This window comes from Stenotrophomonas sp. CC22-02 (assembly GCF_004365115.1).
GTDB classification, from domain to species: Bacteria; Pseudomonadota; Gammaproteobacteria; order Xanthomonadales; family Xanthomonadaceae; genus Stenotrophomonas; species Stenotrophomonas forensis.
This window is the reverse complement of record NZ_SOCO01000001.1, coordinates 2,755,376-2,812,849: the sequence shown is the minus strand read 5'-3', so window position 1 is coordinate 2,812,849 and position 57,474 is coordinate 2,755,376. Positions and strand designations below refer to the sequence as shown.

Below are 57,474 nucleotides of genomic sequence, written 5' to 3'. Positions count from 1 at the left end.
TACCGGAATGTTTCAGCCCTGCCCGGCGAACACCCGCTCCAGCACCTCGGACAGTTCGTCTTCCGAGAACGGCTTGGTGATGTAGGCCTTGGCGCCCTGGCGCATACCCCACATGCGGTCGGTGTCCTGGTCCTTGGTGGTCACCAGGATCACCGGAATGTGCCGGGTCGCCTCGTCGCGGGCGAGGGTGCGGGTGGCCTGGAAACCATTGAGGTTGGGCATCACCACGTCCATCAGGACCAGGTCGGGCAGCTCGGCCTTGGCGGTTTCGACCCCGGCGGCGCCATCGGTGGCGGTCAGGATCTGGTGCCCGAGCTTCTCGACGATGCGCTGTATCCCCAACAGCTGCGACGGTGAGTCGTCGACAATCAGAATGCGTGCCATGTTGTTCCCCATGTAATGCCCGCAGTGTAGTGCGGGCACATTACCGGCGGGAGGGGCGCGCATGCCGTCCGTCGCCTGCCTGCGACGTTCAGTCGATCCGCACCACGGTGCGGCCCAGTGAACCACCGGCCAGCATCCGCTCGAACACCGCTGGCAGGCCATCAAGGCCGACCTCGGCGGTGCAGATGCGGTCCAGGTGCTGCGGCTTCCACTCGTTGCCCAGGCGTGCCCACACCTCCTCGCGCAGCCTCCGCGGTGCATTGGCCGACGAAACGCCCAGAAGCGACACGCCGCGCAGGATGAACGGCATCACCGTCATGTCCAGCGTGGGGCTGGCAGCCAGGCCGGCGCTGACCACGCTGCCATAGGGCACGGTCTGTGCCAGCAGGCTGGCCAGCATCGGGCCGCCGGCATTGTCGAGGCCACCGCCGAAGCGCGCCGACTGCAGCGGGCCGGTGTCGGCCAGCGCCGCGCGCGGCAGCACCTCGCTGGCACCGATGCCGCGCAGGAAGTCGGCCTGGTCCGGCTTGCCGCTGATCGCGTGCACGCTGTAGCCGGCACGGCTGAAGATCGACAGCGCCAGCGCACCGACGCCACCGCTGGCGCCGGTGACCGCCAGCGGGCCGAGGTCCGGGGTCTGCCGGTTGTCCTGCATGCGCAGCAGCGCCAGCGCGGCAGTGAAGCCGGCGGTGCCCAGCACCATCGCCTCGCGCGGGCTCAGCCCGGCTGGCTGGGCAATCACCGCGCGTGATTCCAGCCGCACGTATTGGCTGTAGCCGCCGTCACGGGTCTCGCTGAGGCCGCAGCCGGTGGCCAGTACCGCGTCGCCTTCACGCCAGTCCGGGTCGGTGCTGGCGACCACGGTGCCGGCCACGTCGATGCCGCCCACCAGCGGGAAGCGGCGCAGGATCTTCCCTTTGCCGGTGCCTGCCAGCGCATCCTTGTAATTGACCGAGGACCAGTGGGCGCGGATCAGCACCTGGCCGGGGTTGAGGTCGTCGACACTGAGCTGGGCCAGGCCGCTGCGGTAGCCGGCGTCGTCGTTTTCGATGCGGAAGGCGGTGAACGGGGTGGTGGGGGCCATCGGCGCTGCCTGACTTCGAGGAAAACGTCACCTTACCCGGTTGCCCCCCTTTCGATCCTGCCGATCCGCCCCATCTTGTATGATCGGTAATGGTTTCACGGCTGGCGCCGCGGGAAGGGCCCGCGCCGCAGCCCACATCTTGATGGAGCGTGCATGGCCTGGAATACACCCGGCGGCAACAAGGGCGGACAAGGCCCCGAGGACAATCGACGCGGGCCGTTCGGGTCGCGCGGCGGTGGCAATGGTGGTGGCTGGGGCGGACTGCCCGGGCCGCTGAAGGACCTGTTCGACGGCGGCATCGTGCGTTGGATCGTCGCGGCCGTGGTGCTGCTGGTGCTGTTCTCCAGCTTCCAGCTGATCGGCGAACAGCAGCGCGGCGTGGTGCTGCGCTTCGGCCAGTTCTCGCGGATCCTGCAGCCCGGCCCGAACTTCAAGCTGCCGTGGCCGATCGAATCGGTCACCAAGGTCAACGCCACCGAGATCAAGACGTTCTCGATCCAGGTGCCGGTGCTGACCCGTGACGAGAACATCGTCAACGTCTCGCTGAACGTCCAGTACCGCATCGACGACCCGCAGCAGTACCTGTTCGGCACCGTTGATGCCAACCAGGTGCTGGAGCAGTCGGCGCAGAGCGCGGTGCGCGAGGAAGTCGGCCGCGCCGACCTCAATGCCGTGCTGAACAACCGTGGCCCGCTGGCCGTGGCCGCCGAAGAGCGCCTGCAGGCGCTGCTGAAGGCGTTCAAGACCGGCTTGACCGTGACCGGCCTGACCCTGCAGGACGCCCGTCCGCCGGAAGAAGTGAAGCCGGCCTTCGACGAGGTCAACGGCGCCCAGCAGGTCAAGGAACGCCTGATCAACGAAGCCCAGGCCTACGCCGCCAAGGTCGTGCCGGAAGCCCGAGGCCAGGCCTCGCGTGCCCGTACCACCGCCGAGGGCTACAAGCAGGCCGTGGTGTCCAAGGCCGAGGGTGACGCGCAGCGCTTCAGCCTGTTGCAGGCCCAGTACAAGGACGCCCCGGAAGTGACCCGCAAGCGCCTGTGGCTGGAGACCGTGCAGCAGGTGCTGAGCGAGAACCGCAAGGTGATCGGTGGCGATGGCCGCCAGCTGATCTACGTGCCGATGACCGGCGATACCCGTCCCAGCACCTCGGCCCCGGCCGCAGTGGCGAACCCGGACGTGGTGATGCCGTCGCTGCCGGGTGCAGCGGCGGAAGCTTCCCGTGATCCGGGCCGGCCGGTGGGCCGCCCGACCGGGCGACCGAGCGGCCGTGAGGAGGGCAGCCGATGAAGAGTCCAATCTGGATCGCCGTGATCGTGGCGGTGGCGCTGGGCCTGCTCGGCTCGGTGTACGTGGTCCGCGAGGACCAGACCGCCATGGTCCTGAACCTGGGCAAGGTGGTGCGTTCGGACATCAAGCCGGGCCTGCATTTCAAGGTGCCGGTGGTGGAAACGGTGAAGGTCTTCGACCGCCGCTTCCAGGTGCTCGACACCGCGCCGGCGCGCTACTTCACCGCCGAGCAGAAGGACGTCAGCGTCGACTTCTTCGCCATCGGCTACATCTCCAACGTGGGTGACTACTTCCGTGCCACTGGCGGCGATCCGCGCATCGCCAATGCCCGCCTGGCCCCGATCATCACCGACTCGCTGCGCAACCAGATCAACTCGCGCACCCTGCAGCAGCTGGTATCCGGTGATCGCAGCGAGCTGATCGCCGAGCAGCTGAAGGGGATCAACGAAGCCGTGGCCGGCCTGGGCATGCAGATGATCGACCTGCGCATCAAGCAGGTGGACCTGCCGACCGACAGCCAGGTGATCAACGACGTGTACGAGCGCATGCGCGCGCAGCGCAAGCAGGAAGCGGCCAAGCTGCGTGCGGAAGGCGAGGAACAGTCGCTGACCATCCGCGCCCAGGCCGACCGTGACAGCACCGTGCTGATCGCCGAGGCCGAGCGCGATGCACAGCGCCTGCGCGGTGAAGGCGATGCCGATGCCGCCCGCATCTACGGCAAGGCCGGCTCGGCCGACCCGTCGTTCTACGCGTTCTACCGCAGCCTGGAGGCCTACCGTGGCTCCATGACCGACGGCAACGGCGTGATCGTGCTCGACAAGAACGACCCGTTCCTGCAGTACCTGAAGAACGACCGCTGAGGTCGCAGGGCATTACCCCACGGGGCCCGGCCAGATGCCGGGCCCCGTGCTTTTTCCGGAGTCCCCCCATGAAAGATCTGTTCGCCGCCGTCTGCCTGGTGGCGGTGCTGGAAGGCCTGTTCCTGTTTGTTGCCCCGTTCGCCTGGAAGCGCATGGCCGAGCGCCTGCTGGACCTGCCCAGCCCGGCCCTGCGCAGCTTCGGCGGGCTGGTGCTGCTGGCCGGGCTGAGCCTGCTGTGGTGGGCCCGGCACTGAAGGCCCGGCACGGCCGCCTGCGTTCACATGCGTGGCCCGGCTCTGGTAGATGCCAACCTTGGTTGGCATTGCCGGCCAGCGGCCGGCACGACCGGGCGGGGCGGCTGACCGGCCGGTAAAGCCGCCCGTCGGAAAGGTGGCACCCGACCCCGGAAACCCGGATAATGCACAAAAGCCGGACGGGCCTCCCCGTTCGGCTTTTTCCGTGTCTGGGCCTTCCATCGTCGGCGCTCCCCGTTTGGAGCTGCCATCCAGGTGCTGGCCAGCCCCGCCACGGTTTACCCGTCCGCGGCCCCGATGGCCGCAACAAATCGAGGAGCCCGTCATGGGTCAGTCTGTCGTAGTGTTGGGTGCCCAGTGGGGCGATGAAGGCAAGGGCAAGATCGTCGATCTGCTCACCGAGGAAATCGGCGCCGTGGTGCGCTTCCAGGGCGGGCACAATGCCGGCCACACCCTGGTCATCAATGGCAAGAAGACCGTCCTGCACCTGATCCCGTCGGGCATCCTGCGTGACGATGCGCTGTGCCTGATCGGCAACGGTGTGGTGATCTCGCCGGCCGCGCTGCAGAAGGAAATCGCCGAGCTGGAAGCCTCCGGCGTGGAAGTGCGTTCGCGCCTGAAGATCTCCCCGGCCGCGCCTCTGATCATGCCGTACCACATCGCCCTGGACCAGGCGCGCGAACGCGCTGCCGGTGGCAAGGCGATCGGCACCACCGGCCGTGGCATCGGCCCGGCCTACGAAGACAAGGTGGCGCGTCGCGGCATCCGCATCGCCGACCTGCATTACCCGAAGCAGCTGGAAGAACTGCTGCGCACCGCGCTGGATTACCACAACTTCGTGCTGACCAAGTATCTGAACACCGATGCGGTCGACTTCCAGAAGACCTTCGACGAAGCGCTGGCCTTCGGCGAGTACGTGCAGCCGATGAAGTCCGACGTGGCCGGCATCCTGCACGACCTGCGCAAGCAGGGTAAGCGCGTGCTGTTCGAAGGTGCGCAGGGCGCACTGCTGGACATCGACCACGGCACCTACCCGTACGTCACCAGCTCCAACACCACCGTCGGTGGTGCGCTGGCCGGTTCCGGCGTCGGCGCCGATTCGATCGACTACGTGCTGGGTATCGCCAAGGCCTACGCCACCCGCGTCGGCGGTGGCCCGTTCCCGACCGAGCTGGACGACGAAGTCGGCCAGGGCATCCGTGACCGCGGCGCCGAGTACGGTGCGTCGACCGGTCGCCCGCGTCGCTGCGGCTGGATGGACATCGTCGCGCTGAAGCGCGCCGTGGCCATCAACGGCATCAGCGGCCTGTGCATCACCAAGCTGGACGTGCTGGACGGCATGGAAAAGCTGAAGGTCTGCATCGCCTACGAATACAACGGCAAGCGCACCGAGTACGCGCCGCTGGACGCGCAGGGCTGGGAAGACTGCACCCCGGTCTACCTGGAGTTCCCGGGCTGGACCGAGAACACCCACGGCATCACCAACTGGGATGACCTGCCGCCGGCCGCACGCGCTTACCTGCGTTCGCTGGAAGAGCTGGCCGGTTGCCCGATCAGCATCGTCTCCACCGGCCCGGACCGCGACCACACCATGGTCCTGCAGGATCCGTTCGCCTGAGGTAACGCTGTTCAACTGAAAAAAGAGCGCCGCGACTCCCTGTAGGGTCGCGGCGCTTTGTTTTGGGCCGGTTTCATCTGTTGGCAGTCCGTGCGGGCTTCAGTAGTGCCAGCCCATGGCTGGCAGAACCGAAGCCACCAACATGTCGCGTCCAGCGCGCCAAATCGGCCGAACACGTCAAATTCTCCCAAGCCACACATCCCTCATGCTCCCCGCATACAACTTCTTGTAAGCGATAAACGTCACACGCCATTCTGAAGTGAGGGTTGCTCGCGTCACCGCACGTCGCTCTCGTCCGCGCATCAGCACAGTCGCGGCTGTTCCTGTCGCATCCACCATTCCCCGCGCATGCAACACTTCGCCCTGCGCTCTCGATTCATCCGAACCTTTCGGATTTTTCTCATTGAATCGAACATGCAGGCGTAGACACCATGGCGCGCCACCGGAAAAGGGTGGCCGGGCGTGCAAACCCGAGATAGGTGTTACTTACGCTTGCCAGCCGGCACCGTCCTGAAGCGGTGCCGGCTGGCAATCCGTCGGCCTTTATGGCGGGCGGTGCGTGGGGGTCTTCGGACCCGCCGGTCATTGGTAACTATCTATCCCGGTTTGCAACCCGCACCGTCCGCCACCCGCTTCCGCGCGGTGGCGCTGTTAAGTACAGCCACGGAAGCCGACGCCATGACCAGTCGCAAGACCCCGCCGTTCCATGTTGTTGAGCCCATCAACGACGACGCCAATCCCGCCGACGATCTCAGCACGTTCCAGGGCTGCCTCACCCGCATCCGTGATGGCGAAGGTTCCGATGGCATGTTGTGGCCGGAGGAGGCCCTGTCCGACGGACGACGTCAGTCCCTGGCGCGGATCGACCGTGCGGCCGTGGGCATCCTCACCGCGGTGGAAATGCTGCACGCGGCCAACCGTTGCGCCAGCATGGCGACGCCGCGCAGGCACCTGGACGAAGGTGTGGTGGAAGGGCTGTTCTTCGCCTGCCGCGAACTTGCCGAGCTGGTCTGCAGGGAAGTCAGGCCGGCCTGACTCCTTCCGCATGTGCGATGCCCGGCCTCGCCATATGGCGAGGTACCGGGTGGGTTCACGCGCTGCTTTACGCCGGCACTGTGGGCACGTGCAGTTCTGCGCTACGTTGTGGCCAATGCCAGCAGGGATGCAGCGCGATGACCGGAGGTTCGGCATGAAGGGCGAGACGGTCGCACGGGTGGCCCTGTGGCTGCTGTGGAGCCTATGGGCGCTGGCCTGCATCGTGCTGCTGCTGGGCGCAGCCGCCAACTATCTGGCCTCGCGCACGCAGACCCTGTCACTGGTGCTGCAGCCGGGCGCCTCGGCCGAGATCACGGTCTACCGTTTCATCGATGATCCGCTGCGCCTGCGACTGCGCTATGCCGATGACGGCGCCAATCCTTTGGTTGACCCCGCGCTGCGCCTGCGCGCTGAAACGCCGACCGATCGCAACGAGTTCCGCGCGGACACGCGCTCAGCTGCAGAAACGACCGAGGTCATTCGTGCACTGGAATCGGTCGAGCCCGACCGCTTCGCCGCCTCGTACTTCGGCTACGGCCGCGGTGATGCATTGCCGCGTGGCCGTTCCTGGCTGCGGCTGACCGTGCTGGCGGTCGACCCGGCGCTGGCTGGCCGTGCGGCCTCGGTGGACCTGCTGCCGCCGATGGACGTGCTGAAACTGACCGACCTGGACTACCTCTGGCTGTGGCCGTTCTTCTTCTGGCAGCCGGTGGCGCTCCTTTTACTGATTGCCGGTGGCGGACTGGCGGCTGCCAGCATCGCGCTGCGGCGCTGGCGAAGCCGTCCTCCACCCCGGTAGCGCCGGGCCATGCCCGGCAGTGCACTTGCCAGATACCCAATATGGGTAGGATCGTACCCAAATCGGGCATCACTGCGACTGGCTCTGCCACGCGGCAGACGCGCTAGCCTCCCGCCCGCAGCAGCGGGTATGGATTGATCGACTCGCCTTTCCACCATTGCCTCTCCGGGCCCAGCACATGCACCTCGAAATGCAGGTGTGGGGCCTCGGCGCTGGCATTGCCGGTGCTGCCGACGTAGCCGATCACTTCCCCGCGCTTGATCACCTTCTTTTCCGCCAGCCCATCGGCATAGCGTTGCAGGTGGGCGTAGTAGTAGCACCAGCGTCCGCTGGGTTCGAACTGGTAGATCGTCAGGCCGCCGCGCTTGCTGTCGAACAGCTTCTCCACGGTGCCATCAGCCACGGCCAGCACCGGCGTACCGGCGTCGGCCATGATGTCGATGGCATCGTGCACGCGACCCTCGCTGCGCGCATCGGTGAAGGTGTCGCGCAGCTGAGAGGGCAGTACGCCCTGCACCGGCAGCAGCAGACCGGTTGGCGTGCCGCTCGCGCTGGCCGACGGTGCCACCGATGCGGAAGGCGCTGCATCCACCTGCGGAGCTGCTGGCGCCTTCACCGGCGTTGCAGCCACTGTGGGGTGCGGGGCAGGCTGGGCAACGGCCACCGGCTGAGCCACATCCCGACGCAGCCACCAGCCTGCACCCAGGCCCAGCAGAACGCCCAGTACGATCAGCTGCGAAAGGCGCATCGCTTCACTCCTGCATCACCACGGGCACCGAGGTATCCACTGCATCGGCCACGCGTAGCGCATCCCAGTTGGTCATGCGCACGCAGCCATGCGATTCGGTCTTGCCGACATGGCCGGGTTCGGGCGTGCCGTGCAGACCGTAATGCGGCTTGGACAGGTCGATCCAGACCCGGCCCACGGGATTGTTCGGGCCCGGCGGCAGCGTGGCCTTCTTCTCGCCCTTGCGTGCATCCCAGAACAGCTTCGGGTTGTAGTGGAACGGCGGGTCGCGGTAGACGCCGAGGATCTTCCACTCGCCGATCGGCAACGGGTCGTGCTGGCTGCCGGATGACACCGGCACCTGCGCGATCACTTTGCCTTGCGCATCCAGCAATTGCAGGGTGGAGTCGGATTTGTCGACCACGATCTTCGCGGCCTTCGGCAATGCGGCCGGTGCGATGTTGGGGACCTGGATGCGGCTGCCCGCCTTGGCCAGATCGACGCCCGGATTGAGCACCTTCAGCAGCTCAGGGGAGGCGTGGAAGCGCTCGCCGAGGGCTTCGGCCACGCTGCCGTAGCCCAGCGATTTCAACTTGGCCTGTGCGGCCGGTCCTTTGGGAATCGTCTGGAACGGGCCGGCGACATCCTCTGCGGTCAGGGTGTAACTGGCCAGCGGCCCAATCGTATCGGCCTGCAGCGCTTTCCAGGTGGCGTCATCCAGCTCACCCGTCACGGTCAGCCCGCGCGCTGCCTGGAAGCCGGATACCGCCCGGCGCTGGTTGCTGCCCACTTCACCATCGATCTGGCCAGGGGAGAAATTCGCGCGATCCAGCAACACCTGGGCGTGCAGAGCGGAGCGCGGCGCGATATCCGGCCCGGCCCTTTCGGCGATGGGGGCGGGCAGGCCGGGAGGTGCGACCTGCGCAAAGGCAGCAGGCGCCAGCAGGGTGAGGGACAGCACAGCGACGCGGGCTGAAAGCATGGACGGCTCCAAGGGAATGCCTGTCCACCATGCCAGCGGAGCACGAGCAGCCCGCGTGAAAAACCTGACCCGCACCTGAGCCGTATGCCTTCACGCAGCCCTGGCAACTCCGTGCGTGCGGTTGGCGCGCATGGCGAAGGCATGCCGCTCACCATAGCGCCTGATCACGTCCAGCAGAGGAAGGGTCACCACCGCCAGCGGTGGGTTCCAGGCAGGCGAGCTGCGGATGTCAATCCGCTGCGCTTCGCCTCCGGGGAGCCAGAACTCCAGGGTGATCGTTGGCGATACCTGCTCCCGTGCAGCAAGGTGACGGTGCAGCAGAAGTCCATACAACTCGATGTTGTCCAGGTCCTTCTGGGCCTTCTCGTTCAGGGCGGGCGCCTCCCCGTCTTCTTCGCTGCGGCTGCGCTGGTGCCAGCCGGGTGCGATGGGGTAGTACTTGAAATCGACCACGGCGTACGCGGAGCCGCGTTGCAGCAACAGGTCGGGACGGCGGCAGATTCCGTTATGGGCGAACATTGAACGCCGCCGCTGATCCCAGGTGTCGCGGTGCTCGATGGCCATGGGGTGGGACGGGAGATGAGTACTGTCACAGGTAACGATGGAAGCGCCGTGCGTGTCGCCGGCCTGTTGCAGGGCATCATGCAGGCACATGGATTCCCAGACAGGCCAGAAATCCCGCATGCCCCAGACCTGGCCCTGCTGCACACTACCTGCGAGTGCGGGATGAAGGTAGCGTTCCAGTGCCGCGTACAGCGCAAGGAACTCAGTGCTGCGCAGCGTTGCCTGCCTGTAACACGTTCTCAGGAGTTGCTGGAGTCGCCGCTGCAGCAGCTCCTGTGCCCATGCATCACCTTCATGCAGTGAGTCGCCCTGGCGCAGATGACGATGGCGGAAGTCCGTTGCGCGCTGTACGGCATCCATGGTGAAGCGTCCCCAGATGATGCCGGGATCGATCTGCAGCAGGTTGCGATAGAAGTCGTCGGCGAGGAAGAAGTACAGGCCGACGATGTCGGCGGTCCCGCGTTCGCATACGCTCCGCCGGGTGGGGAGCTTCGGGAAGAAAGGGGCATCGTCGTCGCTGAACAATGCATGGTGAAGCTGGCGGTCAGCGTACTTCAGATTGCCATCCTGCCGCCGTGCCATCTGCGAGCGAAGCGACAGCAATCGCAATGGATTGGACCGGTTGAACAGTGAGTCGATGGCATAGGCGTCGACGAACGAAGCGGGGGCCGCTGCAAGTCCCCGTCCGAGCGTATCTGCCTCAACGCCATCCTGCTGTGGTGCATGCCCGGGACGTGATTGGACATTCCTGAAGGCAGCGAAAGCCAGGTAGAGCATACGGAATGCGTCGCGGGGTGTGGTGCAGGTTGGCATGCCGTGTGGCACGCGCAGCTCGGTGCGTCCATCTTCCACGAACAGGCCCACGGCATTGGACCCGGCCGCGACGACGCTGACGTCATGCAGCTGCATGCAGCTCTTCCGAAACAGTGAAGCTGCGGATGAATTCATCGCGCCGGGCAGCAAACTGTCCGAAGGTCCTCAGTGATTCCGGGGGAATGCGCAGCCATTCTGCGAGCGGGGATTTGTCCCTCTCGAAGACGTTGTCCCACAGGTAGAGGAATAGCTTCCCCTCGATATCACTGGCGGCGATATGGTAGGTAATGGGGTGGACTTCCTGTGTCACGGCAAGCGCTTCGACGAAATCTTCGATGAGCATCCCGTCCTTGGTCTTCTGGAAGTTTATCTTTGACTTGTAGTAGGGAGATGAGCCGCTGATGGCAAAGGCAATGGCCTTCAATTTGCGCTTGCCGGACTCGTCAAAGCCCGAGAGCGTGTCGATTGCCTTCAGGGTCTCGGCATTGCAGGACTCGCGGAGCTCGCAGAACGCATCGTCGAACCACTGGCTGTAGTCCGCGCCCTGCTTGCTCTTCGCAGCCCCTGGGGCAAGCCTTTGCAGTTCGGCAATCGATGCAGCGTGCGTCTGTTCCAGCGTCGCAGGCGGTGTCGTCGCAGCGACGGCCCGCGCCTTGATGAACCAGGGGCCGATCAGTTTGTCGTCGAGATTCGGCGAAGCGCATTTGTCGATGATCATCGCGTTGAGCGCATCGACCAGCGTTTTCCACGTGACCGATGGATGCCCTTCGATGATCGCATTCGCCTGCGCAGCAGGAACCGCATTGAACTCGGCTGGACTGAACTCGAAATTCCAGCGGCGCTTGAATGCGGAATCCATGAAGAAGATCGACTCGTCGCCGGTGTTCATGGTCCCGATCAGGTAGAGATTGGCCGGAAGCCTTAGCATGCGCTCATCTTCGATACGTCCGATCAGCGCGGAGGAATCCTTGGCATCGCGATCTGCAAGCTCGCCGATCTCATGGGTCAGTGCCTTCACCGTCAGTCTCGAGGCACAGACGGAATAGCTGGATTGTCCGTCATCGTCACGGTCCAGCAGCTGGAAAATGTCGCCGAAGATTTCCGCGCAGTTGCCGCGGTTGATCTCGTCAATGAGCAGGACAACGTTGCGAGGGGGCGAACCGGCCGTGGGATGCTCTGAACGGTGGAGGGCAAGTGCCAGCGCACGGATGAACGGACCGGCGTGCACTTCGTAATGGACCTTGTTGCCCTCGGACAATGGCAACAGGCGGGAGACGAAATCCCCGTAGCCAAACTCGGCGTGGAACGTCACGGGGATGACCTCGCTCGCGTCGATGCCGAGCATCGGAGTCTTCTCATGCCGGGCCTTGTAACTCTTGCTGGTTCCCGGTGGGCCGAAAATGATCAACTGGTGGGGGAAATCCTGGCGCATCAGATGTATCCATTCATCTCCAAGGGTCGATTCGATTCTAAGGGCGCCCGCTGCAGGCAGGCACCCTTGGCAGCGAGGGGGATAACTTTAGGGTTGATTGCGCCAGCAGTTGCCGCCATCACCTCTCTGAACCGCACCCGGACGGACGCGGCAGCCCCCCATCAAGGCGCATCGGGCTGCTGCCGATACGGGCGCATCCCCCCGTTTTGGATGTACCGATGAACTACTTGAGGAATGTCAGGGTTGCCTGGCGTCTTGGGCTGGGCTTTGGCCTGTTGTTGCTGCTGGTTGCCGCCGTGGTGGCCACCGGCGCCACCGCCAGCGTCGTGCAGAAGCGCGCGATGCAGCAGGTGGTCGATGTCAGCGTGGCCAAGGTGCGCCTGCTGTCGCAGATGCTCGATGCCAACAACCAGATGATGGTGGTGCGCCGCGAGATGCTGATCCGCCAGGGCGACGACCGTGGCCACGACGAACAGCGCATCGCCGATCTGGTCAAACGCTACGAGGCCAGCTGGAGCGCGTACCAGGCGTTGCCCAGTGATGCCGCGGGCAAGGCCATTGCTGAAACCATTGCAGCCAAGCGCGCCATCGCCCGCCCGCTCAACAAGCAGACCAGCGAGTTGATGGAGCAGGGGGACTATCCCGGCGCCGTGGCGCTGACCCTGGGGCCGGTGCAGGAAGCGGCCAACGGCTGGAACAAGGCGCTGTCCGACGGTGTGGACTTCGAAGAGAAGGAAAGCCGCAGCGCCGCCGCCGAGGCGATCCGCCTGGGTGAGCGCAGCCTGCTGCAGCTGCTGGTACTCGGCGGCGTTGCATTGCTGGTTGGCATCGCTGCCTCGGTGATGATCGGCCGCAGCCTGACCGGTCCGCTGGCGCGCGCAGTGAACCTGGCCGAGCGCCTGGCCAAGGGCGAGCTGGATCAGGAATTCCGGCTTGGCGGTCGTGACGAATTGACCCAGCTGGGCCAGGCCATGGCCAGTGTGCGGCAGAGCGTGCAGGCCGCGATCGGCGCACAGCTGCAGATGGCCGAGCAGCACGAGGCGGGCGCGATCCGCTATCGCATGGATGCCAGCGCGTTCCCGGGTGATTTCGGACGCATGGTGCAGGCCACCAACAGCCTGGTCGAATCCCACGTGCAGGTGGAATTGCTGATGGCCGAGGTGATGCAGCGCTACGCCATCGGCGACCTCAGCCGTGACCTGCCGGACTACCCGGGCGAGAAGGGCGCGCTGACCCGCACCCTGGCTGCGGTGAAGCAGAGCCTGATGGCGATCAACGCGCAGATCGATGAGCTGGCCCGTGCCGCGCGCGCTGGCGACTTCAGCATGCGCGGCGATGCCGCTGCGTTCCAGTACCAGTTCAAGGCAATGGTCGAGCACCTCAACGGCATGATGGCCAGTTCGCAGGCCAGCATCGCCGATGTCTCCGACGTGCTGCGCGCGATCTCGCACGGCGACCTGACCGCACGTATGGACGGCGAGTACGACGGCGTATTCGCCCGCATGCGCGACGATGCCAACACCACCACCGCGCAGCTGACCGGCATCGTGCGTGGCATCCAGGTGGCTGCCGACAGCATCAACAACGCCGCGCAGGAACTGGCCGCCGGCAACAACGACCTGTCGCGCCGCACAGAGCAGCAGGCGGCCAACCTGGAAGAGGCCGCTGCATCGATGGAGGAACTGACGTCCACCGTGCGCCAGAATGCCGAGCTGGCCCGCCAGGCCGACAGCGAAGCACACGCGGCCGGTGCCGCGGTGCGTGAGACCGAGCAGGCGATGGCGCAGATGGCCTCGGTGATGGGTGAGATCGACCAGTCCTCGGCACGCATTTCCGAGATCTCCACGGTGATCGACGGCATCGCGTTCCAGACCAACATCCTCGCGCTGAACGCTGCAGTCGAAGCCGCCCGCGCAGGTGAGCAGGGCCGTGGTTTTGCCGTGGTCGCCAGCGAAGTGCGCACGCTCGCACAGCGTGCTGGTGTCGCCGCCAAGGAGATCAAGGAACTGATCGAGGACGCCGCTGCCAAGGTGAAGAGTGGCCTGGCCGTGACCGTTGAATCCGAAGCCGCGATCGCCCGCGTGGCCCAGGCCAGTTCGCGCACCACGCAGTTGATGAGCGACATTGCCGCGGCAAGCAAGGAGCAGGCAGCCGGCATCGAGCAGGTCAACCAGGTGGTGGTGCAGATGGATCAGGTAACCCAGCAGAACGCCGCGCTGGTGGAAGAAGCCACCGCTGCCAGCCGTGCGCTGGAAGAGCAGGCACATGCGCTGACCACCTCGGTGTCGGTGTTCAAGGTGGAAGGCGCAGCAGCTTCCGTCGTGCCGCGTCGCGCGGCCTGAGCAGGTCACGTCCGTTGAAAATGTGCGGCCGCAGAGTACTGCGGCCGCGTTTCAGCGGATGGCTCGCGATCAGCCACTGGCGCGGGCGCGCGCGGCCTTCTTCGCCGCCGCCTTGCGCACACTCTTCTTCGCGGCACGGGTCTTGGCTGCCTTCTTCGCGGCAGCACTACGTGAAGCGGCGGTGCTCGCCTTCGTGGCCGGCGTCTTCTTTGCCGTCGCCTTGCGAGCCGGTGCTTTCTTTGTGGCGGACTTTTTCGTGGCCGTTCCGGCGGTCGTCTTCCTGGCGGCGGTCTTCTTCGCAGGCGCTTTCTTCGCCGCGGTCTTGCGGGTAGCCGTCTTCCTGGCTGCCGACGTCGTGGCCGATTTCTTTGCCGGTGCCTTGCTGGCAGTCTTCGTGGCACTCTTGCGCCCACTGCCGCTGCGCTTGCCACCCCCATCCTGCTTGTTCACCGTGGCCCAGGCAATGCGCTCGGCGGTGCCTTCGCTGGCGCCACGTGCGCGCTCGCTGTCCTCGATGTGCTCGGCCTGGCGCTTCTGCTTCTCGGTATAGGCGGTCTTGTCACCACGGGGCATGGCAGGGTCTCCGGTGGGGGCTGGCCCCCACGGTGGCCCTGGCGGCGTTAAGCGCAAGTCCCGCAAGGGTGATCGCACCGGCAAGGCCGCCTCGGCTATGCTTGCCGCATGCGAGTCGAGCCCGCCGACATCGAAGCCCTGTTCGACGCCATTCCGGATGTGCTGTTCTTCATCAAGGACCGCCAGGGGCGTTACACCCACGTCAACCAGACCATGCTGCGGCGGCTGGGCCTGCGCGCGCGCAAGGATGTGATCGGGCGCACCGCGGCCGAGATCTACCCGACCGGGCTCAGCGCGGACTACGTCGACCAGGACGCCCGCGTGCTGTCCGGCGAGGTGATCGAGAACCTGATGGAGCTGCACCTGTTCGCCAACCGCGAGCCGGGCTGGTGCCTGACCTGCAAGCGCCCGCTGCTGGTCGATGGGGCCATCGAGGGCCTGATCGGCATTTCCCGCGACCTTGGCCAGAAGGACAGCCTCGGCACCCAGTACGAGCAGCTGCGGCTGGCCCTGGCGCATCTCAACGCGCACTACGCCGAGAACGTGCGCATGCAGACCCTGCTGGATATCACCGGTTTCTCGCTGTCCAAGCTGGAGCGCAGCTTCCGCAAGGTGTTCCAGATGACCCCGCAGCAGGTGCTGACCCGGCTGCGGATCCAGATGGCCATGCACCTGCTGCATGGCGACGACAGCATCGCCTGCATCGGCCAGGCCTGCGGTTTCAGCGACCAGAGTGCGTTCACCCGCAAATTCAAGGCTGAAACCGGTTTCTCACCGCGTGCCTATCGGGCCCGAATCGGTGGCAACGTCGGCGAGCCGGCCCTGGCCTGAGACGCCTGCTGCGCTGTGCCTATCCCCACGGGCATGGGACAGGGTAAGGTGTCGCCCCTGTAGCCCGCCGCCAGCCCCGCCGATGCCCAATTCGATTCCGACCGCTTCGCCGTCCCGCCTCGGACATTCGCTCAAGCCCCGCCAGCTGATCATGATGGGCCTGGGCAGCGCCATCGGCGCCGGATTGTTCCTCGGCTCGGGCGTGGGTGTGCAGGCGGCCGGTCCGGCGGTGCTGGTGTCCTACCTGGTGGCCGGCGCGCTGGTGATCATCGTGATGAACGCGCTGGGCGAGATGGCGGCGGCCAAACCGACCAGCGGTGCGTTCTCGGTGTACGCCGCCGACGCCATGGGCGCCACGGCCGGCGCCACCGTCGGCTGGCTGTGGTGGGTGCAGCTGGTGATCGTGATCGCCGCCGAGGCGGTAGGTGCGGCTGGCCTGCTGGCCACGGTCTGGCCATCGATACCGGTACCGATGGCGGCGCTGGCGTTCATGCTGTTCTTCACCGCGATCAACCTGCTCGGGGTGAAGAACTTCGGCGAGTTCGAGTTCTGGTTCGCGATCCTCAAGGTGGTGGCGATCCTGGCGTTCATCGCCATCGGCGTGGCGCTGCTGATGGGCTGGCTGCCACAGGTGAACTCGCCGGGCCTGAGCAATTTCACCGAACACGGCGGCTTTGCGCCGAAGGGCCTGGCCGGTATCGGTGCGGCGCTGCTGGTGGTGGTGTTCGCCTTCGGCGGCACCGAGATCGTGGCCGTTGCGGCCGCTGAGACCGAAGACCCCGAGCGCAGCATCGCCCGTGCCATCCGCACCGTGGCCTGGCGCATCCTGGTGTTCTACATCGGCTCGCTGAGCGTGATCATCGCGGTGGTGCCGTGGACCAGCGAAGCGCTGAAGTCGCCGTTCGCCGCGGTGCTGGACATCGCCCGTATTCCGGGTGCGGGCACCGCCATCACCCTGATCGCGGTGATTGCGCTGCTGTCGGCGCTCAATGCCAACCTCTACGGTGCCTCGCGCATGATGTATTCGCTGGCGCAGCGCCGCGAAGCCCCGGCCGTGCTCGGCTGGACCGATCCGCGCCAGGTGCCGGTGGTCGCCGTGCTGGCCAGCGTGCTGTTCGGTTTCGCCGCCACGGTGATGGAACTGCTGTTCCCGGACCGGGTACTGCCGGTGCTGCTGAACATCGTCGGTTCCACCTGCCTGCTGGTGTGGACGCTGTCGCTGGTCTCGCAGCTGGTGCTGCGTCGGCGCGCGGATCGCCTGGGCACGCGCCTGCCGTTCCGTATGGCCGGTTTCCCATGGCTGACCTGCTGCGCGCTGGCGATCCTGGCGCTGATCTTCGGCCTGCTGCTGAGCGAATCGCATACCCGCCTGCAGTTCCTGTCGATGGTGGCACTGACCGCCACCATCGCCGCTGGCAGCGCCATTGCGCGGCGGATGCGCGAGGCGTGATGGAAGCTGCCGGCCAGCGGCCGGCACTACCACGGGGGCTGCACATCCGGCGTGCGATGCTGGTCGCGTGGGCCGTCACGGGCCCGTCGAACAGGAGTTCCGCATGCTGCGCAGCCGTCCGTTCCTGATGTTCACCGGCCAGGCCGAAGCCGCCCTGGCCCTGTATGCCGAAGCCTTTGCCGATTTCCGGTTGCTGGCCCTGCAGCGCCACCCGGAGGGACCCGGTGCCGGGGTGCCCGGGCAGGTTCGCCAGGCCATCTTCCTGCTCGGCGGCACCCACTACCTGTGTTTTGACAGCCTGGACGTACACGACTTCACCTTCTCGCCCTCGATTTCGCTGTTCGTCGAGTGTGCCGGCGCCGAGCAGTTCGAGCGCGCGGCGCGCGTGCTGGGCGAGGGCGGCCATTGGCTGATGCCGGTGGGTGACTACGATTTCAGCAACCGCTATGGCTGGGTGCAGGACCGCTTCGGCGTGTCCTGGCAGCTGAGCCTGGGGCAGATGCCGGACCCGTGACCGGATCTTTGTGGGTGTGGACCTGGGTCCACACGCCCTTATGAAAACGGCCCGCTTGCGCGGGCCGTTTTCATTTCCGATGGATCGAAGGCTTAGGCCTCGACTTCATCGTCCTTGTAGGCATCGACCGGGATGCAGGCACACATCACGTTCTTGTCGCCGTACACGTTGTCGACGCGCGCCACCGGCGGCCAGTACTTGCTCTGCTTCAGGCTGGCCAGCGGGAAGGCGGCCAGTTCGCGCGGGTAGGCGTGGGTCCACTCGCTGGCGGTCACTGCGGTGGCCGTGTGCGGTGCGTTCTTCAGCGGGTTGTCCTCGCGGTCCAGGCGGCCGTCTTCGATCGCGCTGATTTCCTCGCGGATCTGGATCATCGCGTTGATGAAGCGATCCAGTTCGTGCAGCGATTCGCTCTCGGTCGGTTCGACCATCAGCGTGCCGGCCACCGGGAAGCTCAGGGTCGGGGCGTGGAAGCCGAAGTCGATCAGGCGCTTGGCCACGTCCTCGGCACCGATGCCGCTGGTCTTTTCCAGCGGACGCACGTCGAGGATGCACTCGTGCGCCACCAGGCCGTTGCGGCCGGTGTACAGGGTCTTGAAGTGCGGGGCCAGGCGCTTGGCGATGTAGTTGGCGTTGAGCTGTGCGACCTGGGTGGCCTTGCGCAGGCCTTCGCTGCCCATCATCGCGATGTACATCCAGCTGATCGGCAGGATCGAGGCGCTGCCGAAGCTGGCCGCACTGACCATGCCGACCGGGCCGTGGTCACCCAGCTTGCCCGGCAGGAACGGGGCCAGGTGCTCCTTGACCGCGCACGGGCCGACGCCCGGGCCGCCACCGCCGTGCGGGATGCAGAAGGTCTTGTGCAGGTTCAGGTGCGAAACGTCCGAACCCCACTTGCCCGGCTTGGCCACGCCGACCAGTGCGTTCATGTTGGCACCGTCGGTGTACACCTGGCCGCCGTGCTGGTGGATGATCTCGCAGATCTCCACCACCTCTTCCTCGAACACGCCGTGCGTGGACGGGTAGGTCATCATGATCGCGGCCAGGCGGTCGCTGTACTTCTCGGCATTGAGGCGGATGTCCTCGACATCGACGTTGCCGTTGGCGTCGGTCTTGGTCACCACCACCTTCATGCCGCACATCTGCGCCGACGCCGGGTTGGTGCCATGCGCCGAGTCCGGAATCAGGCAGATATCGCGATGACCTTCGCCGCGCGAGCGGTGGTAGGCACGGATCGCCAGCAGGCCGGCGTACTCGCCCTGCGCGCCGGAGTTCGGCTGCAGGCTGACCGCGTCGTAGCCGGTGCACTCCACCAGCATCGCTTCCAGCGTGTCGATCAGTTCCTTGTAGCCCAGCGCCTGGTCGGCCGGCACCAGCGGATGGATCTGCGAGAACTCCGGCCAGGTCACCGGGATCATCTCGGCGGTGGCGTTGAGCTTCATCGTGCACGAGCCCAGCGGGATCATCGTGCGGTCCATCGCCAGGTCCTTGTCGGCCAGCGAACGCAGGTAGCGCAGCAGTTCGTGCTCGCTGTGATGGGTGTTGAACACCGGGTGGGTCAGGAATGCGGACTGGCGCTGCAGGCCGGCCGGGAGCGCATCGGCGGTGCTGGCATCCAGTGCGTCGATGTCGGCCTGCGCACCGAACACGGCGGCCAGCGCCACCACATCGGCACGGGTGGCGGTCTCGTCCAGACTGATGCCGACCGAGTCGCTGTCGATCGCGCGCAGGTTGTAACCGGCGGCGCGGGCCTTGGCGTGGATCTCATCGGCATGCACGCCGGTGACATGCAGGGTGTCGAAGAAGTCGCCACCGACCTGCACGCCGGCCGTGCGCAGCGCCGCGGCCAGGATCGAGGCCAGGCGGTGGGTACGGCGGGCGATGCGGGTCAGGCCGTCCGGGCCGTGGTAGACGGCGTACATCGACGCCATCACCGCCAGCAGCACCTGCGCGGTGCAGATGTTGGAGGTGGCCTTCTCGCGGCGGATGTGCTGCTCGCGGGTCTGCAGGGTCAGGCGGTAGGCCGGGTTGCCCTGCGCATCCACCGACACGCCGATCAGGCGGCCCGGCATCGAACGCTTGTAGGCGTCACGGCAGGCCATGAACGCGGCGTGCGGGCCGCCGAAGCCGAACGGCACGCCGAAACGCTGGCTGTTGCCGACTACGATGTCCGCGCCCCATTCGCCGGGGGCGGCCAGCAGGGTCAGTGCCAGCAGGTCGGTGGCCACGGCCACCAGGCCGCCGCGCGCGTGCACGGCTTCGACCAGCGCCTTGTAGTCGCCGACCTGGCCGAAGGTGTCCGGGTACTGCAGCAGCAGGCCGAAGGCTTCCGCTTCCAGCGCTTCGGCCGGGGTGCCGACGCGCAGCACGATGCCCATGGGCTCGGCGCGGGTACGCAGCAGTTCCAGCGTCTGCGGGTGCACGGCGTCGTGCACGAAGAAGGTGTCCGACTTCGACTTGGCCGAGCGCTTGGCCAGGGTCATCGCTTCGGCGGCGGCGGTGGCTTCGTCCAGCAGCGAGGCGTTGGCGATTTCCATGCCGGTCAGGTCGGCGCACAGGGTCTGGAAGTTGATCAGCGCTTCCATGCGGCCCTGCGAGATTTCCGCCTGGTACGGGGTGTAGGCGGTGTACCAGGCCGGGTTTTCCAGGATGTTGCGCAGGATCACGTTCGGCGTGTGGGTACCGTAGTAGCCCTGGCCGATGAAGCTGCGCAGCACGGTGTTCTTGTCAGCGATCGCACGGATCTTCGCCAGTGCCTGCACTTCGGTCATCGATTCCGGCAGTGCCAGCGGTGCGGGCGACTTGATCTTGGCCGGCACGATGGCATCGGTCATCGCATCCAGCGACGCGTGGCCGACGACGTCGAGCATCTGCGCGATCTCGGCATCGTTGGGGCCGATGTGGCGCTCGACGAACGCGGAATGGTGCTCGAGCTCACGCAGGGAAGGGGTGTTCTGGGACATGGCGAAGGATCCGTCAGGAAAGGGCACACGCACGGGCACAAGCCGCCGGTCGGCGGTCTGCGGGGCGCCCCTCTGTCCTTTTGCCTGAGAGTTTGGAAGTGCGGCTGGCCGCAGCTTCGTGCCCCTTCGGCGCCGGATCGAACCGGTCTCTCCAGAGTTGTGTTACGGGTGGTATCGGGCCTGAGCGATTACGGGCGTTGCGCCTTCGGCAGCGGTGTTCCGCTTCTCCCACCGTGTTGCCCGCCGATTATAGCCCGTCGCGGGCCCGTGGGCCGCCCCCGGCGGGTGCAGCCGCGCCTGAATGGCCGATGGCCCGTCCGTGCGTTTTGTGCACTGCTGCATGGCATCGGGCGCAATCCCCACCTATGATGGGCGGATACCCGAATTCATCTGGCGCCGTCCCTGCTGCAGGGGGACCGGCGCCCGCCGTGCGTGCCGCGCATGGCCCTGCCGGACGCCTTCCCCATGACCGCCGCTGTTGCTCCTTCCACCCGCCGCATGGCCCTGCTGCTCGCCGGCCTGGCCATGTTCGGTCCGTTCTCGATCGACACTATCTTCCCGGCCTTCCCGCAGCTGGCCCAGCGCCTGGCGGTGGACGAGGTGGCGGTGCAGCAGACCATCAGCGTGTACCTGCTGTTCTACGGCCTGATGAGCCTGGCGCACGGCCCGCTGTCCGATGCCTGGGGCCGCAAGCGGGTGATCCTCGGCGGCCTGGTGGTGTTTGTCGGCGCCTCGGTCGGCTGTGCGCTGTCCACCGACCTGACCACGCTGCTGGCGTTCCGCGCGCTGCAGGGCCTGTCGGCGGGTGTCGGCATGATCGTCGGCCGCGCGGTGATCCGCGACCTCTACCACGGCCATGACGCGCAGCGGCTGATGAGCCAGGTGTCGATGCTGTTCGGCATCGCCCCGGCGATCGCGCCGATCATCGGCGGCTGGATCCTGCTCAGCGGCGCCGGTTGGCCACTGATCTTCTGGTTCCTGGTGGTGTTTGCGCTGGTGCTGCTGGCGGCCACCGCACGCTACCTGCCGGAAACGCATCCGGTCGAGGCAAGGGTGCCATTGTCTCCGCGGGTACTGATGCGCGACTACGTGCGCATCGGCTTCAACCCGCGTTTCCTGCGCCTGGCCCTGGCCGGCAGCATCGGCTTCGGCGGCATCTTCCTGTACATCTCCTCGGCGCCGGTGTTCGTGATGCAGCATCTGCATCTGGGCGAGGGCGGCTTCGCCTGGCTGTTCATCCCGACCATCGGTGGCATGACCACCGGCTCGTTCCTGTCCGGGCGCATGGCCGGGCACACCACGCCCACCCGTCAGGTCGCCATCGGTTTCGCGCTTTGCGCACTGTCGGTACTGCTGAACGTCGGCTACGTGGCACTGGCGCCGCAGTTCGTGCTGCCGTGGGCGGTGCTGCCGATTTTCCTGGGCGGCATGGGCATGGCGCTGATCTTCCCGATCCTGGCGCTGGCGGTGCTGGACATGTACCCGCATCAGCGAGGCCTGGCGTCTTCGCTGCAGGCTTTTGCGCAGCTGATGATCAGCACCGTGGTGGCGGGCGTGGTATCGCCGCTGCTCAGTGCCAGCCCGTTGCACCTGGCACTGGGCCAGGCGGCCTTTTTCGCCGTCGGATTCGTGTTCTGGTACTGGGAACACCAGCGTGAACGCGTGGCGCAGGCAGCCTGCACGGGCCATTGAGCAGCGCGCAGGGGTAGGGCGGGGCGCGGTGCCTGCACCCCTTGCGGCGGAACACCACCGGATTAGGCTGGGGACTCCAGCCAGCCGGTGCAGGGGTGCACGACAGCCAGCCGATCCAATGTCGTTGCATGAGGTTCCCCCATGGCTGCGCAGCAGACCTACCGCCTGTTCGAGGTGGCGCTGAAAGAGCGCCGCGTGCTTTCCCCCTCGCTGGACCGCATGGTGTTCACCGGTGCCGACGTGGCACGGATGAAGACCGAAGGCCCGGACCAGCGGATCAAGGTGTTCTTCCCCTTGCCCGGCCAGGACCTTCCGCAGGTCCCCAGCGGCGAGGACTGGTACCCGCGCTACCGGGCCCTGCCTGACGACCAGCGCCCTCCGATGCGCACCTACACCATCCGCCAGCTGCGCGCTGAGCAGGGCGAGGTCGACGTCGATTTCGTCATCCACGGCGTGACCGGGCCCGCCTCGCGCTGGGCCATGCATGCACGCCCGGGCGACCGTGTGGTGCTGCTGGCTCCGGATGCCGACTGCGCCGACAGCAGCGAAGGCTGGGAATGGAAGCCGCCGGCCGGCGTGGGCCAGGTGCTGCTGGTGGCTGACGAGACCGCGTTGCCGGCCGTGGCCGGCATCCTGGAGGAACTGGCGGGCATGGCCGATCCGCCACGCACGCTGGCCCTGCTGGAAGTCGCCCAGGCCGGTGATGCGGTGCCGTTGACCGCGCCGGCCAGCGCCGAACTGGTCTGGCTGCCGCGCGGGCAGGCGGCCTACGGGCAGCCCCTGCTGCAGGCGGTGCAGGAACGCCTGGCAGCGGCCTCGAGCGTGGCCGCCGGTGATGAGCTGGAAGAGATCGACGTCGATGCGCAGATCCTGTGGGAGCAGGCCGATGCCAGCGTGGCGGGGCCGCTGTACGCCTGGGTGGCGGGCGAGGCGGGGGCCGTGATGGCGATCCGCCGGCATCTGGTCCGCGACTGCGGGCTGGACCGCCGCGCGATCACCTTCATGGGCTACTGGCGGCACGGCAAAGTACTGGACTGATCGTGCGGGATCGAACGTGCGTGAAGTGGCCCGGCGGGCGGGGTGCGCTATCCTTGCGCCCCCCTCGCCGCGGTACCGCACCATGTCCACCAGCTCCAAGACCCGCCGCGACCAGCGTCGTCGCCAGGAAAAGCAGGCCGCCAACAAGGCTGCTGCCCAGGCCTCGCCGGTGGAGCCGCATGCCGAACTGCGCGATGCACAGCGCACCCTGCTGGCCGGGGTCGTGCGCCGCGACGGCGAATGGGTGCTGGGCATGGATGGCCGTATCGCCGGCCACAGCGAGAGCGCTGCGCAGGTGCTGGCGTTGATCATGCAGGCCGGTGAACTGCACGAGCGCAACGGCACGCCGGTGCGCCTGATGTACTCCGATGCGCTGCGCGATGCCGCGCAGGCCGAAGCGAAGGAGAAGGGCCAGACCTTCGAGGAATTCAAGGCCGAGCTGGCCGCAGCGATGGCGGCGAAGAAGAACAGCTGACAGGCATTTCGGTAGCGCCGGCCGCTGGCCGGCTGCCCGTTGGGTCTTCATCGCGTAGTTGCCGGCCAGCGGCCGGCACTACCAGAAAGGGGCGGATCCTCGCGGATCCGCCCCTTCTTTCATTTCGCCGCCGGGGCCGCGTTGGCCTGCCAGCCGCACATCTGGCCTTCGTTCTGCTGCTTCAGCCACTCGTTGACCGGGGTGAAGTACTCGATCATCGGGCCGGCATCGAGCTTGTCGGTGCCGGTCAGTTCCTTCAGCGTGGCCTGCCACGGCTGGCTGGCACCCTTGCTCAGCATCGCCCAGTACTTCTGGCCGGCTTCCTTGTTGCCGTAGAAGGTGCACTCATGCAGCGGGCCCTTGTAGCCAGCCGCATCGCACAGGCCCTTGTAGAACTGGAACTGCAGGATGCGCGCCAGGAAGTAGCGGGTATACGGGGTGTTGCCCGGCACGTGGTACTTTGCGCCCGGGTCGAAGAACTCTTCGCCACGGGTGCTGGCCGGGGCCACGCCCTGGTACTTGGCCTTCAGGTCCCACCACGCCTTGTTGTAGTTGTCGGCGGTGATCGAACCGTCGAACACGCCCCAGCGCCAGCGGTCGATCATCAGCCCGAACGGCAGGAAGGACACGCCCGACAGCGCCATGCGCATCTGGTTGTTGATGACCGCCTCGCGACTCTCGGTCGGCGCATCGACCAGGCCGATCGAGCTGAGGTACTTGGGCGTCATCGCCAGCACGATGGTGTCGCCGATCGCTTCATGGAAGCCATCGTTGGCACCGCCCTGGAACAGCGGCGGCAGCGGGTTGTAGGCCAGGTCGTAATAGATGTGGCCCAGCTCGTGGTAGATGGTGGTGAAGTTCTCTTCGTTCGGCTTGATGCACATCTTGGTGCGCACATCGCCTTCCATGTTCATGTCCCAGGCGCTGGCGTGGCAGACCACGTCGCGGTCATCGGGCTTGATGAACTGGGTCTTTTCCCAGTACGACTGCGGCAGCGAGGGCATGCCCAGCGACACGTAGAAGTCCTGCGCGCGCTCGGTCATCTGCCTGGCGGTACGCAGTTCGGCCTCGCGCTGCGCCTTGTACTGCGCGGCCACGTTGGCATCCTTGCCGGCCTTGGCCAGCGCGGCGCTCAGGTTGCTCTGGTACTGCTTTTCAAGCGCTGCGGTGATGTCCAGGCTGCCGGCACCCGGGTACGGCTCCAGCTGGTCCCACAGGTTCGACCAGTCCTGCTGCCACATGTTGCCCAGCAGGTGCGCGGCAATCAGGCCATTGCCCACTTCGGCCTTGTCCTTGCCGTAGGTCTTGTCCAGCTTGCCGCGCGCGTAGCAGTGCAGCTGCTCGTACATCGGCTTGACCTGTTCCCACAGGCGGTCGGTTTCCGGGCCGATCTGCTCCGGCGGCATGTCGTAGCCGCTGCGCCACATCTGGCCAGCATCGGTGAAGCCCATGCCCTTGGCACCTTCGTTCACCAGGCCGACGAACTTCTGGTAATCGCCGCGCATGCTCTTGGTGGTGCTGTGCCAGCCCTGCCAGGCATCGAGCTGCTTGTCGTAGTCGCGGCTGCGCGCCAGCACCTGCTCCAGTTCGCCCAGCTGGCGACAGGAGTTCGGATCGTTGGCGTCGGTGCAGTACTTGCCGGCCCCGTAGCTGCCTTCCATGCGGGTGGCGATCTGGGTCAGCTCAGCCAGCTTGGCCGGGTCACGCGGCGCCGGCATCGAGGACATCAGCTTCAGCAGGTGGATCGCGCGCTTGCTGTCCTCGCTCATCGGCTTGCCGTCGAACTTGGCGGCCTGCTCGATCCAGCTGTTGAGCTGGGTCAGCGAGCGTTCGTTGGCCTTGGCCGCGATGCGTTCGGAATCGCTGTTGATGTAGGTGGAGGACAGCCACTGCGCCGAGGTCATCTCCGGGTAGGCGGCCTTGAATTCGGCATTGATGCGGGCCACGAACTGGTCGGCGGTTTCGCCGGCCGGTGCGCTGGGGCTGGCGGTCTCGGTGCCGGGCGACGGTTCCTTCTTGCAGGCGACCAGGGCCAGCGTGGCGGCGGCGATCGCCGAGGCCAGCAGGAGATGGCGGTGTTTCACGGGCGGTCCTTGGGTGGTGAACGACGGCCGAAGGCTAGTGGGCAGCCGCTGCCACCGCAAGTGGCGGAAGTCGGTAGGGTTCGGCAGGGCTGCGCCCTGCACCCGCAGAAGCAACGGCAAAGGCCGAAGCAACAGCAGAAGCGGGCTATCCGTGGGATGGCGGGGCGGTGTCGGAGTGCGGGGACGCCGTGAACCCCGCTCCGCGGTCCGGCCCAGCCGCTGGCGGCTGGGCGTTCGGGCGCTTGCGAAGCAGTGCTTCGCAAGCAAAGCGCCCTTACCCATGGGGGCTTGGCAGCCGCATCCATGCGGCTGACACCCCGCATTCCGACACCGCCCCACCTCTGACAGATTCCGTGTGCTGTCGGTAGGTGTCGACCTTGGTCGACACATCTGTCAGATATCGAAAATCAAATTTGAATCAGATCTGCCGTGTCGACCAAGGTCGACACCCACCAGAGCAGACTGCCGTTCCAACAGATCGCGGAAAACTGTCGAAGGCGGGGTGGGTCCGGTGGCGGGAGTGTCCGCGGCATGGATGCCGCGGCCAAGCCCCCAGGGATGGGTTCACGGCGTCTCCCGCCCCCGGACCCACCCCGCCATCCCACGGAATGCACGCTGTTGCTGTTGCTTCGGCCGTTGCGGTTGCCTCTGCAGGTGCAGGGCTGCAAGCCCTGCCGAACAACCCTCACCCTTCGCAGTTGGCGAACACGTCGCGGTCGCGCTCGTACAGCGAGGTCTTCACCTGCATCAGGCCCAGCACCGACGGGAACAGGTTGTCGTGGTCGGCGTACGCCGCCGAACGCTTGCGCACGCACTGCAGGTCCAGTCCACGGCTGCTGGCGAAGCCCGGTGAGAACCACATCGTCATCGGCACGCGGGTCTGCTCGGCCGGGGCGATGGCGTAGGGCACGCCGTGCAGGAACAGGCCCTTCTCGCCCAGCGACTCGCCGTGGTCGGACAGGTAGATCATCGCCGTGTCGTAGTCCTGCAGGCCCTGCAGGGTGCCGATGGTCTTGCTCAGGAAGTGATCGGTGTACAGCACGGCATTGTCGTAGCTGTTGGTGATCTCTTCGCGCGAGCAGCGGCCGATGTCACGGGTGTCGCAGGTCGGGGTGAAGCGGCGGAATGCCGGCGGATAGCGCTCGAAGTAGGCCGGGCCGTGGTTGCCCAGCTGGTGCAGCACCACCACCCGGTCACCGGGCTTGGCGCGCACCTGGGTGGCCAGGTCCTGCAGCAGGATCTCGTCCATGCAGCGGCCATCGGCACACAGCCCCGGCGTGGTCGCGTCGGACAACGACTGGAAGTCCAGGCCTTCGCACACGCCCTTGCAGCCGGACTGGTTGTCACGCCACAGCGGTGCGATGCCGGCACGGTTCAGCACGTGCAGCAGCGACTGGTGCGCGCGGATCTTCTTCTCGTCATAGTCGTGTCGCCCCCATGGCGAGAACAGGCACGGCAGCGAGACTTCGGTGCTGGTACCGCACGAGTGCATGTCCGGGAAGTTGATCACCGGCGCCTGCGCCAGTTCCGGCGTGGTGTTGCGGCCGCCGTTGAGGCCCCAGTTCTGCGCGCGCACGGTCTCGCCCATCACGATCACCAGCAGGCGCGGCTTGCTGGCCGGTGCACGCGGGGTGGCCTTGGCGTCGGTGCCGATCGGCAGCTTCGGCGCGCGCTGCACCGGATTGTCGCCACGCAGTGCACGCGGCATGCCCAGCAGCACGTTGGCCGGCGTGGCGAGATAGCGCACTTCACGCTGGTTGCGCATCAGCGCCGAGACGTCCTGGAACGAGATCAACGCGCCGCCGACCGCGGTCACTGCGGCCACCACCAGGAAGCCGAGGCGCCACAGCAGGCTGCGGCCCCAGCTGCGGCGGCGCAGCTGCACCCGCCACAGCACCACCATCGGCAGCACCGCCAGCAGCAGCACCGGCCACACCAGTGACACCGTCATCAGTTCGCGGCTTTCCTTGGGGTCGGTCGCCAGCACGTTGCGCAGCATGTCCGCATCCAGGTAGATGTGGTAACGGCTCATGTAGTGCGCGGCGAATGCAGTCACCAGCAGCAGCAGGCTGATCACCACCTTGGCATTCCAGCGCCAGACCAGGATGCCGAGCAGTACGCCGTGCGTACCCAGCAGCAACAGCAGCAGCGAAAGGGCGTAGCGCAGGCTGCCCGGATGGCTGGCCATCGCGCTGTGCCAGAACAGGCCGTTGCCGGCCACCGCGAAGAACAGGCTGGTCAGCGCGATCAGTGCTTCGGTGGACAGCTGCGGCCGCCAGCGGAGGAGGCTTGCCAGGGCCGGCAGGCGGGTAGAGCGTTGGACCGATGCGCTCATGCGTTTGCCTCCTGGCGGTATGGACGGTCCAGCTGACGGCGGATCAGGACATACAGGCCCAACGAAAGCAGCCAGCACGTCAAGGCCGTGGCAACGTCATGCGAAAGGAAGTGCGCCCCGCGCAGCTGCTGGCTGATGCCGAACACCAGGCCGCTGCCCAGGCCGATCCACAATCCGGCCCAGCGCCACGACGGCCGCCACAGCAGGGCGAAGAAGTACAGGCAAAGCCAGGCGTAGCCCGCGCTGGCGTGCCCGGCCGGGAAACACGCCTGCGGCGCCATGCCGGCCGGGCGCAGGGTGAACAATCCGATGAAGGGCTGGTGGCCGCCATAGCGCAGCAGGTCCCACGGGCATTCCATCGGTATCAGCGACTTCAGCAGGGAGATCACTCCGGTGCCCAATGCCATGGCAGCAACGACATAAAGCAGCGCCCAGCGCAGGGTCCGGTCACGGCCCTTGCGCCAATGGTGGAAGCACAACAGGATCGCTACCAGCGCTGCTGCCGTGCTCATCCACTTGCCGGCCTTGTGGACGAGCGTGCGGGTGACCCAGGCGTCCTGCAACGCCCAGTGGCCACCCTCAAGGCGGAACAGGTGGTCGGCGACCCACTGATCGCCGCCGAAGCCCATCAGCAGCGTGAACACGGGCAGGCCGATGGCGACAGGCAGCCAGAGGTGAGTTACGGCAAATCTTGACGCCAGCGGCGATGTCGCAAGCGGCGCTACCGAATCAATGGGACGGACGGGCATGCTGGGAAAGGGCGGTTCGGGAATCCGCGGCCATGCTCGTCACCTGGATGTCGGAGAAGGGTCGGACGCTCGTTCGTGCCGGGTTAATGCTTGCCCGGCACGAGCCAACATTCAGTCTTCTTCGGCGGTCGACCCGGCCCGCTCGGCATGGCATTGCGGGTCCCAGGCGGTACCCGGAAGCAGCTGCCAGCGATTGCGGTTTGCCACGCCGATATCGATCACTTTGGCCGGGTCCACGCAGGGGCTCATCGCATCGTCCAGCACCAGCAGCCAGCGCTTGTCCGGCGCCTCGGCCAGCCACGGGCCCGCATCGTGCCACTGCTCGGCCCACGGGCGCTTGAAGCCGAACTCGCGCACCGGGCGGTCGGCCTGCAGCAGGTTCTGTTCACGCCAGGCCACCAGCGCCAGTTCGGCATCCGGGCCGATCCGCGCGCCGACCCGGCGCATCAATGCCGAGGCCGAGGCGTAGGGGTCCAGCGCCGGGATCAGCACCAGCCCGTACAGCATCCACAGCATGCCGTGGGTCAGCAGCACCAGGGTCGCTGCGCGCCGTACCCTCAGCCATACGATCAACGTGGCCAGGGCGATGGCGAAGGTCAGCAGACCGTCGCCGAGCACCGGCAGCAGGGTGTCAGGCATGGCCCGGCGCTCCAGCTGCGCCAAGGCCCACGGATGTTCGGTCATCAGCATCACGCCAAGCACGCCGGTGGCCAGCATCAGCACCACGCTGTAGCCGAACAGGTAGCGGCGCACGCACAGCCGGCGCAGCAGGCCTGGCAGCAGCGGTGCGACGGCCAGTGCCATCGCCGGCAGCATCGGCAGCAGATAGACCTCGCGCTTGCCCGGGCTGGCACTGAAGAACACCAGCACCAGCAGCGCCCAGCCCAGCAGCAGCCACTGCCGGCGGTCGCCACGGCGCAGGCGGCGCCACCACGGCTTGAACAGCAGCGGCAGCAGCAGGCTGCCCGGCAGCCACAGGGTGAGGATCACCTGCAGGTAGTACCAGACGGGCTGGCGGTGATGCCAGGCGTTGGCGTAGCGGGTGCCGGTCTGCTTGAACAACAGCTCATGCGCATAGGCCTGCAGCTCGGCGCTGGGCGCATGCAGCAGGGCCCAGCCCAGCGGTGCCAGCCACACCCCCACGCCCAGCAGGAAGGCCGGGATCAGCCAGAGCAGGCTGGCCGGGCGCGGGCCCTCCACCACATGGCCGCGGCGACGCTGGTACAGCCACCAGCCGAACCAGGGCAGCACCATCAGCAGCGGCAGGAAACCCACGCCCTTGGTCACCGTGCCGACACCGGCGGCGAAACCGGCCAGCCACAGGGCGGGCAGGTTGCGGCGCTCGCACAGGTGGCGCATCAGGCCCCACAGGGCCACCGTGGTCATGCCCACCAGCACCATGTCGATCTGCGCGCGCTTGGCCATCAGGCCGAACTGCAGGGTGCAGAACAACGCAGCCACGGCGTACAGCGAATGACGGGGTGACCACAGGCGCCGCGCCAGGTCCGAGACCAGCCACAGGTTGAGCAGGGCGCCCAGCAGCGAGGGCAGCAGGAACGACCATTGCCAGCTGCCCACCACCTCGTAGGCCGCCGCCTGCAGCCACATGAACACCGGCGGCTTCTCCGCATACAGCTCGACGCCCCGGTGGGGCAGCAGCCATTGCCCGCTCTCGACCATGGTGCGGGCAGCCAGCACGAAGCGGGGCTCGTCCGGTGGCTGCGGCTGGCGCATGCCGATACCGGCCGCCAGCGCGGCAATGATCAGCAGCCACAGCAGGGGCAGGCGCCAACGACGGGGCAGGGCTACGGGCACGGCGGGCTCCGGGAGCAAAACAGCCATTCTGAGGCGGCAGGGGTGGGAAAAGCGTCGGAGGTGGCCAAGGCGACCGCATTCCGACATGGGCAGCGCTACCATGTTACGAACTTCCGTGGATGTTTCGTGCATGCGTCTGTTGGTGATCGAGGACAACCGCCAGCTGGTGGCCAACCTGTTCGACTATTTCGAGTCGCGCGGGCATGTGCTGGACGTGGCCCCGGATGGCATCACCGGCCTGCACCTGGCCGGCAGCCACCCCTACGATGCGGTGATCCTGGACTGGATGCTGCCGCGCATGGAGGGGCCGGAGGTGCTGCGCCGCCTGCGCGCCGAGCACGCCTCGGAAGTACCGGTGATCATGCTGACCGCACGTGACGAGCTGCCGGACAAGATCGCCGGCTTCCGCGCCGGTGCCGACGACTACCTGACCAAGCCGTTCGCCCTTCCCGAGCTGGAGGTGCGGCTGGAGGCGCTGCTGCTGCGTGCGCAGGGCCGCAATCCGCGCAAGCGGCTGCAGGTGGGCGACCTGGTGCTGGACCTGGCCACCCTGGAGGCGCAGCGCGGCAGCCAGGTACTGCATCTGTACCCGGCCTGCCGCAAGCTGCTGGAAGTACTGATGCGTGCCAGCCCCGGTGCGGTCACCCGCCAGCAGCTGGAATTCGCTTTATGGGGTGACGAGCCACCGGATGGAGACCTGTTGCGTTCGCATGTCTACGAACTGCGCCGCAGCGTCGATGGCCCGTTCGCTGACAAGCTGATCCACACCCTGCCGCGGGTCGGCTACCGGCTGGCGGTGACTTCGGCCAACGATCCGGCCAGGGATGACGATGAAGGCGCGTAAGCCGGGACCGCTGTACCGGCGCGTGGTGTGGTGGTTGCTGGGCTACCTGGCGCTGTTGTCGATCGCGGTGTTCAGCGTCGGCAACTACGTGCACGAGCACGCCGAGCATGCGGCCTGGCGCGCGCTGCTCAACTCCGAACTGGACAGCATCGTCGACCATACCGAGCACGAGCCGCATTACCGCTGGCAGGACTCGGACACGCTCAGCCTGTTCCGTTTCGATGAAGGCAACATGCCCGAGAGCGTTCGCACGCTGCACCCGGGGCTGCACGATGGGGTACCGATCAAGGGGCGGCAGACCGCCGTGATGGTGCGCGACACCGGCTCGATGGGGCGGGTGGCGCTGGCGCTGGACATCTCCGACTTCCATGACCTGGAGCAGTTCGCCACGCGCTGGGTGATGCTGGCCGGGGTGATCATGATCTTCGTCACCGTGCTGATGGCTTCGTTCGGCATGGAGCGGATGGTGCGTCCGCTGAGCCTGCTGGCCCAGCATATCGGCGCGCTGCGGCCGGGTGTGCAGGGGCAGCGCATCAACGTGGACCCGCGCGGCAGTTCCGAGCTGCATACCATCGCCGATGCGTTGAACGACTACCTGGACCGCAACGAGCAGTTCGTCGAGCGCGAGCGGGTGTTCATCAGTACCGCCAGCCATGAACTGCGCACGCCGATCGCGGTGATGACCGGCGCCGCGGAACTGGCACTGGAACAACCGGGCCTGCCGGATCGGGCACGCCAGCAGATGCAGCGGGTGCTGCGTACGGCGCAGAACGTGGAACAGCTGATCGAACTGCTGCTGGTGCTGGCGCGTGACCCGGCGCGGTTGGCCGCACGGGCCGAGCGCATCGCGCTGGACCAGCTGCTGCCGGAGATTGTCGACGACCATCGTCACCTGCTGGGTGACAAGGATCTGAGCATTGGCATCCAGGCCGCGCCGGTGGATATCGTTGCGCCGCTGGCGGTGGTGCAGGCGGCGATCGGCAACCTGCTGCGCAACGCCATCGAGAACAGCGGGCGCGGGCACATCGAGCTGCATCTCAGTCCTTCGGCGGTGCTTACCCTGCAGGATCCGGGGCACGGCATGAGCCCGGAAGAGATCGCCGCGATTCATGCGCGCATGGCCCGGGGCGACCGCGCCGACCGCGGTGGAGGCATCGGCCTGGACCTGATCGCGCGTCTGTGCGAGCACCTGGGATGGACCCTGCGGCTGCAACCCTGCGAAGCGCGTGGTACGCGCGCCACCCTGGATTTCAGCGCATCGCGCCCGAGCTGATCGGGCTGTCGTGGTGGATGCCAACCTTGGTTGGCATGCTGTGCGTGTCACCGCCTGTCCGGGCGCGCCACGTGCTGGTCGATCAGGATCACATTCCCATCAGGATCGGCCAACTGCAGGTAGCCGGTACCCTGGCCCTCAGGGTCGGTACGTACTGCCAGCGCGATGCCCTTGGAGTCCAGCTCGGCCTGGAGTTCACGTACGTCCTGGAAGTGCGGCAGTTCCTGCTTGTGCTGGTCCCAGCCGGGATTGAAAGTCAGCAGGTTGCCCTCGAACATGCCCTGGAACAGTCCGATCACCGTGCCGTTGCTGCGCAACACCAGCCAGTTCTGTGCCGGATCACCACCGGTGACCGAGAAGCCCAGCGCTTCATAGAACGCACGGGAGGCGGCCAGGTCCTTCACTGAGAGGCTGACCGAGAAAGCGCCGAGCTGCATGAGGAGGCTCCCGGAGAGGATGGGGTCGTGGTCGGCACTGCAGCATGACCCGGCGTGAAGACAATGTTAATCTCGACCTGCGCCGCCTTATGCGGCGCTTTTTTTTCCGCTCTTTCGATCGACAGAGGATCCCATGCCGACCGAACCCGCTACTGCCCTGATCAGCAACGACATCGTTGGACTGGGCCTGATTGCCGCCACCCTGGCCCTGATCTTCTGGGCTGCCAGCGGCCCGACCCCCTTGCTGAAGAAGATCTTCGCCTGGGTGCCGGCACTGCTGCTGTGCTACTTCATCCCCGCCATCTACAACACCGCCGGTGTCATCGACGGCCACAACACCTCGCTGTACAACCCGGTCGCACGTGATGTGCTTCTGCCTGCCGCGCTGGTCCTGCTGACCCTGTCGATCGACCTGAAGGGCGTCATCAAGCTCGGTCCGAAACTGCTGATCGTGTTCTGTGCCGGTACCGCCGGCATCATGCTCGGCGCCATCGTCTCGTTCCAGCTGATGAAGCTGATCCACCCGGAAACCGTGGCCGGCGACACCTGGGCCGGCATGGCCGCACTGGCTGGCAGCTGGATTGGCGGCGGCGCCAACATGGTCGCGATGCGCGAAGTGTTCGGTACCGATGCCACCACTTTCGGACAGTTCGCGGTGGTCGACGTGGCCTGCGCCAGCCTGTGGATGGCGATCCTGTTGTTCCTGGCCAACCGTGCGCAGCAGATCGACACCCGCAACGGTGCCGATACCCGCGCCATTGACGAGATGAAGGCCCGCATCAGTGCCTACGAGGCGCAGAACGCGCGCATTCCCAGCATGACCGACCTGATGGTGATCGTCGGCGTGGCGCTGGGCGGCGTCGGCCTGGCCCATGCGATCGCGGCGCCGTTGTCGGGCTGGTTCAAGGCCAACGTCAGCTGGGCCAGCCAGTTCAGCCTGGACAGTCAGTTCGTGTGGGTGATCCTGCTGTCCACCGCAATGGGCCTGGGCCTGAGCTTCACCCGCGCACGCCGGCTGGAAGCAGCGGGTGCCTCGCGGCTGGGCACGGTGTTCCTGTACTTCCTGATCGCCTGCATCGGCATGCAGATGAACCTGCTGTCGCTGCTGGATCGTCCGTGGCTGTTCCTGCTGGGTGCGATCTGGATGGCCACGCACGTGCTGGTGCTGTGGATCGTTGCCAAGCTGCTGCGCGCACCGTTGTTCTTCTTCGCGATCGGTTCGCAGGGCAACATCGGTGCGGCGGCATCGGCCCCCGTGGTGGCGGCGGCTTTCCACCCTACGCTGGCCCCGGTGGGCGTGCTGCTGGGCACGGTGGGCTATGCCACCGGTACGGGCCTGGCGTATGTCACCGGCTTGATCCTGAAGTGGATGGCCACCGGCTGAGCCGGGCCACACCTGGCATCGCGATCCCGTGTAGAGCCGAGCCGATGCTCGGCTCTTTTTTTGCAGGCCGCAGGCGGAACTGTGCGGTACATACCGGATCGTATGGTGGCCACGACGTAGCGTAGACAGCACCTGTCGCTCCTCCGCAGCGACGTTGCCTGGGGGCTGGAATGACGCATCGACGGATGATTGGGGGGACCACGCTGCTGGCACTGCTGTTGGCCAGCGCCGGGGCAGCGGCGCAAGCCGATGTTGCCGCGCGTGGCGGTCAGATACAGGCCGTAACCGAGGCCAGTGCGCGTGAGGTGGCGGGATTGATTGCCCAACCCGGCTTCGCCGAGGCCGTGCGCACCACGCTGGCGGCTTCGCCGGAACGGGGCGTGGCACTGGATGCCGTGATGGAGCGCTTCGACCCGGGCGTCCGCACCCAGGCCAGCGTCTCGCTGGCCAGCAACGATCAGCAGCTGCGCCAGGCCAAGGGCTTGCCAGCGCAGGGCGAGGGGCTGCTGCAGCTGCGCGCCTACGTGCCGGACGGCCAGTCGCTGGCTGACATCGCGCCGCGCCAGTTGTGGGTGGCCAGCCTGCCACGGGGCAATGATCGTGACTGGACCACGCTGACGGCCTACGACGCGCGGGGCCGCGCGCATGTGCTGGACGCGAAGCAGGCACCGGCATTCCCGGTCTTGATCGTCGATGTCGATACCCGGCGCTCGGTGCAGGAGGGCATGGCGCTGGTCAACGCCGGCCTGCGCGCACGGGGCTTGCAATCGCCCGAGCGCATCCAGCTGTCGGCCGATGGCGCGCGTGCATCACTGGACATCACCCGGCTGGACCGCATCCGCCTGGCCGACGACCAGGAGCCGTGGGCACTGGGCGCGGCAGAGGTGTTCGCGGTGGTGTCCGGGCTGCAGATCGGCAAGGCGGAGCCGGAGATGGCCACGGTCGACATGCCCTACCTGGACTATGACAAGACCGACTACACGCCGCAGCAGGCGCTGGTCCTGTGGGGCAACTATCGGTTCAACGCCGCCAACGTGCAGTTGTTCGAGGATGACGGTGACACCAACTACCAGGACCTGCTGGTGGCGTTGAGCAACGGTGTGAAGGCAGCGCTGGGTGCGTTCGCACCGGAGTATGCGGTCATTGCCGATATCGCCGGCGCGATCCTCAAGGCGATGCCGTCGTCGTGGTTCTCCAACGACATCGATTACCTGGACAGCTTCTATCTTGTCCAACGCGGGCAGGCGTACACCGATCGCATGGGAGCAGCGAACAACGCCAAGGTCACGCTCACTCCCATTACCCTGGTGGAGTAGGCCAGCAGGGCTTGCAGCCCTGCACCCGCTTCAATCAACGGCAACGTCAAAAGCCGAAGCGGCATTCCATGGGTTGGCGGGGCACTGTGGGTGTGCGGGGACGCCGTAAACCCATCCATGGGGGCTTGGTCGCCGCATCCATGCGGCTCACACCCCGCACACCCACAGTGCCCCGCCTTCGACAGGTTCACGCGGCTGTTGGTGGGTGCCGACCGTTGGTCGGCACATCTGTCAGATATCGATAAACAAAATGGGGTCAGATCCGTTTCCTTCGGGAAACGGATCTGACCCCGCATGTGTCTCGCCGTCACCGGCAATCTGTCAGAGGTGGGGCGGTGTGGGCTTGCAGGACCGTTGGCGCCATGGATGGCGCCATCGAGCCCCCATGGAAGGGTTTACGGCGTGTCCTGCAAGCCCACACTGCCCCGCCAACCAAACAGAAACCCAGAGCCGACGCTCTTGCAGTTGCAGTTGAAGTTGAATCGGCGGGCGGCGGGCTGCAAGCCCGCCACCCACTTTCACCTCAGCAGCAGCGCCCGCCATTGCGGCCGCCATATCGCGCTTCCTGCCGCTCGCGGAAGAACGTCTTGTAGTCCATCGGCTCCTGGTCCGGATGCTTCTCCAGCATGTGCCGGACATAGTTGTCGTAATCAGGAATGCCACAGCACAGGCGAGCGGTCTGCACCAGGCGCCGCCAGATGCGGCGGTGCGCCTGGTACTGGCCGGCGGGAACCAGTTGCGTGCTCATCACAGATCCACCATTTCATGCGGCTTCAGCGCCACGTACGGGGTCTCGCGGTCGCTGCGCTGCGGGTTGCGGCGCGCCGCCAGGATGGTCTTGATCGAATACACCAGCACCGCCCCAACCACCAGCAGGAACAGCGCGGTCAGGCCGGTGTTGACGTAGGCGTTGACCACGATCTGCTTCATCTGCGCCACCGACTTGGCCGGCGCAGTGATGGTGTCGCTGGCAAGCGCCGCCTGGAACTTGTGCGCCTGTGCCAGGAAGCCCTGTGCCGGATTGCTGTCGAAGATCTTGATGAAGCCGGCGTAGGTGGTGCAGATCAGCAACCACACCGCCGGCACCGCAGTGACCCACGCGTAGCGGTCACGCTTCATCTTGAACAGCACCACCGTGCCCAGCATCAGCGCGATACCGGCCAGCATCTGGTTGGAGATGCCGAACAGCGGCCACAGCGTCTGGATGCCACCGAACGGATCGACCACGCCGGTGTACAGCAGGTAGCCCCACAGTGCCACGCAGCCGGCGGTACCGATGATGTTGGCGGTCCACGACTCGGTCTTCTTCAACGCTGGCACGAAGTTGCCGAGCAGGTCCTGCAGCATGAAGCGCCCGGCACGAGTGCCGGCGTCCACCGCGGTCAGGATGAACAACGCTTCGAACAGGATCGCGAAGTGGTACCAGAACGCCATCATCGCGTCGCTGCTGCTTGGAATCGCCTGGTGCAGGATCTGTGCGATGCCCACTGCCAGTGTTGGTGCGCCACCGGCGCGGTGCAGGATGGTCGGCTCACCGATTGCCGCTGCCGTGGCGGTCAGCTGTTCCGGGGTGATGGTGAAGCCCCAGGTATTGGTGATGTAGTGCGCGGCCGACGCCACATCCGGGCCGATCACCGCCGCCGGGCTGTTCATCGCGAAGTAGATGCCCGGATCGATGATCGACGCCGCCACCAGCGCCATCACCGCCACGAACGATTCCATCAGCATGCCGCCGTAGCCGATGTAACGCATGTGCGCCTCATTGGCCAGCAGCTTCGGCGTGGTGCCGGAGGAAATCAGCGCGTGGAAACCGGAGACCGCACCGCAGGCGATGGTGATGAACAGGAACGGGAACATGCCGCCCTTCCACACCGGGCCGTCACCGCTGGCGGCGAACTGGGTCAGCGCCGGCATCTTCAGTTCCGGCATCACCACGAGGATGCCGATGGCCAGCGCGATGATCGTACCGATCTTGAGGAAGGTCGACAGGTAGTCACGCGGTGCCAGCAGCAGCCACACCGGCAGCACCGAAGCGACAAAACCATAGCCGATCAGCATCCAGGTGATCTGGGTGCCGGTGAAGGTGAACGCCGGGCCCCAGGTCGGGTCGGCCGCGACCTTGCCGCCGAACCAGATCGCGGCCAGCAGCAGGATCAGGCCAACGATCGAGATCTCGCCGATCTTGCCGGGGCGGATGTAGCGCATGTACACGCCCATCAGGATCGCGATGGGCATCGTTGCGATCACCGTGAACATGCCCCAGGGGCTCTCGGCGAGTGCCTTGACCACCACCATCGCCAGCACCGCCAGGATGATGATCATGATCAGGAAGGCGCCGAACAGGGCGATGGTGCCGGGCACCTGGCCCATCTCCTCGCGCACCAGGTCACCCAGCGATCGTCCGTTGCGACGGCTGGACAGGAACAGGACCATGAAGTCCTGCACCGCACCGGCCAGCACGACGCCCACCACCAGCCACAGCAGGCCGGGCAGGTAGCCCATCTGCGCGGCCAGCACCGGGCCGACCAGCGGTCCGGCGCCGGCGATGGCGGCGAAGTGGTGGCCGAACAGCACGTGCTTGTTGGTTGGCACGTAGTCCAGGCCATCGTTGTTGATCACCGCCGGGGTGGCCCGGGTTGGATCGAGCTGCATCACCTTGTTGGCGATGAACAGGCTGTAGAAGCGATAGGCGACGAGGTACAGCGACACCGCCGCGACGACGATCCACAGGGCATTGATGTGTTCGCCACGACGCAGCGCAACGGTGCCCAGACAGAACGCGCCGAGCAGGGCGAGTACCGCCCAGCCCAGTTTGGAAAACCCTTTCATGAGGTGCTCTCTCCCGGAAAGACAGACAAAGAGTCCTGCTTGCCCTCGACACGGTCAATTGGCACAGGACGAATCTGCGGTAGTACTTTGGTCGTACGAAGGGAATGCTGCCGTGCAGCGAACATCAGCGATGGAACAATCGGTTGCGGAGCCGTCCATTGGCGTACGGCCGTGTGGCGTCCATCTTCAAGGGCATCCATCCAACAGGAGTCGCCATGAGCTTTCCCGAACCGGTCCGCGTACTGCGCACCATCCGTGGCATGCCCACCTCCGATGGTGCCGGCGTGCGCCTGACCCGCGTCATCGGCGGCCCGACGCTGCCCGACCTGGATCCGTTCCTGCTGCTCGATGAATTCGGCACCGACCGCGCCGAGGACTACATCGCAGGTTTCCCCGAGCATCCGCACCGTGGTTTCGAGACGGTGACCTACATGCTCGACGGGCGCATGCGGCATCGCGACAACCACGGCAACGAAGGCCTGCTGACCCCGGGCAGCGTGCAGTGGATGACGGCCGGGCGCGGCCTGGTGCATTCGGAGATGCCTGAACAGGAAAGCGGGCAGATGCGCGGTTTCCAGCTGTGGGTGAATCTGCCGGCGAAGGACAAGATGACCGAGCCGAAGTACCAGGAGTTCGCGCCCGAGCGCATTCCGGTGGTGCAGCCGGCCGCCGGCGTAGAGGTGAAGGTGATTGCCGGCAGCGTCGACGGTACCCGCGGGCCGATCGTGCAGCCGGCCACCGATCCGCTCTACCTGGACATCACGCTGGCGCCCGACCGTGCCTGGACCTACGCACTGCCGGAAGGGCACAACGCGTTTGCCTATGTATTCGAAGGTGCGTTGACGGTAGGCGAGCAGGACGCCGCGCGTGACGTGGCGCGCCAGGAACTGGCGGTGCTGGGCGGCGGTGAACAGCTGCACATCTCGGCCGGCCGTGATGGCGCGCGGTTGATCCTGGTGGCCGGCCGTCCGCTGCGCGAGCCGGTGATGCGGCACGGTCCGTTCGTGATGAACACGCGGCAGGAGCTGATGCAGGCCTTCGTCGATTTCCAGGAAGGCAAATTCTGAGGTAGTGCCGGCCGCTGGCCGGCAGCAGCCTCGGACGAAGGCGGATCGGAGTGCCGGCCAGCGGCCGGCACTACCGTCGGATCGGGCCGCATTGCGGGGATGCTGCCAGGCAGTCATCCCCATCACGGTCAGCGCCCGGCGGCCACGGCCGACGGCGTCAGGCTCATGCCCTGCGCCAGCTGCTGCAGCGAGCCCAGTTCCTGCGGGCTGTCCGGATACAGCGAAATCTGCGCGTAACGCCCTTTGTCGAGCTTGACCACGCTGATCCGCCGCTCGGCATAGCCGGGCGGCTGCTGGCCGCCGAGGTCGGGCTGGTACCAGTAGAGTGATTCACCGCCGAAGCTGCCCTTTTCCTGGCGCAGCGAGCGGTTCAGTGGAATGGACGGATCACGTGCGCTGAGCATCAGGCTCAGCACTTCGCGGCCGTCGCCGGTGCTGGCGCGGCAGACCAGGAAATCGGCCTGCGCCTGCTGCTGCCATTGCAGGCCGCTGCTGGCGGGCAGCGACGGACATTCGGTGGGAGCCTGCGCGGCGGCCTGGGCCACGGCGAACAGCAGGCTCGACAACACTACAGGCGCGAACTTCATGCATCCCCCAAGGTGGTGTGTCGTTTGGCGCCGCCCGATGGATGGGGGCGTTGGCATCCCATCCCCGGATGCCACCCCGCCCGGCATGTGCACGGACGGTCAACTCAACCTTAACGGAACGTGAGCGATCGCACAAATTGCGGTTACAAGCGTAACCATTGCGGCCGATGGTCGGCCGCAATGGTCTGCACAGGCCTCAGCGGTCGTTGCCGATCCACTTGTAGATGATGCCGCCGATCGCGCCGCCCAGCAGCGGGGCGACCCAGAACAGCCACAGCTGGCTGACCGCACCGCTGCCGGCGAAGAACGCCACGGCAGTGGAGCGGGCCGGGTTCACCGAGGTGTTGGTGACCGGGATGCTGATCAGGTGGATCAGGGTCAGCGACAGGCCGATCGCCAGCGGCGCGAAGCCGGCCGGTGCCTTGCCATGGGTGGACCCCATGATCACGATCAGGAACACCGCAGTGAGCACCACTTCGCACAGGAAGGCGGCTGCCACACTGTAGCCCCCGGGCGACAGCGCGCCATAGCCGTTGCTGGCAAATGCGCCGGCCTGGCTGCCATCAATGGCGAAGCCACTGGCACCGGAGGCGATCTGCAGCAAAATGAAGCCCGCCAGCAGGCCGCCGGCGACCTGGGCGATGATGTAGGGCACCAGGTCCTTGGTCGGGAAGCGGCCACCGGCCCACAGACCGACGCTGACCGCCGGATTGAAATGCGCGCCGGAGATGTGGCCGAACGCATAGGCGCCAGTCACCACGGTCAGGCCGAAGGCCAGCGCCACGCCGAGGAATCCGATACCCAGCGGATTGCCGTCACCGCCGAACTTGGCGGCCAGCACCGCGCTGCCGCAGCCACCCAGAACCAGCCAGAACGTGCCGAGGAACTCGGCGGACAAGCGTTTACCCATGCTCATGTGTTGCACTCCTTTGACGGTGAAAGTGTGATTTATGTCACATTTCAGTGATCAGCGGGTGACTGTAGCGTCAACGCCGGGTGCAGGGATACACCCTGGCGTGTGTGCAACACGCGATGTTCAGTATTGCGGCAGCGGGATGAACTCCTTGTCGTCGCCCGGAATGGTGCCGAAGCGGCCGGCTTCCCAATCGTGCTTGGCCTGCTCGATGCGTTCCTTCGAGCTGGACACGAAGTTCCACCACAGGTGGCGCGGGCCATCCAAAGGCTCACCCCCGAACAGCATCGCCTTCACCGGGGTTTTTGCGCGCAGGCGGCCGACCGCGCCGGCTTCGGGAATGATCAGGTGCTGGGCGGGCACATCCACGCCATCCAGCTGCGCGTCGCCTTCGAGGATGTACAGCGCGCGCTCGCGGTGGCCGTTGTCGATATCGATCTCCGCATCGGGGTCGAGGTCGATCGCCACGTTGAGCGTGTCGGCGAACACTTTCACCGGCGATTCTTCGCCGTAGGCGCGGCCGGCGATGACCCGCAGCCAGGCACCCTTGCGGCGCTGCTCGGGCAGGGTGGCAGCGGCGTGGTGGTAGAACGCCGGTTCAATCTCTTCATGCGACTTCGGCAATGCGACCCAGGTCTGCATGCCGTGGATCGGGTTGTCGTGATCGCGGTCGGGCTGCGGCGTGCGTTCGGAATGGGCAATGCCGCGGCCGGCGGTCATCCAGTTCACGTCGCCCGGTCGGATCACCTGGTCCGAGCCCAGCGTGTCGCGGTGGCCGATGGCGCCCGACCACAGATAGGTGACGGTGGCCAGGCCGATATGCGGGTGCGGGCGCACGTCGATGGCCGTACCGGGATGCATGAGTGCCGGGCCCATCTGGTCGACGAACACGAACGAACCGATGCTGCGTGCCTGCAGGGTCGGGACGGCGCGACGGACTTCGAGTCCGCCGATGTCGTGCACGCGCGGGGCGATGATGGTGGTCATGCGGGCGTTCTCGCTGGCAGGGATCAGGTGGTCAGCATCGCATGCAGCTGTGACGGGGGCATGCCCCGTATGGGTAACAGGTTGTTCCGTAGAGTCGAGCTTGCTCGACTGGGGTTCCACCCAACGGCGCAGCCCCTCGTGGCTGGACGCGCAATGCGTATCTCGTGTTTGGCCGGGCGGGTGGGTTGCGCAGGACACGCCGTAAACCCATCCATGGGGGCTCGATGGCGCCATCCATGGCGCCAACGGTCCTGCGCAACCCACCCGCCCGGCCTCTGACAGTTTCCGTGTGCGTCCAGCCACGGAGAAGAAAAAAGAAAATCAAAATCAAACGCCGGTCGCTTCGCTCCTGGTGTCGACCAAGGTCGACACCCACCAGTTCGTAGTGATCCACATCGGAATCGAGATTCACCGACCGTCACCGGGAAGCTGTCAGGGGTGGGGCGGTGTGGGCAGGCAGGACCGTTGGCGCCATGGATGGCGCCATCGAGCCCCCATGGATGGGTTTACGGCGTGTCCTGCCTGCCCACACCGCCCCGCCCAACAAACAGAAAAGCCAGAGCCGCTTTGGCTCTGGCTTCTGCTGTGGAACTTGACGTTGCCTCTGCGGGTGCCGGGCCGCAGGCCCGGCCGATCAACTCACACCACCGGTTCGCGCAGGGCGGGGTTGTCCCAGCCCGGACGCGGGGCGAAACGATCGCCATGGCGCTGCTGCAACGCCTTCAGACGTTCGACGATCGCATCGGCACCCACCGCACGGATGTGCTGGATCGGACCACCGCGGAACGGCGCGAACCCGGTGCCGAAGATCACGCCCGCATCCAGCAGGTCCGCATCGGCCACCACGCCTTCGTGCAGGCAGGCCACCGCCTCGTTCAACAGCGGCAGGATCAGGCGGTCCTCCAGGTCGGCCGGTGCCTGGTAATCGCTGGCCACGTCCGGCTTCTTCGGCTTGCCGTTCTCCCAGGTGTAGATGCCCTGGCCATCCTTCTTGCCGCGCTTGTCCGGTTCCACCGTCTGCAGCGCAGCCGGAATCTGCAGGCCGAGGAACGGCGCCAGCTCGCGGCCGACACCGGCAGCCACGTCCAGGCCCACGGTGTCGATCAGCTCAATCGGGCCCATCGGCATGCCGAACTTCACCGCGGCCTTGTCGATCACCGGGCCCGGAATGCCTTCGGCATATGCGGTGGCCGCTTCCAGCATGTACGGGAACAGCACGCGGTTGACCAGGAAGCCCGGGCTGCCGGCCACCGGCACCGGGAATTTGCCCAGTGCCTTGCAGAACGCGGCCAGGCGGCGCTCGGTCTCCGGCGCCATGCCGTCGTGATGGATGATTTCCACCAGCGGCATCTGCGCCACCGGGTTGAAGTAGTGCAGGCCGGCGAACTGCGCCGGGCGCTGGATGTGGTCGCGCAGTTCCACCAGCGGAATCGAGGAGGTGTTGGTGGTCAGCAACGCGTCGTGCTTCATCTTCGGCTCAAGCGTCTGGTACAGCGCACGCTTGGCCTCCGGGTTCTCGATGATGGCCTCGATCACCAGATCGGCCTCGGCCACGCCGTTGCCTTCCAGGTCGGCACGCAGGCGCGCGGCCACCGCCGGGCGCTTGCTGTCGTCGCGCACCTTCTTGGCGAACAGCGCCTGTGCCCGCTCCATGGCCGGGTCGATGAAGCGCTGCTCGCGGTCCTGCAGGGTCACTTCGAAGCCCTTGTAGGCGGCCCACGCAGCGATGTCGCCGCCCATCACGCCGGCGCCGACCACGTGCACGTGGCGGATGCCGGAATCGCCGCCGCCCAGGCCCTTCAGGCGTTCGGTCAGGAAGAAGATGCGGATCAGGTTGCGCGCGGTCGGCGTGCTCGCCAGCTTCACCACGGCGCGGCGTTCGGCATCCAGGCGCGCCTGGATCGGCTTGCCGCCGCTGCGCTGCCAGGTGCTGATCAGCGCGTACGGCGCCGGGTACTGGTCCTTCTTGGCCTTGCGTGCGACCTGCTTGACCATCTGCGGCGCCAGCAGCGTGCGTGCCAGCCAGGTGTTGGTGGCCCACGCCGTCGCGCGCTGCCTGAACGGGCGGGTGGTACCGGACAGGGCCAGCGCCACCGCGGTGTCGAGCACCACCGCCGGCGCCACCACCTTGTCGACCAGGCCGATCCCACGCGCGGCCGAGGCCGACAGGGTGCGGCCGGTCAGCATCATGTCCATTGCCGCCGGGGCGCCGACCAGCTGCGGCAGGCGGGCGCTGCCGCCCCAGCCCGGGAAGATGCCCAGCTGGGTCTCGGGCAGGCCGATGCGGGTGCTGCTGTCATTGGAGGCCACGCGGTAGCGGCAGGCCAGGGCCAGCTCGGTGCCGCCGCCGAGGCAATGGCCGTGGATGGCCGCCACGGTCGGGCAGGGCAGCTCGGCCAGTTTCTGGTAGGTGGCCTGGCCACGGCGGATCGCATCGTTGACGGTGCCGCGGCGGTCGAATTCCTGGAATTCCTTCAGATCCGCGCCGGCAATGAAGCCGGCCTTCTTCAGCGACTGGACCACCACGCCCTTCGGCGGGTCCAGCGCGATGCGCTCAAGCAGGTCACCCAGTTCCAGCAGCACGTCCTGCGACATCGCGTTGACGCTGCTGTCCTGGCGATCCAGGGAGAGAACCACCACGCCGTCGTCGCGGATCTCGGGGTGCCAGTGGCTGAAGCGGAGACCATCGAAGCCTGAGAGCATGGACGTTCCATCCGGTTGTGTATGGAGAAGCGGCTATGATCCAGAGGTTGTTTCCCCCGCGTCAAATCCCAATAGCAGGGGAGTGGCGACCCCGGATCCATGGCCGTGGACCGGGACGCTAACGGAACGGTGGTTAAAAGCTGGTGCGGCGCCGGGTGATCGGCGACTGAACTTTTCCCGGGATTGGCAGTCTCATTGCCCGACGTCGGTTGGGCTGACAGGAGTGCGGCCCCTCATGGCCGAGGTTGATACACCACAGGAGCTGGATCTGGAACTGGTCCGGCGTGTGCAGCGCGGTGAGAGCGCGGCGTTCGATGTCCTGGTGCGCAAGTACCAGCATCGGGTCGTGGCCCTCGTCGGTCGCTACATCGCCGACTGGAGCGAATGTCAGGACGTCGCCCAGGACACTTTCATCCGTGCGTACCGCGCGATCGGAAGTTTCCGTGGTGATGCCCAGTTCTCAACCTGGTTGCATCGAATCGCCGTGAATACCGCCAAAAACTACCTGGCTTCACACAATCGACGGCCGCCGACCGACGACATCGACATCGGTGACGCCGAACAGTTCGACAGCGGTACGCGCCTGCGCGATACCGACACGCCCGAACGCGAGTTGATGCGCCAGGAGCTGGAACAGACGGTGATGAAGGCCGTCAACGCGCTGCCGGAGGAACTCCGGTTGGCGATCACCCTGCGCGAGGTGGAAGGCCTGAGTTACGAGGATATCGCGCAGAAGATGGGGTGCCCGATCGGCACCGTGCGTTCACGGATCTTCCGGGCGCGCGAGGCGATCGACACCGAACTCCGGCCGCTGTTGGACATCGGCAGCGCCACCCGTGAGAAGAGCCGCGTATGACCAGCAATCTGACCAGTAATCCGTTCAACGAATCGCAGAACCATCAATCCCCTGCCGGGCAGCGCCTGGACCAGCGCCACCGCGAACAGCTGTCGGCCCTGGTCGACGGCGAGCTGGGCGCCGATGAAGCGCGCTTCCTGTTGCGCCGCATGGAGCACGATCCGGAGCTGGCGGGTTGCCAGGAGCGCTGGCAGCTGCTGGGCGACGTGATGCGCGGGCAGGCCCCGGCGCTGGCCCCGGCCGGCTTCAGTGCCACCGTGTCCGCTGCCATCGCCGCCGAACCGGCACCGCAGGCCGAGCCGCGCCGCCAGGCGCGTCGCAGCGGTTGGCGGGCCTGGGGCGGTGGTGCCGCACTGGCCGCCTCTGTCGCTGCCGTGGCCCTGTTCATGGGCGGCGAGAAGCTGCAGGAGGCCACCCCCGGCGAGCCGCTGGCACCGCAGGTGATTGCCAGCCAGGCTGAACTGGCGCCTGCGCCGAGCGGCCAGTCGCCGGTCACCGAGGCGTCGGTGGATACCGCTGCGATGGCCGTGGCGGCTGCGCCGGCGGTGGCAATGGCTGCCGCCAGCCGCCGCCAGGACACCCGTCGCGCCAGTGCGACCCGTAGTCAGCAGGCCGCGCGCGTCGCCCAGCGTGATGACAGCCCGCTGCGTGCAGTGGCCTCCGCGCAGGCGCCGTTGACCCCGACGGTGCCCGCCAACGCCAGCCGCAACCTGCCGTTCGGCGAGGTGGGAGCACTGCAGGCGCGACCGTGGCCCCGCTCCAGCCTGGCCCCCGCGGCGGGTGGCGCGCTCAATGCCAGCTTCCCGGCCCACGCCGGTGGTGCTGCGTTCTACCCGTTCGAGCCGCGCCTGCAGGATGACCTGCCGGTGCCGCCGCGCCCGCGCGACTGAGCCGCGCGCTTTCACGCCCCGCCGTCGGCGGGGCCCGTATTCCTCTTTCCACCCGATCCGGAGGTTGCCGTCCGATGACTCCCCGACTCCGCACGCAGGCCATCGGCCTGTTGGCCCTGACCCTTCCCTTGATGGCCTGCGCACAGGCGCCGGCGCCTGTGGCGCAGACCCAGCCCGCGCCGGCCGCGGCGCCGCGGGCGCCCGCGCAGCCGCTGGTCACCGGCCTGCCTGACTTCACCCACCTGGTCGAACAGGTCGGGCCGGGCGTGGTCAACGTCGACACCACCATCGTGCGCAACAACCGCCAGGCCTCGCGGGGCCCGATGGGCGGCGACGATGACATGCCCGAGTTCTTCCGCCGCTTCTTCGGCCCGGACTTCCCGATGCCGGGGCAGGGGCCGGGTGGCCAGGATGGCGGTCCCAGCATCAAGGGCCGCGGCATGGGCTCGGGTTTCATCATCTCGCCTGACGGTTATGTGCTGACCAACTACCACGTGGTGGCCGATGCCAGCGAGGTGAAGGTGAAGCTGGGTGACAGTCGCGAGTTCAACGCCAAGGTGGTGGGCAGCGACCAGCAGTACGACGTGGCCCTGCTGAAGATCGACGGCAAGAACCTGCCGACCGTGCGCGTGGGGGATTCCAACACCCTGAAGCCGGGCCAGTGGGTTGTCGCGATCGGCTCGCCGTTCGGTCTCGATCACTCGGTCACCGCGGGCATCGTCAGTGCGCTGGGCCGCAGTACCGGTGGCGCCGACCAGCGCTACGTGCCGTTCATCCAGACCGATGTGGCGATCAACCAGGGCAACTCCGGCGGCCCGCTGCTGAACACCCGCGGTGAAGTGGTCGGCATCAACTCGCAGATCTTCTCCGCCTCCGGTGGCTACATGGGCATCAGCTTCGCGATCCCGATCGACCTGGCGATGAGCGCGGTCGAACAGATCAAGAAGAGTGGCAAGGTCACCCGCGGCCAGCTGGGTGCGGTGGTCGAACCGATCGATTCGCTGAAGGCGCAGGGCCTGGGCCTGCCGGACAGCCGCGGTGCGCTGGTCAACCAGATCGTGCCCGGCAGTGCCGCCGAGAAGGCCGGCGTGCAGATCGGCGACGTGGTGCGCTCGGTCAACGGCAGTCCGGTCAACAGCTGGTCGGACCTGCCGCCGCTGATCGGTGCGATGGCGCCGGGCAGCCGGGTCACCCTCGGCGTGATCCGCGACGGCAAGCCGCGCGACCTCAGCGCAACGCTCACCGCACTCAGTGAAGATGGCCAGGGCAATGCCCGCGCGGCCGCCACGGCCAAGCCCGATGCGGCGCCGCAGGCCGGGGCCAATGCCCTGCTGGGCCTGGACGTCAGCGACCTGACCGCGCCGCAGCGCAAGCAGTTCGGCCTGGACGGCAACGAGGGCGTGCGCATCACCGGGGTCAAGGGCCAGGCGGCGCGTGATGCTGGCCTGTCTCCGGGCATGGTGATCCTGCAGGTCGGGCGCACCCCGGTTGGCAGCGTGGAGGGCCTCAACCGCGCGCTGTCCAGCTACAAGAAGGACGATGTGGTGATGCTGCTGGTGCGTACCGGCAACGGCAACAGCGCGTTCGTGGCGGTGAAGGCCGGCCAGTAAGGCCTGCCAGGGCCGCTGCTGCGGCGGCGGCCATCTACCCCGAAGCCCCGCCCCGGCGGGGCTTCGGCCGTTCCGGGCCGGCCCGACGAGGCGGTTTTCGCGGCGAGGCGCCGGGCATGCGATAATCGACCGTTACCCTGACGACGCCGCGCGCCGCCGCCACCTATGTCTTCTGATTCGATGCGGAACATCCGCAACTTCTCCATCATTGCCCATGTCGACCACGGCAAGTCCACGCTGGCCGACCGCATCATCCAGCTCTGCGGTGGCCTGCAGGCCCGTGAGATGGAAGCGCAGGTGCTCGACTCCAACCCGATCGAGCGCGAGCGTGGCATCACGATCAAGGCGCAGTCGGTGTCGCTGCCGTACCTGGCCAAGGACGGGCAGACCTACCACCTGAACTTCATCGATACCCCGGGCCACGTCGACTTCTCCTATGAAGTCAGCCGCTCGCTGGCGGCCTGCGAGGGCGCGCTGCTGGTCGTCGATGCCGCCCAGGGCGTGGAAGCGCAGTCGGTGGCCAACTGCTACACCGCGGTGGAGCAGGGCCTGGAAGTGGTGCCGGTGATCAACAAGATCGACCTGCCCACCGCCGACATCGAACGCGCCAAGGCCGAAATCGAGGCCGTGATCGGCATCGACGCCTCCGACGCCGTGCCGGTCAGCGCCAAGACCGGCCTGAACGTGCAGGACGTGCTGGAAGCGATCGTGCACCGCATTCCGCCGCCTACGCCGCGCGACACCGAGAAGCTGCAGGCGCTGATCATCGACTCGTGGTTCGACAACTACCTGGGCGTGGTCTCGCTGGTGCGCGTGATGCAGGGCGAGATCAAGCCCGGCGACAAGCTGCAGGTGATGTCCACCGGCCGCAACCACCAGGTCGACAACGTCGGCGTGTTCACGCCGAAGCGCAAGGTGCTGCCGGCGCTGCGTGCCGGTGAAGTGGGCTGGGTCACCGCCAGCATCAAGGACGTGCACGGCGCGCCGGTCGGCGACACCCTGACCCTGGCCGGCGACCCGGCACCGAAGCCGCTGCCGGGCTTCCAGGAAATGCAGCCACGCGTGTTCGCCGGCCTGTTCCCGGTCGATGCCGAGGATTACCCGGACCTGCGCGAAGCGCTGGACAAGCTGCGCCTGAACGATGCCGCGCTGCGTTTCGAGCCGGAAAGCTCCGAGGCGATGGGCTTCGGCTTCCGCTGCGGCTTCCTCGGCATGCTGCACATGGAGATCGTGCAGGAGCGCCTGGAGCGTGAATACAACCTGGACCTGATCAGCACCGCGCCGACGGTGGTGTATGAGGTGCTGAAGACCGATGGCTCGATCATCAACATGGACAACCCGGCCAAGCTGCCGCCGGTGAACCAGGTCGAGGAGATCCGCGAGCCGATCATCCGTGCCAACGTGCTCACCCCCGAAGAGTACATCGGCAACATCATCAAGCTGTGCGAGGAAAAGCGCGGCAGCCAGATCGGCATCAACTACCTGGGCAGCCAGGTGCAGATCAGCTACGAGCTGCCGATGGCCGAAGTGGTGCTGGACTTCTTCGACAAGTTGAAGTCGGTCAGCCGTGGCTATGCCTCGCTGGACTACCACTTCGTGCGTTTCGACGCCGGTCCGTTCGTGCGTGTGGACGTGCTGATCAACGGCGACAAGGTCGATGCGTTGTCGCTGATCGTGCACCGCAGCCATGCCGATCGCCGTGGCCGCGAGCTGTGCGAGAAGATGAAGGACCTGATCCCGCGCCAGATGTTCGACGTGGCCATCCAGGCCGCGGTCGGCTCGCAGATCATCGCCCGTACCACGGTCAAGGCCATGCGCAAGAACGTGCTGGCCAAGTGCTATGGTGGCGACGTTTCGCGCAAGAAGAAGCTTCTGGAAAAGCAGAAGGAAGGCAAGAAGCGCATGAAGCAGGTCGGCCGCGTGGAAATCCCGCAGGAAGCGTTCCTGGCCGTGCTGCAGATGGACAACAAGTAAGCCCGCACCGGCCCCTGCGGGCCGGTCGTCTGGTGACGTTGCAAAGGACCCTGAATGAAACTGTTTGAGATCCTCCTGGTCGTGCTGACCCTGGCCTCGGGCCTGATCCTGCTCGCGGACAAGCTGTACCTCGCCAAGCGCCGCGCCCAGCGTGCGGGCCTGCTCGATTCCGAGCCGGTGCTGGTGGACTACTCGCGTGCGTTCTTCCCGGTGCTGGCGATCGTGCTGATCGTGCGCAGCTTCATCGCCGAGCCGTACAAGATCCCGTCCAGCTCGATGATGCCGAACCTGCTGATCGGCGACTTCATCCTGGTCAACAAGTTCTCCTACGGCCTGCGCCTGCCGATCAGCAACACCAAGATCGTGCCGTTCGGCGAGCCGTCGCGCGGCGACGTGGTGGTGTTCCACTTCCCCGGCCACAGCGACAACGACCCGGCCAAGGGCGAGAACTTCATCAAGCGCGTGATCGGCGTGCCGGGTGACACCATCGTCTTCGAAGGTGACGGCGTGATCCTCAATGGCGAGCCGCTGAAGTACGACAACAAGGGCATCTATGCCGGCCACAAGGGCCAGGGCGAGGGCGCCAACCTGCTGGTCGAGCACCTGCCGGGCCGCACCCACACCGTGCTGGAGACCGACTATCCGCGCGGCCAGGGCCAGTGGACCGTGCCGGCCGGCAAGTACCTGGTGATGGGCGACAACCGTGACAACAGCGACGATGGCCGATTCTGGGGCCTGCTGCCGGAGGAAAACCTGCGCGGCAAGGCCTTCCTGATCTGGCTGAACTGCCAGGGCTGGTTCTGCAAGGATGGCTTCGAGCCGTCGCGGATCGGCTCGAGCATCAACTGATCGGGCATCACCTGAGTATTTTCACATCCAACGCGTATCTGGGGAGAACGCAATGAAGACGATGAACACGCAGCGCGGCATGACCTTGACCTCGTTCCTGACGGTCCTGATCGTGGTTGGCTTCTTCCTCTACATCGGCATGAAGCTGTTCCCGATGTACCAGGAGTACTACGCGGTGCGCTCGGCGATGAAGAGCCTGGCCAACGAGCCGGGCGTGGGCAACATGGAACCGGCCCGCATCCAGGACCTGTTCTTCAAGCGCCTGTACATCAACTACTCGGACAACGTGAAGCCGGCCAATGTGAAGTTCGATCGTCGCGACAATGGCTGGACCCTCAAGGTCAACTACGAAGTACGTCGTCCGCTGATCGGCAACCTCGATGTGGTTGGCAATTTTGATTCTTCCCAGGACCTGACACGAAGCGGTGCCCAGTAAATTCATCCAACGTGGCGACCTGATCGGTCATCCCTTCCGCGATGCGGCCCTGCTCAAGCAGGCGCTGACCCATCGCAGTGCGGGTGCGCCGCACAACGAGCGCCTGGAGTTCCTCGGCGACAGCATCGTCAACATGATGGCGGCCGAGGCGTTGTACCGGCGCTGGCCCAAGGCCGACGAAGGCGCGATGACCCGTGCCCGCGCTGAGCTGGTGCGTGAAGGCGCGCTGGCGGTGATCGGGCGCAGCCTGGAGCTGGGCGAGCGCCTGACGCTGGGCCCTGGCGAAATGAAGTCCGGCGGTCATCGCCGCGACTCGATTCTGGCCGACGCGGTGGAAGCCGTGGTGGCCGCGATCTACCTGGATGCCGGCTTCGAGGCCTGCCGGGCGGTGGTACTGCCCTGGTTCAGCGCGTCGATCGAGGCACTGCCGGCCTCCGGCCGGCCCGAGAAGGACCCCAAGACCCGCCTGCAGGAATGGCTGCAGGCCCGACAGAAGGCGTTGCCGCAGTACGAACTGGTGTCAGAATCCGGTGACGACCACGCCAAACACTTCCGGGTACGCTGCAACGTAGCTGACCCGGCCGTCAGCACCGAGGGCGAAGGCGCCTCGCGGCGGCTTGCCGAACAACAGGCGGCTGCGGCCGTCCTAGAACAACTGGATTCCAAGTGAGCGAACAAACTCCCCATCATTGCGGCAGCGTGGCCGTCATCGGCCGCCCGAACGTGGGCAAGTCGACCCTGACCAATGCCCTGGTCGGCGCCAAGGTCAGCATCGTCTCCAACCGCCCGCAGACCACGCGCCATCGCCTGCTGGGCATCGCCACGTATCCGGAAGGCCAGCTGGTGCTGGTCGACACCCCCGGCCTGCACAAGGTGCAGAAGCGGGCGATGAACCGGGTGATGAACCGCGCCGCGCGTGGCTCGCTGGAAGGCGTCGACGCCGGCCTGCTGGTGATCGAAGCCGGCCGCTGGGACGAAGAAGACAGCCTGGCATTCAACGTGCTGCGTGATGCCGGCATCCCGGTGGTGCTGGTGGTCAACAAGATCGATCGCCTGAAGGAAAAGGGCGCGCTGCTGCCGTTCCTGCAGCAGGTGACCGAAGGCCGCGATTTCGCCGCCGTGCACCCGATCTCCGCGCAGAAGCGCAATGGCCTGGAAGCGCTGGTGCGCGACGTGCTGAAGCTGCTGCCGGAAGCCCCGCCGATGTTCGGCGAGGACGAGATCACCGATCGCAGCCAGCGTTTCCTGGCTGGCGAACTGGTGCGCGAGCAGCTGATGCGCCAGCTCGGCGAAGAACTGCCGTACGCCACCACGGTGGAGATCGAGCGCTTCACCGAAGACGGCAACCTGCTGCGCATCGGTGCGGTGATCTGGGTCGAGCGCGAAGGCCAGAAGGCCATCGTGATCGGCAAGGGCGGTGCGCGCCTGAAGGAGATCGGTGCCAAGTCCCGCCTACAGATGGAGCGCCTGTTCGGGGCCAAGGTGTTCCTGGAAACCTGGGTGCGCGTGCGTGAAGGCTGGTCCGATGACGAGGCCGCGCTGAAGGCCTTCGGCTACGAGTAAGCCGAACCGGTCGCTTCGATGATGATCGAGGACGACACCGGCTTCGTGCTGCATGCACGGGCCTATCGCGAGACCAGCCTGCTGGTCGAGGTATTGAGCGCGCAGCATGGCCGCATCGGCCTGCTCGCGCGCGGTGTTTCAACGGCGAAGGGGCAGGTGCTGCGCGCCGCCCTGCAGCCGTTGCAGTGGATCCGTTTCAGTGCCCAGCAGCGCGGCGAGCTGGCGCAACTGCGCGCTGCCGAGGCGCTGGATGCCGCGCCGCGATTGGTCGGCCAGGCGATGCTGGCCGGCTTCTACCTGAGTGAACTGACCCTGCGCCTGGCCCCTCGCCAGGACCCGTTGCCGGAGCTGTACCTCGCCTACGGTGAGGCGCGCGCGCGGCTGGCGGTCGGTGCCGGCCTGGCCTGGACCCTGCGTCGTTTCGAACGCGAACTGCTGTCCGCGCTGGGCCTGGGTTTCGAACTGGACAGCGCCAGCGACGGCCAGCCGGTCGACCCGGCTGCACGCTATGCGTTGGACCCGCAGGAAGGGCCGCAACGACTGCTGAGTGAGCGTGGCGGCGAGCGCCAGGCGGCAGCCACGGGCTCGGCGCTGCTGGCGCTGGCGTCGGATGAAGAGCCCGATGCGGCCGACCTGGCCAGCCTGCGCCTGCCGATGCGGCGGGTGCTGGCCCATCACCTGGGGCCACGTGGGCTGAAGTCCTGGGAACTGCTCGAGCAGCTCGCCCCCAGGCGTTGAGGGGTGTTCGGCAGGGCTTGCAGCCCTGCACCCGCCGAATCAACGTCAACGTCAACTGCAAAAGCTGGCTATCCGTGGGTAGGCAGGGTGGGTCCGGTTGCGGGAGACGCCGTAAACCCATCCATGGGGGCTTGGCCGCGGCATCCATGCCGCGGACACTCCCGCAACCGGACCCACCCCGCCTTCGACAGATTTCCGCAATCTGCAGTAGATCCACGCCATGCGTGGATGAATTTCCATCGGAATCGAATATTTCGAATTGGAATCGAAAAGCATCCACGCATGGCGTGGGTCTACCGTGTGTCGACCAAGGTCGACACCCACCCACAGCCGCCGGAATCTGTCAGAGGTGGGGCGGTGTCGGAGTGCGGGGTGTCAGCCGCATGGATGCGGCTGCCAAGCCCCCAAGGGTGAGGGCGCTTTGCTTGCGAAGCACCGCTTCGCAAGCGCCCGAACGCACAGCCGCCAGCGGCTGGGCCGGACCCCGGAGGGGGGGCACGGCGTCCCCGCACTCCGACACCGCCCCGCCATCTCACGGGATGCCCGCTCTTGATGTTGAATTTGACGTTAGCTTCGGCAGGTGCAGGGCGCAGCCTGCCGAACACCCCTCAGTGCAGCAGGGCAGCCACCGCCGCACGGAACCCGTCCTGGGCCTGCCCAGACTCCGGCGCGTGATGCAGCTGGCGCACCGCCCGGCCCAGCCGTGCCGCACCCACGAAGCCGCAACTCGCCTGCAACCGGTGCAACTGGCTGCGCAGTTGCCGCTCGTCATGCTGGTGCACCGCCTGCTCGACCGCGTCGCGCACGCCGGGCAACTCCGCCAGGAACAGTTCTCGCAGCGCGATCAGGTGGTTGCGCTGGCCATTGAGTGCGGCCAGTGCCGCGGTCTCGTCCCAGTCCTGCACCTGCAGCTCGACCGCTGCCGGGGCCTGGGCCACGAAGATTCCCGCCGGGCTGTTCACCAGGGCCCGACGCACCGCCTTCAGCAGCTGGTCGCGGCCCAGCGGTTTGACCAGGGTGTCGCTGAAACCGGCCTCGCGCAGCCGGGCGTGAATGGAGGTGTCGCCGTCGGCGGTATGCGCCAGCGCCGGCGTATCGGGGTGTGAACGGCGCAGTTCGCGCAGCAGCTGCGCACCGTTGCCGTCGGGCAGATTGACGTCGATCAGCCACAGGTCATGCGCGCCGGGCTCGGCGCTGGCAAGGGCGCTGGCCAGTGAGTCTGCGGTGTCCACATCCGCTGGTAACGTTTCCAACGCCGCCTTGAAAAAACCGCGGCTGATGATGTCGTCCTCGACAAGCAGGAAGCGGGGCCGGCTGGTCCGCGGGGTCATCTGCATCAGGGCTGCCTCCATGTCAGCTGGGCCAATCATCAAGCACGACGGCGACGGGCGCAAGCGGGGCCGGGCCCTGCCGGTCAGGATCTGCGACAATACGCCCCCATTTTTGCCCGCAGCCTGTCGCCACGTGGCCCGATCCCGCTCCCGCATCGACCGTACCCCGTTCCAGACCGAAATCCTCGACCTCAGCCATGATGGTCGCGGCGTCGCCCGCCGTGAAGGCGAGGGCGGCAAGGTCACCTTCATCAGCGGCGCCTTGCCGGGCGAGGTGGTGATGGCGGAACAGACCGCCCGCAGCCGCCATTTCGACGAGGCGCGCACGGTACAGGTGCTGCAGGCCTCGCCGCAGCGTGTCACCCCCAAATGCCCGCACTTCGGCACCTGCGCCGGCTGCGTGCTGCAGCATCTGGACGAAGACCAGCAGATCGTCGCCAAGCAGCGCGTGCTGATGGACAACCTGGAGCGCATCGGCCATGTGAAGCCGGGCAGCGTGCTGGCGCCGCTGGTCGGCGAGAGCTGGGGCTACCGCCGCAAGGGCCGCTTCTCGGTGCGCCGGGTCGAGAAGAAGGACAAGACCCTGGTGGGTTTCCGTGAACAGGACCCGCGGTTCGTGGCCGACCTCAGCCAGTGCCTGACCGTGATTCCGGAGATCGGCACCAAGGTCGAGGCCCTGTCCACCTTCATCGAATCGCTCGATGGCAAGCGTGACATCCCGCAGATCGAATTCATCGCTGGCGACCAGGCCGTGGTGCTGACCGTGCGGCACCTGCAGCCGCTCAGCGATGCCGACCGCGCCGCCTGGGCCGCCTTCGGCCAGCAGCATGGCTTCGTGATCTACCTGCAGTCCGGCGGCGTGGACACCGTGCAGCCGCTGGACGGGCAGGGCGTGCCGCTGTCGTTCCGGCTGGCACCGTGGGATGTCGAGCTGGCATTCCGCCCGCTGGACTTCATCCAGGTCAATGCCAAGCTCAACGAGAAGATGATCGCCCACGCCCTGGACCTGCTGGAACCGGGTGAGGACGAGCGCGTGCTGGACCTGTTCTGCGGCCTGGGCAACTTCACCCTGCCACTGGCCCGTCGCGTGCGCGAAGTGGTCGGCGTGGAAGGCGATGCCGGCCTGGTCGCGCGTGCCCGCGAGAATGCCGAGCGCAACGGCCTGGCCAACGCGCAGTTCTTCAGTGCCGACCTGACCCAGGACCAGCGCAGCACCGCGTGGATGCGCCAAGGCTTCGACAAGCTGCTGCTCGACCCGCCGCGCTCGGGTGCGATCGAAGTGCTGCAGCAGCTGCCGCTGAAGCAGTTCAAGCGCATCGTCTACGTCAGCTGCCACCCGGGCTCGCTGGCGCGCGATGCCGGCTATCTGGTCAACGAACAGGGCTTCACCCTGGTCAGCGCCGGTGCCATGGACATGTTCCCGCACACCGCACACGTGGAAAGCATTGCGGTGTTCGAGAAGCGCTGACGGGCTGTCATGCCCATCGCGCATAATGGCGCGATGGGCATCGAAATCGAACGCAAATTCCTCGTCAGCAGCGATGGCTGGCGCACCGCCGCGCACCGGGTGATCCCGATGGCGCAGGGCTACATCAACGACATGGGCGCGCTCGACCGCGGCACCCAGAACGCTTCGGTGCGCGTGCGTATCGAGGGCGACCACGCCGCGCTGAACCTGAAGTCGCGCACCATCGGGCATACCCGGCAGGAGTTCGACTACCCGATCCCGGTGGAAGACGCGCGCGCGCTGCTTGCACTGTGCGTAGGCGGGCTGATCGACAAGCGTCGCCATCTGGTGGACCACGCCGGGCTGACCTGGGAAGTGGACGAGTTCCTCGGCGACAACGCCGGCCTGGTCGTGGCCGAGGTCGAGCTGGACAGCGCCGACCAGGTCATCGACCTGCCGGACTGGGTGGGTGCCGAAGTGACCGACGACGCCCGCTACTACAACGTCGCCCTCGCCAGTCACCCCTATTCACAGTGGTGAACCCCCAAAAAGGGGACGGAGGGGATTAAGTCGTCTTTACCCCGCCTGTGCGGAAAGCGACTTAATCCCCTCCGTCCCCTTTTTTCGAAGGCCGTGGCCCCCATGTGGTGGGGATGAGAATCGACATCTACTCCGACGTGGTCTGCCCCTGGTGCTGGATCGGCAAGCATCGTTTCCAGCAGGGCGTGCAGTTGCTGGGCGCC

At 66.6% G+C, this 57,474-nt stretch carries 50 protein-coding genes and 1 riboswitch (1 of these 51 running past the window's edge); of the genes, 30 read left to right on the top strand and 20 right to left on the bottom strand.

Annotation, left to right across the window (positions count from 1 at the left end; genetic code table 11):
* Positions 1–12: 12 nt before the first annotated feature.
* On the bottom strand, positions 13–384 hold the full coding sequence (gene pilH / locus N440_RS12995) for a twitching motility response regulator PilH (protein WP_005410644.1): 372 nt from the start codon (positions 382–384) through the stop codon (positions 13–15).
* 88 nt (positions 385–472) lie between these two features.
* On the bottom strand, positions 473–1,468 hold the full coding sequence (locus N440_RS12990; protein WP_133935328.1) for a YhdH/YhfP family quinone oxidoreductase: 996 nt from the start codon (positions 1,466–1,468) through the stop codon (positions 473–475).
* A gap of 153 nt (positions 1,469–1,621) precedes the next feature.
* Here N440_RS12990 and hflK point away from each other — a divergent pair, with 153 nt between their 5' ends.
* The 6 genes from hflK to N440_RS12960 all read left to right on the top strand — a co-directional run bounded on the left by hflK (position 1,622) and on the right by N440_RS12960 (position 7,321).
* Entirely contained in the window at positions 1,622–2,755 is a 1,134-nt protein-coding gene (gene hflK / locus N440_RS12985; RefSeq protein WP_053510401.1) for an FtsH protease activity modulator HflK, read from the top strand.
* A complete protein-coding gene (locus tag N440_RS12980; protein WP_006463283.1) occupies positions 2,752–3,615 on the top strand; it encodes a protease modulator HflC in 864 nt (287 codons plus the stop codon). Before hflK ends, N440_RS12980 begins: the two co-directional genes overlap by 4 nt.
* Positions 3,616–3,683: 68 nt before the next feature.
* Positions 3,684–3,869 carry a DUF2065 family protein gene (locus N440_RS12975; RefSeq protein ID WP_005410640.1) on the top strand — a complete coding sequence of 62 codons (186 nt, stop codon included), beginning with the start codon at positions 3,684–3,686 and terminating at the stop codon, positions 3,867–3,869.
* Between the two features lie 325 nt (positions 3,870–4,194).
* Positions 4,195–5,487: an adenylosuccinate synthase gene (locus N440_RS12970; protein ID WP_040007290.1), complete on the top strand. Its 1,293-nt coding sequence runs from the start codon at positions 4,195–4,197 to the stop codon at positions 5,485–5,487.
* Positions 5,488–6,072: 585 nt separating this feature from the next.
* The gene (locus tag N440_RS12965; RefSeq protein ID WP_343133946.1) at positions 6,073–6,522 is read left to right on the top strand and encodes a hypothetical protein; all 450 of its coding nucleotides are present in this window, start codon (positions 6,073–6,075) and stop codon (positions 6,520–6,522) included.
* Positions 6,523–6,676: 154 nt separating this feature from the next.
* Positions 6,677–7,321, top strand: a complete 645-nt coding sequence (locus N440_RS12960) for a hypothetical protein (protein ID WP_133935327.1) — start codon at positions 6,677–6,679, stop codon at positions 7,319–7,321.
* 103 nt (positions 7,322–7,424) lie between these two features.
* Here N440_RS12960 and N440_RS12955 read toward each other — a convergent pair whose 3' ends face one another.
* The 4 genes from N440_RS12955 to N440_RS12940 all read right to left on the bottom strand — a co-directional run bounded on the left by N440_RS12955 (position 7,425) and on the right by N440_RS12940 (position 11,839).
* Positions 7,425–8,069 carry a M23 family metallopeptidase gene (locus N440_RS12955; protein ID WP_133935326.1) on the bottom strand — a complete coding sequence of 215 codons (645 nt, stop codon included), beginning with the start codon at positions 8,067–8,069 and terminating at the stop codon, positions 7,425–7,427.
* A 4-nt stretch (positions 8,070–8,073) separates the two neighbouring features.
* Positions 8,074–9,030, bottom strand: coding sequence for a L,D-transpeptidase family protein (locus N440_RS12950; protein WP_133935325.1), 957 nt, complete (start codon positions 9,028–9,030; stop codon positions 8,074–8,076).
* 90 nt (positions 9,031–9,120) lie between these two features.
* Positions 9,121–10,503, bottom strand: a complete 1,383-nt coding sequence (locus tag N440_RS12945; protein ID WP_133935324.1) for a hypothetical protein — start codon at positions 10,501–10,503, stop codon at positions 9,121–9,123.
* On the bottom strand, positions 10,490–11,839 hold the full coding sequence (locus N440_RS12940; RefSeq protein ID WP_133935323.1) for an AAA family ATPase: 1,350 nt from the start codon (positions 11,837–11,839) through the stop codon (positions 10,490–10,492). Before N440_RS12940 ends, N440_RS12945 begins: the two co-directional genes overlap by 14 nt.
* A 218-nt stretch (positions 11,840–12,057) precedes the next feature.
* Between N440_RS12940 and N440_RS12935 the strand changes: the two genes are divergently transcribed.
* Complete coding sequence (locus N440_RS12935; protein ID WP_133935322.1) at positions 12,058–14,181, top strand: methyl-accepting chemotaxis protein; 2,124 nt, start codon at positions 12,058–12,060, stop codon at positions 14,179–14,181.
* Positions 14,182–14,250: 69 nt separating this feature from the next.
* Here N440_RS12935 and N440_RS12930 read toward each other — a convergent pair whose 3' ends face one another.
* The gene (locus tag N440_RS12930; RefSeq protein WP_133935321.1) at positions 14,251–14,754 is read right to left on the bottom strand and encodes a hypothetical protein; all 504 of its coding nucleotides are present in this window, start codon (positions 14,752–14,754) and stop codon (positions 14,251–14,253) included.
* Positions 14,755–14,862: 108 nt separating this feature from the next.
* On the opposite strand from N440_RS12930, the gene N440_RS12925 reads away from it, so the two are divergent.
* The 3 genes from N440_RS12925 (at position 14,863) to N440_RS12915 (ending at position 17,549) form a co-directional block, all read left to right on the top strand.
* Complete coding sequence (locus N440_RS12925) at positions 14,863–15,585, top strand: AraC family transcriptional regulator (RefSeq protein WP_006463165.1); 723 nt, start codon at positions 14,863–14,865, stop codon at positions 15,583–15,585.
* Positions 15,586–15,667: 82 nt separating this feature from the next.
* The gene (locus tag N440_RS12920; RefSeq protein ID WP_133935320.1) at positions 15,668–17,035 is read left to right on the top strand and encodes an amino acid permease; all 1,368 of its coding nucleotides are present in this window, start codon (positions 15,668–15,670) and stop codon (positions 17,033–17,035) included.
* Between the two features lie 103 nt (positions 17,036–17,138).
* Complete coding sequence (locus N440_RS12915; RefSeq protein ID WP_133935319.1) at positions 17,139–17,549, top strand: VOC family protein; 411 nt, start codon at positions 17,139–17,141, stop codon at positions 17,547–17,549.
* 92 nt (positions 17,550–17,641) lie between these two features.
* Here N440_RS12915 and gcvP read toward each other — a convergent pair whose 3' ends face one another.
* On the bottom strand, positions 17,642–20,509 hold the full coding sequence (gene gcvP / locus N440_RS12910; RefSeq protein ID WP_133935318.1) for an aminomethyl-transferring glycine dehydrogenase: 2,868 nt from the start codon (positions 20,507–20,509) through the stop codon (positions 17,642–17,644).
* Between the two features lie 62 nt (positions 20,510–20,571).
* A riboswitch (glycine riboswitch) is annotated at positions 20,572–20,674 on the bottom strand.
* 300 nt (positions 20,675–20,974) lie between these two features.
* Between gcvP and N440_RS12905 the strand changes: the two genes are divergently transcribed.
* The 3 genes from N440_RS12905 (at position 20,975) to N440_RS12895 (ending at position 23,714) form a co-directional block, all read left to right on the top strand.
* Entirely contained in the window at positions 20,975–22,201 is a 1,227-nt protein-coding gene (locus N440_RS12905) for a multidrug effflux MFS transporter (protein WP_133935317.1), read from the top strand.
* Positions 22,202–22,342: 141 nt separating this feature from the next.
* The gene (locus N440_RS12900) at positions 22,343–23,239 is read left to right on the top strand and encodes a siderophore-interacting protein (protein ID WP_133935316.1); all 897 of its coding nucleotides are present in this window, start codon (positions 22,343–22,345) and stop codon (positions 23,237–23,239) included.
* 82 nt (positions 23,240–23,321) lie between these two features.
* Complete coding sequence (locus N440_RS12895; protein ID WP_008265644.1) at positions 23,322–23,714, top strand: hypothetical protein; 393 nt, start codon at positions 23,322–23,324, stop codon at positions 23,712–23,714.
* 119 nt (positions 23,715–23,833) lie between these two features.
* Here N440_RS12895 and N440_RS12890 read toward each other — a convergent pair whose 3' ends face one another.
* The 4 genes from N440_RS12890 to N440_RS12875 all read right to left on the bottom strand — a co-directional run bounded on the left by N440_RS12890 (position 23,834) and on the right by N440_RS12875 (position 30,697).
* Entirely contained in the window at positions 23,834–25,798 is a 1,965-nt protein-coding gene (locus N440_RS12890; RefSeq protein ID WP_133935315.1) for a M2 family metallopeptidase, read from the bottom strand.
* A 685-nt stretch (positions 25,799–26,483) separates the two neighbouring features.
* A complete protein-coding gene (locus N440_RS12885; protein WP_133935314.1) occupies positions 26,484–28,133 on the bottom strand; it encodes a phosphoethanolamine--lipid A transferase in 1,650 nt (549 codons plus the stop codon).
* On the bottom strand, positions 28,130–28,882 hold the full coding sequence (locus N440_RS12880) for a phosphatase PAP2 family protein (protein WP_133935313.1): 753 nt from the start codon (positions 28,880–28,882) through the stop codon (positions 28,130–28,132). The genes N440_RS12885 and N440_RS12880 overlap by 4 nt, the downstream gene beginning before the upstream one ends.
* 111 nt (positions 28,883–28,993) lie before the next feature.
* Positions 28,994–30,697: a glycosyltransferase family 39 protein gene (locus tag N440_RS12875; RefSeq protein ID WP_133935312.1), complete on the bottom strand. Its 1,704-nt coding sequence runs from the start codon at positions 30,695–30,697 to the stop codon at positions 28,994–28,996.
* A 130-nt stretch (positions 30,698–30,827) separates the two neighbouring features.
* Here N440_RS12875 and N440_RS12870 point away from each other — a divergent pair, with 130 nt between their 5' ends.
* Both N440_RS12870 and N440_RS12865 read left to right on the top strand, forming a co-directional pair.
* Entirely contained in the window at positions 30,828–31,541 is a 714-nt protein-coding gene (locus N440_RS12870) for a response regulator transcription factor (protein ID WP_133935311.1), read from the top strand.
* Entirely contained in the window at positions 31,528–32,814 is a 1,287-nt protein-coding gene (locus N440_RS12865) for a HAMP domain-containing sensor histidine kinase (RefSeq protein ID WP_133935310.1), read from the top strand. Before N440_RS12870 ends, N440_RS12865 begins: the two co-directional genes overlap by 14 nt.
* 47 nt (positions 32,815–32,861) lie before the next feature.
* Here N440_RS12865 and N440_RS12860 read toward each other — a convergent pair whose 3' ends face one another.
* Complete coding sequence (locus N440_RS12860; protein ID WP_133935309.1) at positions 32,862–33,251, bottom strand: VOC family protein; 390 nt, start codon at positions 33,249–33,251, stop codon at positions 32,862–32,864.
* A gap of 133 nt (positions 33,252–33,384) precedes the next feature.
* Between N440_RS12860 and N440_RS12855 the strand changes: the two genes are divergently transcribed.
* Both N440_RS12855 and N440_RS12850 read left to right on the top strand, forming a co-directional pair.
* Entirely contained in the window at positions 33,385–34,635 is a 1,251-nt protein-coding gene (locus N440_RS12855; protein ID WP_133935308.1) for a DUF819 family protein, read from the top strand.
* Between the two features lie 185 nt (positions 34,636–34,820).
* Complete coding sequence (locus tag N440_RS12850) at positions 34,821–35,951, top strand: DUF3103 family protein (RefSeq protein ID WP_166671559.1); 1,131 nt, start codon at positions 34,821–34,823, stop codon at positions 35,949–35,951.
* 523 nt (positions 35,952–36,474) lie between these two features.
* Here the strand turns inward: N440_RS12850 and N440_RS12845 are convergent.
* Positions 36,475–36,699: a CstA-like transporter-associated (seleno)protein gene (locus tag N440_RS12845; protein WP_005410613.1), complete on the bottom strand. Its 225-nt coding sequence runs from the start codon at positions 36,697–36,699 to the stop codon at positions 36,475–36,477.
* Positions 36,699–38,780, bottom strand: coding sequence for a carbon starvation CstA family protein (locus N440_RS12840; RefSeq protein WP_006462520.1), 2,082 nt, complete (start codon positions 38,778–38,780; stop codon positions 36,699–36,701). The genes N440_RS12845 and N440_RS12840 overlap by 1 nt, the downstream gene beginning before the upstream one ends.
* A 215-nt stretch (positions 38,781–38,995) precedes the next feature.
* On the opposite strand from N440_RS12840, the gene N440_RS12830 reads away from it, so the two are divergent.
* A complete protein-coding gene (locus N440_RS12830) occupies positions 38,996–39,847 on the top strand; it encodes a pirin family protein (protein ID WP_133935305.1) in 852 nt (283 codons plus the stop codon).
* Positions 39,848–39,975: 128 nt separating this feature from the next.
* On the opposite strand, the gene N440_RS12825 is transcribed toward N440_RS12830, so the two are convergent.
* The 4 genes from N440_RS12825 to N440_RS12810 form a co-directional block, all read right to left on the bottom strand.
* Positions 39,976–40,434: a hypothetical protein gene (locus tag N440_RS12825; protein WP_008266318.1), complete on the bottom strand. Its 459-nt coding sequence runs from the start codon at positions 40,432–40,434 to the stop codon at positions 39,976–39,978.
* 196 nt (positions 40,435–40,630) lie between these two features.
* A complete protein-coding gene (gene aqpZ, locus N440_RS12820; RefSeq protein ID WP_006462519.1) occupies positions 40,631–41,350 on the bottom strand; it encodes an aquaporin Z in 720 nt (239 codons plus the stop codon).
* Positions 41,351–41,470: 120 nt separating this feature from the next.
* A complete protein-coding gene (locus N440_RS12815; protein WP_053450482.1) occupies positions 41,471–42,334 on the bottom strand; it encodes a pirin family protein in 864 nt (287 codons plus the stop codon).
* Between the two features lie 639 nt (positions 42,335–42,973).
* Positions 42,974–45,037 carry a 3-hydroxyacyl-CoA dehydrogenase NAD-binding domain-containing protein gene (locus tag N440_RS12810; RefSeq protein ID WP_133935304.1) on the bottom strand — a complete coding sequence of 688 codons (2,064 nt, stop codon included), beginning with the start codon at positions 45,035–45,037 and terminating at the stop codon, positions 42,974–42,976.
* A 235-nt stretch (positions 45,038–45,272) separates the two neighbouring features.
* Between N440_RS12810 and rpoE the strand changes: the two genes are divergently transcribed.
* The 9 genes from rpoE (at position 45,273) to recO (ending at position 53,953) form a co-directional block, all read left to right on the top strand.
* On the top strand, positions 45,273–45,893 hold the full coding sequence (gene rpoE / locus N440_RS12805; RefSeq protein WP_006462516.1) for an RNA polymerase sigma factor RpoE: 621 nt from the start codon (positions 45,273–45,275) through the stop codon (positions 45,891–45,893).
* Between the two features lie 8 nt (positions 45,894–45,901).
* Positions 45,902–46,783 carry a sigma-E factor negative regulatory protein gene (locus N440_RS12800; protein ID WP_133936029.1) on the top strand — a complete coding sequence of 294 codons (882 nt, stop codon included), beginning with the start codon at positions 45,902–45,904 and terminating at the stop codon, positions 46,781–46,783.
* A gap of 74 nt (positions 46,784–46,857) precedes the next feature.
* Complete coding sequence (locus N440_RS12795) at positions 46,858–48,393, top strand: DegQ family serine endoprotease (RefSeq protein WP_133935303.1); 1,536 nt, start codon at positions 46,858–46,860, stop codon at positions 48,391–48,393.
* Positions 48,394–48,573: 180 nt separating this feature from the next.
* Entirely contained in the window at positions 48,574–50,367 is a 1,794-nt protein-coding gene (gene lepA, locus N440_RS12790) for a translation elongation factor 4 (RefSeq protein ID WP_040007303.1), read from the top strand.
* A 54-nt stretch (positions 50,368–50,421) separates the two neighbouring features.
* Positions 50,422–51,216, top strand: coding sequence for a signal peptidase I (gene lepB, locus N440_RS12785; RefSeq protein WP_006462474.1), 795 nt, complete (start codon positions 50,422–50,424; stop codon positions 51,214–51,216).
* 52 nt (positions 51,217–51,268) lie between these two features.
* Positions 51,269–51,652, top strand: a complete 384-nt coding sequence (locus N440_RS12780; RefSeq protein WP_006462472.1) for a DUF4845 domain-containing protein — start codon at positions 51,269–51,271, stop codon at positions 51,650–51,652.
* Complete coding sequence (rnc, locus tag N440_RS12775) at positions 51,642–52,322, top strand: ribonuclease III (RefSeq protein WP_133935302.1); 681 nt, start codon at positions 51,642–51,644, stop codon at positions 52,320–52,322. Before N440_RS12780 ends, rnc begins: the two co-directional genes overlap by 11 nt.
* Positions 52,319–53,215, top strand: coding sequence for a GTPase Era (era, locus tag N440_RS12770; protein ID WP_005410599.1), 897 nt, complete (start codon positions 52,319–52,321; stop codon positions 53,213–53,215). Before rnc ends, era begins: the two co-directional genes overlap by 4 nt.
* 18 nt (positions 53,216–53,233) lie before the next feature.
* Complete coding sequence (recO, locus tag N440_RS12765) at positions 53,234–53,953, top strand: DNA repair protein RecO (protein ID WP_133935301.1); 720 nt, start codon at positions 53,234–53,236, stop codon at positions 53,951–53,953.
* 608 nt (positions 53,954–54,561) lie between these two features.
* On the opposite strand, the gene N440_RS12755 is transcribed toward recO, so the two are convergent.
* Positions 54,562–55,290 carry a response regulator gene (locus N440_RS12755; RefSeq protein ID WP_040009454.1) on the bottom strand — a complete coding sequence of 243 codons (729 nt, stop codon included), beginning with the start codon at positions 55,288–55,290 and terminating at the stop codon, positions 54,562–54,564.
* 127 nt (positions 55,291–55,417) lie between these two features.
* Here N440_RS12755 and rlmD point away from each other — a divergent pair, with 127 nt between their 5' ends.
* The 3 genes from rlmD to N440_RS12740 all read left to right on the top strand — a co-directional run.
* Positions 55,418–56,752: a 23S rRNA (uracil(1939)-C(5))-methyltransferase RlmD gene (rlmD, locus tag N440_RS12750; RefSeq protein ID WP_133935299.1), complete on the top strand. Its 1,335-nt coding sequence runs from the start codon at positions 55,418–55,420 to the stop codon at positions 56,750–56,752.
* A gap of 33 nt (positions 56,753–56,785) precedes the next feature.
* A complete protein-coding gene (locus N440_RS12745) occupies positions 56,786–57,271 on the top strand; it encodes a CYTH domain-containing protein (protein ID WP_053451361.1) in 486 nt (161 codons plus the stop codon).
* Between the two features lie 113 nt (positions 57,272–57,384).
* Positions 57,385–57,474, top strand: partial view of a DsbA family oxidoreductase gene (locus tag N440_RS12740; RefSeq protein WP_133935298.1) — the start only. 606 nt of this gene lie beyond the right edge of the window; the window shows 90 of its 696 coding nt (coding positions 1–90); the start codon lies at positions 57,385–57,387; the stop codon falls past the right edge of the window.

Coding starts and splice junctions, on each gene's coding strand:
- pilH (WP_005410644.1), bottom strand. CDS start 384: ATGGCACGCATTCTGATTGTCGACGACTCACCGTCGCAGCTGTTGGGG.
- N440_RS12990 (WP_133935328.1), bottom strand. CDS start 1,468: ATGGCCCCCACCACCCCGTTCACCGCCTTCCGCATCGAAAACGACGAC.
- hflK (WP_053510401.1), top strand. CDS start 1,622: ATGGCCTGGAATACACCCGGCGGCAACAAGGGCGGACAAGGCCCCGAG.
- N440_RS12980 (WP_006463283.1), top strand. CDS start 2,752: ATGAAGAGTCCAATCTGGATCGCCGTGATCGTGGCGGTGGCGCTGGGC.
- N440_RS12975 (WP_005410640.1), top strand. CDS start 3,684: ATGAAAGATCTGTTCGCCGCCGTCTGCCTGGTGGCGGTGCTGGAAGGC.
- N440_RS12970 (WP_040007290.1), top strand. CDS start 4,195: ATGGGTCAGTCTGTCGTAGTGTTGGGTGCCCAGTGGGGCGATGAAGGC.
- N440_RS12960 (WP_133935327.1), top strand. CDS start 6,677: ATGAAGGGCGAGACGGTCGCACGGGTGGCCCTGTGGCTGCTGTGGAGC.
- N440_RS12955 (WP_133935326.1), bottom strand. CDS start 8,069: ATGCGCCTTTCGCAGCTGATCGTACTGGGCGTTCTGCTGGGCCTGGGT.
- N440_RS12950 (WP_133935325.1), bottom strand. CDS start 9,030: ATGCTTTCAGCCCGCGTCGCTGTGCTGTCCCTCACCCTGCTGGCGCCT.
- N440_RS12945 (WP_133935324.1), bottom strand. CDS start 10,503: ATGCAGCTGCATGACGTCAGCGTCGTCGCGGCCGGGTCCAATGCCGTG.
- N440_RS12940 (WP_133935323.1), bottom strand. CDS start 11,839: ATGCGCCAGGATTTCCCCCACCAGTTGATCATTTTCGGCCCACCGGGA.
- N440_RS12935 (WP_133935322.1), top strand. CDS start 12,058: ATGAACTACTTGAGGAATGTCAGGGTTGCCTGGCGTCTTGGGCTGGGC.
- N440_RS12930 (WP_133935321.1), bottom strand. CDS start 14,754: ATGCCCCGTGGTGACAAGACCGCCTATACCGAGAAGCAGAAGCGCCAG.
- N440_RS12925 (WP_006463165.1), top strand. CDS start 14,863: ATGCGAGTCGAGCCCGCCGACATCGAAGCCCTGTTCGACGCCATTCCG.
- N440_RS12920 (WP_133935320.1), top strand. CDS start 15,668: ATGCCCAATTCGATTCCGACCGCTTCGCCGTCCCGCCTCGGACATTCG.
- N440_RS12915 (WP_133935319.1), top strand. CDS start 17,139: ATGCTGCGCAGCCGTCCGTTCCTGATGTTCACCGGCCAGGCCGAAGCC.
- gcvP (WP_133935318.1), bottom strand. CDS start 20,509: ATGTCCCAGAACACCCCTTCCCTGCGTGAGCTCGAGCACCATTCCGCG.
- N440_RS12905 (WP_133935317.1), top strand. CDS start 20,975: ATGACCGCCGCTGTTGCTCCTTCCACCCGCCGCATGGCCCTGCTGCTC.
- N440_RS12900 (WP_133935316.1), top strand. CDS start 22,343: ATGGCTGCGCAGCAGACCTACCGCCTGTTCGAGGTGGCGCTGAAAGAG.
- N440_RS12895 (WP_008265644.1), top strand. CDS start 23,322: ATGTCCACCAGCTCCAAGACCCGCCGCGACCAGCGTCGTCGCCAGGAA.
- N440_RS12885 (WP_133935314.1), bottom strand. CDS start 28,133: ATGAGCGCATCGGTCCAACGCTCTACCCGCCTGCCGGCCCTGGCAAGC.
- N440_RS12880 (WP_133935313.1), bottom strand. CDS start 28,882: ATGCCCGTCCGTCCCATTGATTCGGTAGCGCCGCTTGCGACATCGCCG.
- N440_RS12870 (WP_133935311.1), top strand. CDS start 30,828: ATGCGTCTGTTGGTGATCGAGGACAACCGCCAGCTGGTGGCCAACCTG.
- N440_RS12865 (WP_133935310.1), top strand. CDS start 31,528: ATGAAGGCGCGTAAGCCGGGACCGCTGTACCGGCGCGTGGTGTGGTGG.
- N440_RS12860 (WP_133935309.1), bottom strand. CDS start 33,251: ATGCAGCTCGGCGCTTTCTCGGTCAGCCTCTCAGTGAAGGACCTGGCC.
- N440_RS12855 (WP_133935308.1), top strand. CDS start 33,385: ATGCCGACCGAACCCGCTACTGCCCTGATCAGCAACGACATCGTTGGA.
- N440_RS12850 (WP_166671559.1), top strand. CDS start 34,821: ATGATTGGGGGGACCACGCTGCTGGCACTGCTGTTGGCCAGCGCCGGG.
- N440_RS12845 (WP_005410613.1), bottom strand. CDS start 36,699: ATGAGCACGCAACTGGTTCCCGCCGGCCAGTACCAGGCGCACCGCCGC.
- N440_RS12840 (WP_006462520.1), bottom strand. CDS start 38,780: ATGAAAGGGTTTTCCAAACTGGGCTGGGCGGTACTCGCCCTGCTCGGC.
- N440_RS12830 (WP_133935305.1), top strand. CDS start 38,996: ATGAGCTTTCCCGAACCGGTCCGCGTACTGCGCACCATCCGTGGCATG.
- N440_RS12825 (WP_008266318.1), bottom strand. CDS start 40,434: ATGAAGTTCGCGCCTGTAGTGTTGTCGAGCCTGCTGTTCGCCGTGGCC.
- aqpZ (WP_006462519.1), bottom strand. CDS start 41,350: ATGAGCATGGGTAAACGCTTGTCCGCCGAGTTCCTCGGCACGTTCTGG.
- N440_RS12815 (WP_053450482.1), bottom strand. CDS start 42,334: ATGACCACCATCATCGCCCCGCGCGTGCACGACATCGGCGGACTCGAA.
- N440_RS12810 (WP_133935304.1), bottom strand. CDS start 45,037: ATGCTCTCAGGCTTCGATGGTCTCCGCTTCAGCCACTGGCACCCCGAG.
- rpoE (WP_006462516.1), top strand. CDS start 45,273: ATGGCCGAGGTTGATACACCACAGGAGCTGGATCTGGAACTGGTCCGG.
- N440_RS12795 (WP_133935303.1), top strand. CDS start 46,858: ATGACTCCCCGACTCCGCACGCAGGCCATCGGCCTGTTGGCCCTGACC.
- lepA (WP_040007303.1), top strand. CDS start 48,574: ATGCGGAACATCCGCAACTTCTCCATCATTGCCCATGTCGACCACGGC.
- lepB (WP_006462474.1), top strand. CDS start 50,422: ATGAAACTGTTTGAGATCCTCCTGGTCGTGCTGACCCTGGCCTCGGGC.
- N440_RS12780 (WP_006462472.1), top strand. CDS start 51,269: ATGAAGACGATGAACACGCAGCGCGGCATGACCTTGACCTCGTTCCTG.
- recO (WP_133935301.1), top strand. CDS start 53,234: ATGATGATCGAGGACGACACCGGCTTCGTGCTGCATGCACGGGCCTAT.
- N440_RS12755 (WP_040009454.1), bottom strand. CDS start 55,290: ATGCAGATGACCCCGCGGACCAGCCGGCCCCGCTTCCTGCTTGTCGAG.
- N440_RS12745 (WP_053451361.1), top strand. CDS start 56,786: ATGGGCATCGAAATCGAACGCAAATTCCTCGTCAGCAGCGATGGCTGG.